This is a genomic window from Lautropia dentalis (assembly GCF_003892345.1).
GTDB classification, from domain to species: domain Bacteria; phylum Pseudomonadota; class Gammaproteobacteria; order Burkholderiales; family Burkholderiaceae_E; genus Lautropia; species Lautropia dentalis.
Genome location: NZ_RRUE01000002.1, coordinates 228,689 through 286,359, shown reverse-complemented (window position 1 = coordinate 286,359; position 57,671 = coordinate 228,689). Strand labels below are relative to the sequence as shown.

Here is a 57,671-nt window from a genome sequence, read left to right as displayed (position 1 = left end):
CCTGCCCCAGCCGCAGCAGCTGCTGCCGGATGCTGGTGTACTGGATGGCGCCCTGCATCCGGTTGCGGATGATGTTCAGCGTGTTGGTGTCGCTCTCGGCCCGGGCCACGACGTTGGCGGCGGGAATGGCCGCCGTCTGGATGTCGGCTGGTGCGGGCGGAGTGCCAGTGGGTGCCGGCGCCGGCGCGGCCTTGGCATCCTTCTTGCCGGTATCGGCCTTTGCCGCCGCGGGCGCGTCTGCGCCCAGGGCATCGGGCAGGCTGGTGGCGGCCAGGGGGAGCAGCAGCATCAGGGCCAGCAGCAGATGGCCCAGCCACCGTGCCCCCGCTTGCAGGTGGTGGTGTGTGTGGAGCGGGTGTTCGGTCTTCATGCCCGCCAGTTTACTGGCAGCGGGCATAAAAAATCCCCGCCCAGTGCGGGGCTGGGCGGGGACCTCAACAGGACCCCCTAACAGTCCGGTTGATTCACCGTGTGCAACATCAGTGCAGGAAGGAGATTACCGGATCCAGCCCCCGGTGCAACGCGGGTGCCGACGGAAGGGCGACGGAACCCCGATGAGCGGCAGACTGGCGCTGCATCACGCCGGGGGCTGGACCCGTGTCACGCCGAGGTGCGGATCAGGTGGTCGAAGGCCGCCAGGGCGGCCTTGGCCCCTTCGCCGGCGGCGATGATGATCTGTTTGTACGGCACCGTGGTGCAGTCTCCCGCCGCGAACACGCCGGGCAGCGAGGTCTGGCCCCGGGCATCCACCTCGATCTCGCCGGTGCGCGACAGGTTCACCGTGCCCTTCAGGAAGTCGGTGTTGGGCACCAGGCCGATCTGGACGAACACGCCACCCAGCGCCAGTTCGTGCACCTGTTCGGTGGCACGATCCCGGTAGACGATGCCGGTGACCTGGGCGCCGTTGCCCTGCACCTCGGTCACCTGCACGTTCTTCAGGATGTCCACGTTGGGCAGGCTCTCCAGCTTGCGCTGCAGCACCGCGTCGGCCCGCAGGGTGGGCATGAACTCGAAGAGCGTGACGTGCTCCACCACGCCGGCCAGGTCGATGGCGGCTTCCACCCCGGAGTTGCCGCCGCCGATCACGGCCACGCGCTTGCCCCGGAACAGCGGGCCGTCGCAGTGCGGGCAGTAGGTCACGCCCTTGTTGCGGTATTCCTGCTCGCCGGGTACGCCCATGCTGCGCCAGCGCGCGCCGGTGGACAGGATGACCGTCCTGCCCTTCAGCGCGGCACCGCTGGCGGTCTTCACCGTCACCAGGCCGGTGGCTTCGTCGCGGCTCAGCGACTCGGCCTTCTGCAGGTTCATGATGTCCACGCCGTAGTGGCGGGTGTGGGCTTCCAGCGCGGCGGCAAATTTCGGGCCGTCGGTTTCCAGCACCGAGATGTAGTTCTCGATGGACATGGTGTCCAGCACCTGACCACCGAAGCGCTCGGCCAGCACACCGGTGCGGATACCCTTGCGGGCCGCATACACGGCGGCTGCGGCGCCGGCCGGGCCACCGCCCACGATCAGCACGTCGAACGGATCCTTTTCCGACAGCTGGCTGGCGGTACGGGCCTCGGCGCCGGTATCCAGTTTTGCCAGAATCTCTTCGGCGCTGGAACGGCCCTGGAACAGCACCTCGCCGTTCAGGAACACCGTCGGCACGGCCATGATGCCGCGTTCCGTCACTTCGTCCTGGAAGAGGGCACCGTCGATGGTCTGCACGCGGATGCGCGGATTGATGACCGACATGCTGTTGAGTGCCTGCACCACGTCCGGGCAGTTCTGGCACGTCAGCGACATGTAGATCTCGAAATCGTAGTGGCCGGGCAGCGCCTTCGTCTGTTCGATGGTGGCCGGATCCAGCTTGATGGTGTGGCCGCCCACATGCAGCAGGGCCAGCACCAGCGAGGTGAATTCATGCCCCATCGGGATGGCGGCAAAGCGCACGCCGATGTCGGTACCCACGCGATCGATGGCAAAGGAGGGTTTGCGCACCGCAGCGTCCGGGTCTTCGCGCAGGCTGATCAGGTCGGACAGGCTGGCGATGTCCTGCAGCAGTTCCTGCATTTCCTTCGCCTTCGGGCTGTCGTCCAGTGTGGCCACCAGTTCGATGGGCTGTTTCAGCAGGGCCAGATAGCCCTGCAACTGGGATTTGGAATCTGCGTCAAGCATGATGGTCTTCGGGCGGAAACGGGTTGGGTCGGAGGCGTGGGGGCTCCGGGCAACAAAAAAGCCAGCCACCGGCCCCGGTCTCCGGCGTACAGGCAAGTACGAACCGGAAGGAAGGAGGGGTACGTGGGGCGGGGCTGGCGCGGGAAAGCCCTTGGGAAGTGCCGCAGCCTGTCGTGGCCGGACCGTGGTCCAGCCCCGGCGGAACTGGCGGCAGCTTCCTGCAGGCCCCCAAGGGACGGGCTGTGGAGTCTTGGGGAACCCGGACCGATAAGTTAGGGGTGGTCCGGGCGCCCCCAGCCCGTCATGGGAAAGGGTGCGGTCAGATCTTGCCGACCAGGTCCAGCGAGGGTTTCAGGGTTTCGGCGCCTTCTTTCCACTTGGCGGGGCAGACTTCGCCCGGGTGCGAGGCCACATACAGGGCTGCCTTGACCTTGCGCAGCAGCTCGCCGGCGTCACGGCCGATGCCGTTGTCGTGGATTTCGCAGACCTTGATGTAGCCTTCCGGGTCGATCAGGAAGGTACCGCGCAGGGCCAGACCTTCTTCTTCGATCAGCACGTCGAAGTTGCGGGCCAGCTGCGTGGTCGGGTCGCCCAGCATGGGGTACTGGACCTTCTTGATGGCGTCCGACGTGTCGTGCCAGGCCTTGTGGGCGAAGTGCGTGTCGGTGGAAGCCGAGTAGACTTCCACGCCCAGCTTCTTGAATTCTTCGTAGCGGTCGGCCAGATCTTCCAGCTCGGTCGGGCACACGAAGGTGAAGTCGGCCGGGTAGAAGCAGATGACGTTCCACTTGCCTTTCAGGGTCTCGTCGGTCACTTCGAAGAACTTGCCGTTCTGGAAGGCCTGGACCTTGAAGGGTTTGATCTGGGTGTTGATCAGCGACATGTGTCGATTCCTCGTGTTGTGGGGAAAAACGGTGCAATGTATGGGGAGAAACGGTGCGATGCGGCCCCGGCGGCGCGCCCCGCCGGTCGGCGGGGCCGTTGGCGGGGGAGTCGAATCTTCCCGGCGATTGCAGTGGTGCTGCCCGCCGGGGCCCTTCGCGTGGAGCGTGTCGTGAGCACATCCTGCACGCCCGGATAGGGGTGCGGGGATGAATGGGCTCATGACCCACTCCGGGGATCCAGCCTGTGGCCGGAAGGTATCCGGCACCCGGCCGGATGCGTTGGAAGAGATGATCGTCGCAATCCGGGGGTGCCGTAAATTGATTTATCTATATGGGCGGGATAGCGATTCCCTATGAGGGGTGCGGGGCCATAGCAGGGAGGCGCATCAGACCCAGGGGGCACACTGGGGCAGTGGATCGAAGCGGTCCGTTGCAGTGGTCTGCCGAAGTGTTCTGCCGAAGCGGCCGGCGGCCCTCTCCGGGATTCCCCTGTACATATCAGGGGGCCAGGCCCCGCACGAAGGGATGCGATGTGTTAAATTCCCTCCTCATGGATACACGCAAGAACCTGCTGCTGGCACTACTGCTGTTCGCTTTCGGGCGAAGGTAGCGCTGCGCACGTGCATCCCGCTTTACCCAACGGCCCGTATGCTTCCCGCAGCGGGCCGTTCGTTTTTGCAGCCCGTCGCGGGGACGGGGGCCAAAGGTCTCCATGCCTTCCCAACAACCCACTTCCTGTCAGGATATCCCACATGTTGCAGCAACCCGCCACCAAGTACCGCCCATTTGCGCCGATCGGTCTGAAAGACCGCACGTGGCCCGATGCCGTGCTGACCAAACCACCCATCTGGCTGAGCACCGATCTGCGCGACGGCAACCAGGCGCTGATCGAGCCGATGAGCGTCGAGCGCAAGCTGGAGATGTTCCAGCTGCTGGTGAACATCGGCTTCAAGGAGATCGAGGTGGGCTTCCCGTCGGCCTCGCAGACCGAGTTCAACTTCGTACGCCGGCTGATCGAGGAGAACCTGATCCCGGACGACGTGACCATCCAGGTGCTGACACAGGCCCGCGAGTCGCTGATCCGTCGCACGATCGAGTCGTTGCAAGGGGCCCGAAAGGCCACGGTGCACGTCTACAACGCCTGTGCACCCGTCATGCGCAAGGTGGTGCTGGGGATGGACGAGGACGGCATCGTCGAGATGGCGGTGGGCCAGACGAAGCTGGTCAAGCAGCTGGTGGCCGAGCATCCCGAGACCGAGTGGGGCTTCGAGTATTCGCCCGAGACGTTCTCGGACACCGAGCTGGACTTCTCCAAGCGGGTGGTGGACGCTGTGGTGGATGCCTGGGGAGCCACGCCGCAGAACAAGTGCATCATCAACCTGCCAACGACAGTGGAGCACTGCACGCCGAACATCTTTGCCGACATGATCGAGTGGATGCATCGCAATCTGGCCAAGCGGGATTCAATCATCCTGTCGGTGCACCCGCACAACGACCGGGGCACGGGCATTGCCGCGGCCGAACTGGCGCTGATGGCCGGGGCTGAGCGGCTGGAAGGGTGCCTCTTCGGCAACGGTGAGCGCACCGGCAACTGCGACCTGGTCAACATCGCGCTGAACCTGTACACGCAGGGGGTTTCGCCAGGGCTGGATTTCTCCGACATCGACGAGGTCCGCCGGGTGGTGGAGCACTGCAACCAGATCGCGGTGCATCCGCGTCACCCATATGTGGGCGACCTGGTCTACACCTCGTTCTCGGGCTCGCACCAGGATGCCATCAAGAAGGCGTTTGCCGCCCGCAAGGAAGGTGATATCTGGGACATGCCCTATCTGCCCATCGATCCGAAGGACCTGGGCCGCTCGTATGAGGCGGTGATCCGCGTCAACAGCCAGTCGGGCAAGGGCGGCGTGTCGTACCTGCTGGAGAACGAGTACGGGCTGGAGCTTCCGCGCCGTCTGCAGATCGAGTTCAGCCGGGTGGTGCAGCACGAGATGGATGCCTCGGGCAAGGAGCTGCAGGCCAAGGACCTGTGGGCGCTGTTCCGCAAGGAATACCGGCTGGACGAGATCGTCGCACCGAAGCAGCGGGCCATGTCCGAGACCGACGACGCGGGCAACACCCGTGTGTCGCTGAAGGCCGACGTTCAGCTGGGCGGAAAGACGGTGAGTATCCAGGGCGAGGGTACCGGTCCGGTGGACGCCTTCGTGGCCGGTCTCAACGCCACGGGGCTGGCCCAGGTGCGGGTGATGGACTACCGCGAGCACGCGATCGGTTCGGGGGCCAATGCTCAGGCTGTGGCCTACCTTGAGCTGAGAGTGGGCGATCACACCCTGTTTGGCGTGGGCGTGGATGCCGATATCCTGACGGCCTCGCTCAAGGGCATTCTGTCGGGCCTGGCCCGCGCCGGGTGCAGGCTACCGTGAAGCCAGCCGTGCCCGAACGGCCAGCGTGGTGAGCCCACGAACGGGACGTTTCCTTTTCAGATACGGGTATTGAACCTGTTCGCCCCCGGTTCCGGCATGCCGCCGGACCGGGGGCGATGCTTTTTCGAGAGGCGTTTTAACAAGCTGTGACGAATTTCCGTGCGCCGGGCGACCGTTCTGCTGACAACTTGAAAAGGGACAAGATTTCCTTATGCGTCAGGCGTATGATTCGATCTCGAAAAGCGTCATATTCACGGAATCAATGGTCCGGAGGGGTGCTGAAACGTCCACGGGCCGGCAGGTGCCGGGAAGAGGCGTTTGACCATTTTTTTCCTTCCCTCTGGAGACTTCCGTGATTGGAATCCTCAAGCCGGCGCCTCACAAGCCGCTGCTGCCCGCGGATCAGATCGACCCCACCTACAAGCGGCTTCGCTGGCAGGTGTTTGCGGGCATTTTCTTTGGCTATGCTGCCTATTACTTCGTTCGCGGCAACTTCGACCTTGCGCAGAAGGGGCTGATCGATGCCGGCATCTACAACAAGGCCCAGCTGGGCCAGATCGGTGCGGCTGCTGGCCTGGCCTACGGTATTTCGAAGTTCCTGATGGCGGCCGTGTCCGACCGCTCCAATCCGCGGGTGTTCCTGCCCATCGGCCTGCTGCTGTCGGGCCTGTGCATGACGCTGATGGGCCTGATGCCGTGGGCCACGTCGGGTGTGGCCATCGCCTTTGCGATGATCTTCATCAACGGCTGGTTCCAGGGCATGGGCTGGCCCCCGTGCGGCAAGACCATGGTGCACTGGTGGTCGAAGAGCGAGCGCGGTTCCATCGTGTCCATCTGGAACACGGCTCACAACCTGGGCGGGATGATGCCCGGTGCCATGGTGCTGCTGGCCGGTGCCGTGTACTTCCAGACCCACGGGGTGGAGGCCACCAACAAGGACATCTGGCAGCAGGCCCTCTACTATCCGGGCATTGCCGCGATGGTCATTGCCATCCCGATCTTCTTCATCATGAAGGATTCGCCGCAGTCCTGCGGGCTGCCGCCGATCGAGCAGTGGAAAAATGATTACCCGGACGACTACGACGAAAAGACGGCCGAGAAGGATCTGACCACGAAGGAGATCTTCCTCACCTACGTGCTGAAGAACCGCCTGCTCTGGTATATCGCCATTGCCAACGTGTTCGTGTACCTCATCCGCTATGGCGTACTGAAGTGGTCGCCGGTGTACCTGAGCGAAGTGAAGCACTTCGACTTCAAGGGCACGGCCTGGGCCTATACGGTGTATGAGCTGGCCGCCATTCCGGGTACGCTGCTGTGCGGCTGGGTGTCGGACAAGGTGTTCAAGGGCAAGCGCGGCCTGACGGGCTTCATCTTCATGATCCTCACCACCGCAGCCGTGGTGGCCCTGTGGCTGAACCCGGCCACGCCGGCCGATCAGGTGGCCGAGTATGCCGGCAAGTCCTGGATCTACAACCCCTACCAGCTGACCGACTTCATCCTGATGACCACCGTGGGCTTCCTGATCTACGGTCCGGTGATGCTGATCGGCCTGCACGCGCTGGAGCTGGCACCCAAAAAGGCAGCCGGTACGGCGGCGGGCTTCACGGGTCTGTTCGGTTATCTGGGGGGTACCGTGTCGGCGGCGGCCGTGGTGGGCTGGGCTGCCCAGCACTATGGCTGGGATGGTGGCTTCTATGTGATGATCGGGGGTGGGGTGCTGGCCGTGGTGCTGCTCTTCATCACGATGATCGAAGAGGGCCGCCACAAGGCGAAGATTCCCGAAAGTGAACGTCTGCAAAAGTGATCACAGGAGGTCATCAGCATGCAACGCAACAAGGCCATCGAACAGCTCAGGACCCACGGTGAATGGGATGTGGTGGTGATTGGCGGTGGTGCGACGGGCCTCGGGGTGGCGGTGGATGCCGCCACCCGCGGGTATTCCACCCTGCTGCTCGAAGCCCACGATTTTGCCAAGGGCACGTCCAGCCGGTCCACCAAGCTGGTGCATGGTGGCGTGCGCTACCTGGCCCAGGGCTATGTGGACCTGGTGCGCGAGGCGCTGCGCGAGCGCGGTCGTCTCTCGCACAATGCGCCGCACCTGTTCCGCAAGCAGGCCTTCATCATCCCGGGCGAAAAATGGTGGACGGCGCCGTACTACACCTTCGGCCTGTGGATGTATGACCGCCTCTCCGGCAAGCTGAGCATCGGCAAGACCCGCTATCTGGGCCAGGGCGATGCCCGCCGGCGCCTGAAGGGGGTGCGTGACGACAAGGTCGGCGCCGGGGTCTGCTACTACGACGGCCAGTTCGACGACGCCCGTCTGGCGCTGTGCCTGGCGCAGACGGCCACCGACCACGGTGCTACGGTGCTCAACTACTGCGCCGTCACGGCGCTGAAGAAGGGAGGCAATGGCCGTCTGAAAGGCGTGACGGCGAAGGACGAGCTGACCGGCGAGACCTTCGAGGTGAAGGCGAAGTGCGTGGTCAATGCCACCGGTGTGTTTGCCAACCCCATCCTGGGGATGGACGAGCCGCACGACAAACCGCCCATCCTGCCCAGCCAGGGCATCCACCTGGTGCTGGACCGCGAGTTCCTGCCCGGTGAGGACGCCCTGATGGTGCCTAAAACATCGGACGGCCGCGTGCTGTTTGCCGTGCCCTGGCATGGCAAGGTGGTGGTGGGTACCACCGACACCCTGGTCAAGGATCCGTCTTACGAGCCGCTGCCGCTGGAACAGGAAATCGAGTTCATCCTGAACACGTCGCGCGACTATCTCACGAAGGCCCCCACCCGGGCCGACGTGCGCAGCGTCTACGTGGGCCTGCGTCCACTGGCCGCGCCGAAGGACGAGGGCAAGTCCACCAAGGAAGTGTCGCGCAGCCACAAGGTGGAGGTCAGCCACTCCGGCATGGTCAACATCTTCGGCGGCAAGTGGACCACCTACCGCCAGATGGCCGAGGACGGCGTGGATGCCGCCATCGGTGCCGGGCTGCTGCCGGCCAAACCCTGCCGCACGCAGGAACTGCGCCTGCACGGCTACATCGACGAGAAGCAGCACATGGACGATACGCCGCTGACGCTGTACGGCAGTGACGCCATGGCCATCGGCAAGCTGATCGCCGCCGAGCCGAAGCTGGCCGACCGCATCCATCCCGCATACCCCTTCACCTTTGCCCAGGTGCAGTGGGCCATCGATGAAGAGGTCGCCCAGTCGCTGGAAGACGTGCTCGCCCGCCGTATCCGCCTGCTGTTCCTGGATGCCCGTGCCGCCGAAGCCGCCGCGCCGGCCGTGGCCGACTTCATGGCGAAGCGGATGGGCTGGAGTGACTCTCGCAAACAGGCCGAGCTGGACAGCTTCGTGAAGCTGACGAAGCAGTACCGTCTGGCTGACTGATTCGATCCTCACGAAACCTCGCCTTGCGGAACCCGGAGTGCAGTACGGCTCCGGGTTCCGTGCGTTTGTAACCGCAGCGCCAGACTGCAGGCGGACTGGCCTGGCTGCGTCCGGCACCCGATGCGGGCCGGCCATCCTGACGGCATGGGCAGGTGCCGCAAGGGTGGAGGATCATCCGCCTGGTGAGACAGGGGTTTTCAGGGTTGCCCGTCCCGGTACGTGTGCGATTTGTCACGGTTTTTCATTGTGGCATTCGGACAGGCTCTATACTCGCCGCGGTGGGTGATGCTGTATCCGCCTGTCTGCCGGGACAGGCTGACGTGTTCACCGGACGGACAGCACCCCACAGGTCTCTGATTTTCCCGCTGCACGGAAGGCCGTGCCTCATGTCATGAAGAAACAGGCTATGGACAGGTGCCTGGGGCTGGCCGCGGTGCTGGCCCTGGCTGGCAGTGGTGTGCTGGCGGCTGCCCAGGGGGCAGGTGCCGCGCAGCAGGGCCGTGCCGGCCACACGGTGACGGGGCGGGTGCTGGCCGCCGCAGACACGCAGGCAGCCACCGGAAACACCCAGACTGCCGCCAGCAGCGACCAGACCGGCGAGGACCGGGGGCTCATCGGTGGCGTGGCCAAAAAGGCCGGAGAACTGGTGGAGAAGGCCGCCGATGCCGTCCGGAAGAAGAAAGATGACAACGTCGTGAACGACCTGCTCGGTCAGCACGACAACTACACCTTCGTCGTGCAGGCGCCGTCCGAGTTCGCGTCCAGCATCCGCAGCAGCACCCTGGTGGGTCGCTGGCAGAAGCGCAAGGACTACGACCCGGTGCAGTTCGATGGCCTCGTGGCCAGGCTGCACGACGAGGTGCTGGCCATCGTTCAGGCCGAGGGCTACTACGAGCCGGAAATCGACGTGACCTCGAAGGCGCCCAGCGAGGTGAAGGTGGTGCTGAAGCCGGGCCGGCGGACCCGGGTGGGCAGTCTCGACATCCAGGTGGAGGGCGAGGCCACGCAGAACCGGGCGCTGCGCAACATCAAACAGAAGTTCGGCATGGCTGTGGGCGCCCCCTTCGTCAGCGATGACTGGCAGAGCGGCAAGAGCGCACTGCTCGATGCGATGAAGCGTGAAGGCTACCTGCGGGCGCGCATTGCGCGCAGTTCGGCGCAGATCAATGCACATACGGCTGAGGCAAAGCTGACGGTGGTGGTGGATTCGGGAGACCGGCTGGCCTTCGGTCCGCTGGAAATCCGCGGCCTGTCCCGCTATCCGGCCAGCATCATCGAAGACCTGCGTACCTTCAGGCAGGGGGACGCCTATACCGAGGTGGCCCTGCAGCGCTTCCAGAAGCGTCTGCGTGATGCCGGTTATTTCAGCGCCGCCAGTGCGCTGCCCGATCTGATCGCACTGCAGGAAGACACGAATCTGAAGTCCGTGCCCATCACCGTGGTGGTGGAAGAGATGCAGCGGCACCGGATGGTCTATGGTCTGGGTTACAGCACTGATGATGGGGTGCGTGGCCAGGTGGGCTGGCAGGACCGCAACCTCTTCGGCCTGCAGATGGAATCGTCGGTGGTGCTCTCGCAGCGCCGCCAGCGGGCCTTTGCCAACCTGCGCACGCCGTTCGATGCCAACAACCGCTACTTCGGTTTCGGCGGGCGGCTGGAGCGCGAGAAAGAGTCGGATGTCGACACATTCAAGAGCAATGTGTACGCAGGGTACGGGCACCGGGAAGACACCATCGATGCCTTTACCTCGCTGCAGCTCCAGCAGGAAGAGACGCACTTCCACAACCCTACCCGGCACAACGGCATCAAGGCGCTGGTGCTGGGCAAGGCCTGGACGCTGCAGCGTTTCGACTCCGATCTCAATCCCAGCCGCGGTTACGGGGTGAAGTTCGAAATCTCCGCCGCCAGCCGCAAGCTGGTCAGTGACGCCACCTTCACGCGCTTCTATACCAGCATGGTGGGCTTGCGGCCCCTGCCATCCCGCTCGATCTGGCGCAATGGCACCCTCGTGGGGCGGATCGAGTTCGGTGCCGTCAACTCGCACAGCATCCAGAACATTCCCAGTGACAACCTGTTCCGCGCGGGCGGCATCGGCTCGCTGCGGGGGTATGGCTACCGTTCGCTGGGGCTGAACGTCAACAATTCCATCGTCGGGGAGCGCTTCCTGGCCATCGGTTCGCTGGAGTACCAGCACCGCATCACCGACATGGTGTCGCTGGACGTGTTCTACGACTACGGCAACGTCACCAATGCCTGGCGCGACATCGATCCCGTGTCGGGCTACGGGGCCGGTGTGCAGCTGCGTACGCCGGTCGGGCCGGTGAAGCTGGACATCGCCTATGGCCAGGCCATCCACCGCTACCGTCTGCACTTCTCCATCGGGTTCACCTTCTGATATGGACGACAGAAACGCATCGCTGGTGCCGGCACCAGACCGTCGTGCTGCCGTGGGGGGGCGCAAGGAGCCGCCCGTCCGCCATCCGCTGTGGTGGCGGATCTTCCGGTGGTTCATCCGGCTGCTGCTGGTGCTTCTGCTGGTCCTGCTGGCCGCCCTGGTGTGGCTGGGTACCGAAAGCGGCATGAGCACCGCCCTGTCGTGGACGCAGCGGCTGCTGGCCGGCCAGGGCCAGGTGCTGGCCTTCGACCGGGTGCAGGGCAACCTGTGGCGGGGTGGTGTGCATCTGGGCCGGGTGGAATGGCGCGGCTTCGATACCGTGGTCAAGGGAACGGATCTGGATCTGCGCTGGTCGCTGCGCAGCCTGCTCTCCGGCCGGGGCTATGTGCACCTGCTGTCGCTGGACACGCTGATCATCCAGCTGCCACCCGGTGATGATTCCCCGCGCACCGACACCGACATGCCCGGCGATTTCGGCCTGCCCGTGCCGCTGGAAATCCGCAAGGTGGCGGTGAAACGGCTGGAAATTCAGCCGCATGCACAGAACGGCAAGGATGCCGAGCCCTACGTCCTGCTGAAGGACATCGACGGCTGGGCCGATTATGAACTGGGTACCTACCGCATCCGTTCGCTGACCGGCAGCACGCCGTGGGGGGATGTGAAATCGGCCGCCGTGCAGATGAAGTCTGCGCCCCCGCATGCCCTGAAGGGTGAGGTGCAGGCCAATGGCTATGCCCAGCAGTGGCCGTACAACGCCAAACTCACCGTGGATGGCGACCTTGCCCGCCTGCCGGCCGTATTGAACGGCACGCTGGCCGATGGTCTGGCCAATATTCACGCGGTGGTGAAACCGCTGGGCCGGATGCCGGTGGAGAACCTGCACCTGCGGCTGGCCGACATCAACCTGCTGCGCTTCACCGCGCTGGGGTCCCTGCCCGAATCCGGCATCGACCTCGACCTCGACATCGATCCGGTCAAGGGCAAGGCCGAATACTGGCAGGGGCACATCAAGGCGGGCAACCGCCGGCCCGGCACGCTGGCTGCCAACCGCATTCCGCTGCGCAACCTGCGCTCGGGGCTGAGTTTCCGCCTGCCGTCCACCGAGCAGTGGTCGCAGCTGCACATCGCCCTGAAGGATCTGGCCATCGGCCTGCCGGTGAGCGCCGCGCATGCGGTCGCCGGCCCGACACAGGTGAGTGCGGCACAGCCCGGTACAGCCGCGACCGCTGCCTCTCCGGCAGGGAATGCCGTGTCCCGGCCGGAAACCGGGAAACCGGTGGTTGCCCGGCCCGCTGCCGGCACCGCGCCCCGGCCGCTCATCCTGTCGGACAAGGGCGAGGCCCGCATCGAGGGCAGTCTGGAGACCTGGCCCGAACAGGACATGACCGTGCCCGGCGTCACCCTGCCCCGCCTGAAGGGCGACCTGAAACTGACCGGCCTGGACCTGGCGCCACTCTGGCAGGGCCTGCCGCAGACGGCCCTCGGTGGCACGGTGAAGGTGGATGGCCAGCAGTTCCGGGTGGATCTGAACCAGCGGGCCGAACGGATGCGCGCGCTGCTGCCGGCCGATCTGCAGAAGCTGGCGGCCGACGCGCAGCTCCGGCTGGCCGGTACCCTCGACGATCACTGGCTGAAACTGTCCGAGGGGCGCGCTGCCCTGGGCGACAGCGTGGTCACCGTGGCCGGCCAGGCCTCGGTGCGGGCGCCGCTGGACCTGAAACTGGGTGGCACGCTGCGCCGGCTGGACCTGGCCCAGTGGCTGCCGGCCGATCTGCCGGTGGACCCGGCCTGGCGGCAGGGTACCCTGGGGGCCGACTGGTCGCTGGACGGCCGCCTGCAGGGACCGGACCAGAAGGCCAATGTGGCCCTGAAACTGGTGGACAGCCAGGTGGCCGGCCAGCCCCTGACCGGCGGCGTGCGCGCCCACGCCGAGCTGGATGCCCAGTGGCAGCCGCAGCTGCTGGACGGGCTGGAGCTGACGCTTGCCCATGGCACGGCCAATCGCCTGCAGGCGAAGGGGGCGCTGGGCCGGGCGAAGGATGTGCTGAAGCTGGATGTGGCCCTGTCGCGGCTGGCGGCGCTGGATACCCGGCTGTCCGGGGCGCTGAACCTGGACGGCCAGCTGGCTGGCCGTTTCGATGATCTGAACGCGCGGCTCAGCGGTCGTGCCACCGACCTGGGCTGGCTCGGGCGCAACGAGAAGGGGGAAGCCTCCCGCCTGGGCCTGAAGGAGCTGAAGCTGGACGCCACGGCGCCGCTGTCGCTGCTGCATCCCGACGGCCTGAACGACCCGCTCGATCTGGTGCTGGCCGCCCAGCAGCTGACCCTGGGTGACCAGAAGCTGGACGCCATCAACGTGGGCCTGAAGGGATCACCCGCCCAGCACCACCTCAGTGTGGCTGGCCGCATGGGCAAGGACCACCTGCAGGTACGGCTGGATGGTGCGCTGTCGCTGCCCCGCAGTGAACCGGTCTACCGGGCCACGCTCGATACGGTGGATCTCAGTGGTCGCACGAGTGTGCGGCTGATTGATCCGGCGCCGATGGTGCTGACCGCCAATCAGCTCACGCTCAACGACTTCGGCCTGTCGGCACTGGGAGGGCGGGTGAACCTGAAACGCCTGCTGCTGGACTGGACCGGGCCGCTCAAATACGAGACCGCGGGCCAGCTGGATGGCCTGACCCCGCTGGAGCTTCACCAGCTGCTGGGCCTGGATGGCCAGCGCGAGCTGGAGGTGCTGCAGGGCGTGCGCAGCAAGGGAGAGTGGCAGCTGCGTGGCCAGGGGGCCGACGCCCTGCATGGTGATGTCCGGGTGTCCATCTACGAGCAGGCATCTGCCGGCCAGAAGAAGCGTCTGGGTCTGCGTGCCGACAATGGTGCCTTCATCCACTTCGATGGTCGCAAGGTGGATGGCAAGGCCAAACTGGACATCCCGTCCATCGAGCTGCTCAACCTGTTTGCCGGGCCCGACATGGCCTTCGATGGCTCGCTGCACGTGGATGGCACCGTCACCGGTACGCTGGACAGCCCGCTGGTCGATCTGGCCCTGCGCGGCAACGAGCTGTCGGTGCTGCAGCGCTCGGCCGGCATGCGGCTGTCGGGGGGTACGCTGGATGCACGCCTCGACAGCCAGGGCCTGCGCCTGAAGCAACTGCGCTTCTCGGCCGGCAAGGGCAGCCTGCTGCTGCGGGGCGCGGCCCGTCTGGTGGACCGTGGCGACCCGAAACAGGCCGAGGCGCGCCAGAAAACGGCCTGGGCCGCCCTGATGGAGCAGAGCGTCAAGAACGTGGGCAAACCGCCCTCGCTGCTGCCGATGGAAGGCGCGTTCGACGTGACGCTGGACCACTTCCTCGTGCCGGTCGGGCCGGGGCAGCGCGTGACCATCTCGGGCGCCACCCGGCTGACCAGCAATCACGTGGGCCTGATCCTGGCCGGCGACATGGCGGTGGACGAAGGGCTGATCGAACTGCAGGGCTCCTCGGCGCCCACCCTGCCCGGTGATGTGAAGGTGACGGGCGAGCAGATTCCGCAGGACCAGCCCGAAACGGCCAGCACCGAACAGAGTCTGCGCATCGCCAGCGATCTGGTCGTCAAGATGGGCGACAAGCTGAAGATCAACGGCATGGGGGTAGAGGCCCGCCTGGGCGGCAGCGTGCAGGTACGGGGCTTCCTGCCCGGCGAGCCGGCGCTGGTCGGACTGGTCAAGATTGCCGAGGGCAGTTATCAGGCCTACGGGCAGAACCTGCAGTTCACCAAGGGGCGCATCCGCTTCAATGGCCCGGTCGACAACCCGTCGCTGGACATGGAGGCCAAGCGGCCCTTCGTCCCGGTGGATGTGGGTCTGAGCATCACCGGGACGGCCCAGAATCCGCAGGTGGCGCTGTACTCGCGGCCTTCCATGTCGGAAAACGACAAGCTCTCCTGGCTGGTGCTGGGCGTGCCGGCAGAAGAGGCGGGCGGTGGTGCCCAGGCACTGGCCCTGCAGCAGGCAGGTTCCCTGCTGCTGGGGGGCAACGATGGGGTGCGTGGTCCGTCGATTGCCGAACGCCTGGGCCTGGACGTGCTGAACTACGGCTATGCCTCCGATGCTTCCGCGCAGGCCGGCGTGCAGAACACCATGACGCCCAAGGGCGTGGCCAGCGGCAGCAGCACCGACAGCAGCGCAGCCGAGACCGGCGTGGTGTCGCTGGGCAAGCGCATCAATGACCGCCTGTTCGTCAGCTACGAGAAGGGCGTGCGGGGCGTGTGGAACCTGCTGCGCATCCAGTACACGCTGGGCAAGGGCTATGTGTTCCGCGCCCAGAGCGGCACGGAGAACTCGGTGGACATCCTGCGCTCGCGTACCTTCGACTGAGGGGCCTTCGGCGGCACATTCATGGATTTCCCTGCACGAAAAGGGCCGGTGTGCTGCCTTTCTGCGGCCATCGGTTCATAATGGCGCCCTTTGGAATCCGCTGACAGCCTGCCAGCGGACCCTTTCATCTTCCGGGGACGGCATGGTCGTGCCCCTTCCACCAGGGAACCGCTGATCCGGCACGGGCCTTGCGCCACTGCCGGCCTGATCGCCGGTTCCGCAGCAGCCGGACAACATCCGGGTACTCCATGAAATCGAAAGCATTCAGCGAAGAAGAGGTTCTCACCGTTCATCACTGGACAGACCGCCTGTTCAGCTTCACCACCACCCGCGACGAGGCCCTGCGCTTCAAGAACGGTCACTTCACCATGATCGGCCTGCCTCCGAAAGAGGGAGAACGGCCGCTGCTGCGCGCCTACAGCATAGCGAGCGCCAACTACGAAGAGCATCTGGAGTTCCTGAGCATCAAGGTGCCCGACGGCCCGCTGACCTCGAAACTGCAGCACATCAAGCCGGGCGACAAGATCATCGTCGGTCGCAAGCCCACCGGCACACTGCTGACCGACTACCTGCTGCCCGGCAAGCGCCTGTGGCTGCTGGGAACCGGTACCGGCCTGGCCCCGTTCCTCAGCGTCGCCCGCGACCCGGAAACCTACGACAAGTACGACCACGTCATCGTGGTGCACGGCGTGCGCCAGGTCAACGAACTGGCCTACTACGACCTGTTCACGAAGGACCTGTTCGAGCACGAGTATCTGGGCGAGATCGTCCAGGGCAAGCTGCTCTACTACCCCACTGTCACGCGTGAGCCGTTCCGCAACCAGGGGCGCATCACCACCCTCATCGAGAACGGCAAGCTCAACGCCGACCTCGGCCTGCCCGGCTTCAACCGCGAGGAAGACCGCATCATGATCTGCGGCAGCCCCGACATGCTGCGCGACCTGAAGGAGATGTTCGAGAAGCGTGGCTTCAACGAGGGCAACACCTCCACCCCCGGCGATTTCGTCATCGAACGGGCGTTTGCCGAGCAGTAAGGTGGCTTGGGTGCCGCTGTGGCGCCCGTGCACCATATCTAGTGCCCGTGACCATTGGTAACACCTGCCCGTGGTGTAACCCCGACGAACGGTCGCCCAGCCGATGAACGGCGAGGCTCCCCAAAAAATGTAGTAATAACAGACACTTTCGCGAGGCTCTGCAAGTGCCGGGGGCAGAGCGCGCGTTATCGTGTGTTGCAGCGCTGCGCAACATATAGCGGCGTTTGCAAAATACCAACGCTATATCTTGTGTCTGTGGCTGGCCTTTTGCCCCAGGGGCTGCCTATAATCCACCCCGTCAACGGTTCCCGGAGTGCTGCGGCGCTTCAGGAGGTGCCGGCCGCAAGGCCGGTGTCTTCAGGGACGGGGTGCTGAAGCGGCATCGGGCCTGCCCGTGTCCTGCGATGCCCCGAAGAGGGAAGCCGGTGCGGTTTCGCGGAACAGCGCGATGTTCTGCGAAGGCCAAGGCCGGCGCTGCCCCCGCAACTGTAGGCGGCGAGTGAAGGGTGCATGACCACTGGATCCCAATCCGGGAAGGGCGCCCCGATACGATGACCCGCAAGCCAGGAGACCTGCCGTGACCGGGATGTCCCGGAGGCTTCGAACGCGCTGCTGCCTGTCTGTCGACGCAGCGCGCATCGGGGATCCGGATCCCGCTGATGAACCCCATGCGGTGGGCATGGCGCGGAAATGGCCGGCGTGCGTGTGCACGTTGCTGCCTGCCGTCTGCTGGTGCCCGCCTCCTCAACCCTCAAGGATCTGCCAGCATGACCGTCACCGTCTATTCCAAGCCTGCCTGCGTCCAGTGCACCGCCACCACTCGCGCGCTCGACGCGAAGGGCATTGCCTACACGCTGGTCGACCTGACCCAGGACGCCGTGGCCATGGCCCAGGTATTGGCCATGGGCTACCGCCAGGCGCCGGTGGTCATTGCCGGCGAGCAGCACTGGACGGGCTTTCGCCCCGACATGATCGGCCGTCTGGCTGCCTGATCTGCAGCGCCGGCGCCCGCGTGGTGCGGGCCAGTAGCCACTTCACCGCTATCGTCATGGCCCAGCTCTTCTACTACTCGTCCTCCTCCAGTAACACGGCCCGTTTCGTGGACCAGCTGGGCGTGGAGGCCGAGCGCATTCCCATCGAGCCGGACGAACCCATGCCCGAGCCCGATGAACCCTACGTGCTGATCAGCCCCACCTACGCCGATGGCGAAGGCAAGGGGGCCGTGGCGCCACAGGTCATCCGCTTCCTGAACGATCCCCGCCGCCGCGCCCTGCTGCGGGGGGTGATTTCCAGCGGCAACCGCAACTTCGGCATCTACTACGCCCACGCCGGGCGGGTGATCGCCGATAAGTGCAACGTGCCGCTGCTCTACCGTTTCGAGCTGGCCGGCACGTCGCTGGATGTGGAGCGCGTGCTGGAAGGGCTGGAGCGGTTCTGGGAAGCAGCAGCCGAAGCTGAAGCCGGTAACCCGGCCGGGACGCCGTTTCCCCATGAGGATGCAGCTGCCTGACAGATGCCACCGTGCCTGACCTTGTCGGGCTGGCTGCTTTTGACAACATTTTCTGTTTTTTGACTTTGACGCTTACCGGCTGCCTGCCGCGAGCCGGGCATCACAGGCACTGACCGATGCCAGTGCAGGGTGCCCCTGGTCCGCCGGCCAGCGCAAGCCCCCGGGCGATGTGCCCCTGGAAGCCCCGGATTTGCACAGAGGCTTCCTTGCCGGACTGCCCGGACCATCCTGCAGGAATTTCCATGTCCGAAGACACCCTGGAAGAGACCAAACCCGGTCTGGATTACCATGCCCTCAACGCCATGCTGAATCTGTACGATGCAGATGGCAACATCCAGTTCGAGGCCGACCGTCGTGCCGCGCGGCAGTATTTTCTGCAGCACGTCAACCAGAACACCGTGTTCTTCCACAATCTGGATGAAAAGCTGCGCTATCTGGTGGACGAGGGCTACTACGACCCCGAAGTGCTCGACCAGTATTCGCGCAACTTCCAGCGAAAAATCTGGGACGAAGCCTACACCCGCAAGTTCCGCTTCCCCACCTTCCTGGGTGCCTTCAAGTACTACACCTCCTACACGCTCAAGACCCGCAACGGCCAGCGCTATCTGGAGCGCTTCGAAGACCGGGTGGTGATGGTGGCGCTGACGCTGGCGCAGGGCGACGAGGCGCTGGCGCTGCGCTTCATGGATGAAATCATCACCGGGCGCTTCCAGCCGGCCACGCCGACCTTCCTCAACGCCGGCAAGAAAAGCCGGGGCGAGCTGATCTCGTGCTTCCTGCTGCGCGTGGAAGACAACATGGAAAGCATTGGCCGGGCCATCAACTCGGCGCTGCAGCTCTCCAAGCGCGGCGGCGGTGTGGCGCTGATGCTCACCAACCTGCGCGAACTGGGGGCGCCCATCAAGGGCATCGAGAACCAGTCATCCGGCGTGGTGCCGGTGATGAAGCTGCTGGAAGACTCCTTCTCCTATGCCAACCAGCTGGGCGCACGCCAGGGTGCCGGCGCCGTGTACCTGAACGCGCACCATCCGGACATCCTGCGCTTTCTGGACACCAAGCGCGAGAATGCCGACGAGAAGATCCGCATCAAGACGCTGTCGCTGGGCGTGGTGATTCCGGACGTGACCTTCGAGCTGGCCAAGCGCAATGCCGAGATGTACCTGTTCTCGCCGCACGACGTGCAGAAGGTGTATGGCGTGCCGTTTTCCGAGATTTCCGTCACGGAAAAATACGAGGAAATGGTGGCCGACAAGCGCATCCGCAAGAAAAAGATCAACGCCCGCGAATTCTTCCAGACGCTGGCCGAAATCCAGTTCGAGAGCGGCTACCCCTACATCATGTTCGAAGACACGGTGAACGAGGCCAACCCCATTGCCGGCCGCATCACCATGTCCAACCTCTGCTCGGAAATCCTGCAGGTCAACGAAGCCTCCACCTATCACGAGGACCTCAGCTACGACCACCTCGGCACCGACATTTCCTGCAACCTGGGCTCGCTCAACATCGCCGCCACCATGGATGGCCCGGACCTGGGCGCCACGGTGGAAGTGGCCATCCGGGCGCTGACGGCCGTATCGAGCATGTCGGCCATTCACAGCGTGCCGTCGGTCAAACGCGGCAACGACGAGGCCCACGCCGTGGGGCTGGGGCAGATGAACCTGCACGGTTTTCTGGCTCGCGAGCGCATCCATTACGGCAGCCCCGAAGGCATCGACTTCACCCGCGTGTATTTTGCGGCAGTGGCCTATCATGCCATCCGTGCCTCGAACCTGCTGGCGCAGGAGAGGGGCCGCACCTTCGTGGGTTTCGAGAACTCGCGCTATGCCGACGGCAGTTTCTTCGAAAAATACGTCAACCGTGACTGGCTGCCCGAAACCGATGCCGTGAAGGCGCTGTTCGAGCGGCTGGGCACCGCGTTGCCCACGCGTGAAGACTGGGCGGCGCTGCGCGAGAAAGTCATGGCGCACGGCCTTTTCAACCGCAACCTGCAGGCCGTGCCGCCGACGGGATCGATCAGCTACATCAACAACTCGACCTCGTCGATCCACCCGATCGTCTCGAAGATCGAGATCCGCAAGGAAAGCAAGATCGGCCGCGTGTACTATCCGGCGCCGTTCATGACGAACGACAATCTGGACTACTACCGCGACGCCTACGAGATCGGCCCCGAGGCCATCATCGACACCTATGCCGCCGCCACCGAGCACGTGGACCAGGGCCTGTCGCTGACGCTGTTCTTCCCGTCCAACGCCACCACGCGCGACATCAACCGCGCGCAGATCTACGCGTGGAAGAAGGGCATCAAGACGATCTACTACGTGCGCCTGCGGCAGGCGGCGCTGGAAGGCACGGAAGTGCAGGGGTGCGTGTCGTGCACGCTGTGAACAGGGAGACTGGAATGAGTGAAACGAGCAAAAGGAACGTGCGCCCGGTGCCGCTGGCCATCAACTGGAACCGGCTGCAGGACGACAAGGATCTGGAGGTGTGGAACCGCCTGACGGCCAACTTCTGGCTGCCGGAAAAGGTGCCGCTCTCGAACGACGTGCAGAGCTGGGGCACGCTGCGCGAGGATGAGCAGACGCTGACCATTCGTGTGTTCACGGGGCTGACGCTGCTCGACACCATCCAGAACACCGTGGGTGCCCCCTCGATGATGCCCGATGCCCAGACGCCGCACGAGGAGGCGGTGCTGACCAACATCGCCTTCATGGAAGCCGTGCACGCGCGCAGCTACTCGTCGATCTTTTCCACGCTGTGCTCGACGAAGGAAGTGGACGAAGCCTTTCGCTGGTCCGAAGAAAACCCCCAGCTGCAGGCCAAGTCACGGCTGGTGCTGGAAGAGTACGATGCGGCGGCTGATCCCAACCGGCGCAAGATTGCCAGCGTGTTTCTGGAGAGCTTCCTGTTCTATTCGGGCTTCTATCTGCCCATGTACTGGTCCAGCCGCGGCAAGCTGACCAACACGGCCGACCTGATCCGGCTGATCATCCGCGACGAGGCGGTGCACGGCTATTACATCGGCTACAAGTTCCAGCGGGCACTGGCAAGGCTGTCCGAGGCCGAGCGTACCGCCATGAAGGATTTTGCCTTCTCGCTGCTGCTGGAACTGTACGACGTGGAAGCCCAGTACACCGAGCTGCTGTACGACAGAATCGGCCTGACCGAGGATGTGAAGGCCTTCCTGCACTACAACGCCAACAAGGCGCTGCAGAACCTGGGTTACGAGGCCCTGTTCCCGCCGGCCGCGTGCGAGGTCAACCCGGCCATCCTGTCGGCGCTGTCGCCAGACAGCGAGAACCACGACTTCTTCTCGGGCAGCGGCTCATCCTACGTGATCGGTACCGCGGTGGCTACCGAGGATGAGGACTGGGATTTCTGAGGCCAGGTACAACGAGTGGCTTCGTGAACGGGTCGCCATCAGCCGGGCCGAGACTGGCCCGGGCACCGAACACAGTGTCGTCATGGCGGAGATGCGCCAGCGGATTGTTGCCCGACTGGGGTAGCTTCAATATCAATCAATTATCGGATGAGGTGGTGACCATCCTGGCTGTGGTACATGGGCGGCAGGGGTTTCCTGGTTCGTTTTGACCCTTCCTCCTGCGGGGGCATCTGGCCACCATGTTGGCCCCGCAGCCGCATATATCGTGCTGGCGCTCATTTTTGGCATCAGGCTGGTTGCGCACGTCGCAGCTTCGCCAGAATTCGGCTCATAACAGCGCCGCGTACATTCACAGTTTTACCACTCAGACGCCAAAGCAGATGTTCGCTCAAAATTCAGGCGAATATCTGTTTTGGCGTCTGGATTGGCGTCTGAAAGCGCCAAACTGTATGGATAGGTGGTCGCCTTACGGTGTCCACGCTGTATTGGCGACATATACAACAGCAAGTGTTGCTTTTGCATCCAGAAAAAGATTGAAATGTGCAAATTCGTCTTTGAAAAATCTACTATCTATACGTCTGAAGTCTCAGATGCCCCTGAGAGGAGCATCCATGCCGCAGGGGCCGTTCTCTTTTCAACAGCCCAGGAGTCATTCGTATGTCTCTGTCTACAAAATCGATTTCGCCGGCCGTTATGGTCGCCGTTTTGCTGTCTGCTTGCGGTGGAGGTGATGGCAGTGGTGAGGGAGGCAAGGCGGCCTCCAGCAGTCCGAAGACGGCGGTGATTGCTACGTCATCGATACATACGGGTACGGGTGATGTTGCTTCCAGATCCAATACGGGTACGTCGGTGACGCCGGTTTCCACGCCTGCTACAGGGACAAAAACTTCCATCATTCTGCCGACAGGCGGGCAGACGGTGCTATCGACGGATACAGCAGTGGCACAAAAACTCGCCGTGCAGGATAGAGACAGAAAGGCGGCGATTTTTCAGTCGCGCAAATTGCGAGGTGATGCACTGTCCACCATGCTGGATGCAACCACTCCTGTTGGCGCGTATTCTCGCATCCAGGCCCGTGATGTGTACGATGATCAGGGAAATATCATCGGAACCATCGTCGAGGATAAGTGGGACGATTATTCAGTGGAATTCTGGCCGGTAGATGAATCAAACAATATAATACGCGAGTCGGGCAATTATCCCCGCATCGAAGCTGGCAGCAATACTACCCCCAATTTCTACTCTCCCGCCAGGGAAATTGAAGGCCACAACACCGAAGGGATGAAAAAGTATGAGCCTGCGCAGGGCGAGTACATCCTCAACGTCTACTCGAAGCCCATAGGGGACTATTCAGCCGAGTCAGTTTACTCCTTCCAGGCCGTCACGCTCACCCTTATTGCAAACGGTTCGAAAAAGAGTCTGTCGTTGCCGGACAGGCTGGTTCTGACGCTGGGCGGTGATCCATTCAACAACTATTGGGTCCGGTGGATGGATCAGAGTGTTCTTCATGCAAATACAAAACGCGTTATTTCGCACAGGCAGCGATTTTTGGAGAACGAAACGATCCAGACGTGGGAATCGTCAAGAGCCAAAGTTCGTCTTTTCTGGAGAGCAGGGCAAGACGACCGTGATGTTCAGGTATGCTATGAAATTTCCTACAACCTGGACAGCTACAATCCAGCCAAGCGACTGCACTGCTCGTTGTGGACGATTCAGGAGGGTTGGAGCTACGGGCACCGCTTCGGTAACGGTGGAGTTTATATTGAGGATACACCAAACATTCCCGGTTCAGTCTTTTCAACTTTCCGTTGGCAAGGGAATGGCACAAATATAGACATTGACATTGGATGAATGACATGCAGGCGCTCCGGTTTTCTTTCAGGAAGCTGGAGCGCCGGTGTCTCAGGGGCTGCTTTGTGCTGTGTTCGCCCCTGTCTGTTGTCAATTTCTGGTCACCCAGCAGCCGGTTTACCGCGTGTTACGCCAGCCTGATTGGACAGCACCCCCGTCCCCCGTCATCATGTTGCCCTGCAACTGCGGAGCACGACATGAACAACCTCGGCATCCATCTGCGCCTGATCGGCGTGGCTGCATCGTGGGGCGCCACCTGGTCCTGGGCGCGTGAAATCGTCAAAACGGTGCCGCCCGTCACCGGTGCGGCGCTGCGCTTCCTGCTGGCAGGCGCGGCCCTGCTGGCCTGGGTGTTTGCCGTCGACCGCTTCCGCAGCATCCGCGCGCTGGATGGCCGGCAGTGGCTGGGCCTGACGGCCTGCGCCGCCGTGGGGGTGTTTCTCTACACCGTCCTGTTCATGTCCGGCATGCAGTACATCCCGGCGGGCAAGGGAGCGGTGATCATCACACTGAACCCGGCCATCACGCTGCTGGTGGCCGCCTGGCTGTTTGGTGAGAAGCTCAACCCCGTCATCGGGCTGGGCATGGTGCTGTCCCTGTCGGGGGCCATGGTGGCCGTCTCGCATGGTGACATTTCCCTGCTGTGGCGCGGTGGCGTGGGCGCCGGTGAGGCGCTGATTCTGGGCGCGGCGCTGTGCTGGTCCAGCTATACGCTGCTCAGCCGGGTGGTGATGAAGGGCATTCCGCCGCTCACCGCCACGGCCGTGAGCGCGGTCATCGGTGGTCTGGCGCTGATACCGGCCGGGCTGATGGTGGACGGTGTGGCCGGATGGCAGGCCGTGGCCGGCGCCTCGGCCTATACCTGGTACAACATGCTGGCGCTGGCCTTCGTCGGTACCGTGCTGGCCTATGCCTGGTACTTTGGCGGGGTGAAGGCGCTGGGGGCCGGCAATGCAGCCGCGTACATCGTGCTGGTGCCCATTTTCGGCATCGGGCTGGCCGCCTGGTGGCTGGGCGAGACGGTGGATGCCTCGCTGCTGCTGGGGGTGGTGCTGGCCGTGGTGGGGCTTGCGCTGATCAACGTGGGGCAGCGCCGGGGGCGGTGAGGAGCGGCACCGTCATCAACCCAGCCACAGCTCATCCCCGGCCGACTGAACCAGCTTCAGCAGCCCGGGCGCGACGTTCCACTGGTGGCCGTCATCGACCGCAATGCTGACGGTCTTCTTGTTCAGCCGGATGACCGTGCCTTCCTTGTCTTCGCCATGGGCGATGAAGCTGACCCGGTCGCCTACGTTGAAGCGGGTCATCTGCACGGTGGCGCGCGCCTGGCGGATGAGTTTGCAGCGCTCGATGATGAGCCGGTTGAGAAAGACCAGATCTTCCTCGCTCATCTGGTTGATGGCCTCGACCGCAGAAAGACGGTCGACAATCTTGACAGTGCCGGAGTTCATGGGACGTCACCTCGTCATTCGATGCATTCTGGATGTCCCATGGATTATGCCGTGTCGCGATGCCTCACTTCGTGGTGTGCTTCGCTGCAATGGCCACCACCTTGTCTACCCGCTGGGTGTAGCGCGGGTTGTCGGCCAGGTAGTTGGTGGTCATCCAGGTCTTCACGATTTCCTGCGCGATGGCAGAGCCGATGATCTTGCCGCCCAGGCACAGCACGTTGGTGTTCGAGTGCGAGCGGGCAAGTCCGGCGCAGAACGGATCCTGGCAGACGGCGGCAAACACGCCCGGCAGCTTGTTGGCGATCAGCGCGCTGCCATAGCCCACGCCATCGATGAAGATGCCCCGCTCGACCTCCCCATTGCTGACGGCCAGCGAAGCCGGGTAGATGAAGTCCGGCAGGTCGCAGCCTTCCTCCGAGAACGGGCCGAAGTCGGTCACTTCGTGTCCCTGCTGCTCCAGCAGCTTTTTCAGCTCGGCCTTCATGGCAAATCCGGCGTGATCTCCGGCCATCGCGATCTTCATGGGATGCTCCGTGCGGGTGTGTTTCTGGCGTGCGGGGACGAATGGGTCCGTTACACGCTGGGGCGCGGGGATGGGCAGGTCCGCGACGCGCTGACGATATCCTACCCCGCCCGATGCTGGCGGAGTGCCCAAGCCCCTGCAGTCTGCTGCCTTGGGAGCCGTCGGGCAGTCATCGGCCCACCAGCGGGTCATCAGCAGGTCATCAGCAGGTCATCAGCAGGTCATCAGCAGGTCATCAGCAGGTCATCAGCAGGTCATCAGCAGGTCATCAGCAGGTCATCAGCGGGTCATCAGCGGGTCATCAGCGGATGGCCCGAGATCACGTCGGGAGCCGTGACGCTCCTCTCCTGTTCGGCTGTCCCGGCTGTTGCCGGCCTTCCCGGTGAAGCCCGCCGCTACCTTTGGTACGGCGCGTGAAGACGCCGCAAAAGGGCAGGGTTTTCCCGAAGGAGTGAATCAGGCCGTGCGCCTGCTAATATCCCCGGCGCGTAACAGGATTGTGTGCAGTCGTCGTGGTACCGCCCCGGTCTGTCGCATAATGGATACATGCAGCTGGCGCTGCCGGAAGCATGACGGTGTCCAGGGTGTCGGCCAGTTCCGTACAAAAAGAAAAACGGGAGAAGTGTGGTGTTCTCTGTCAAGCCTCATTCAGTCTTGTGTCTGTCCGTCACTGCCGCTCTGGTGCTGTCGGGCTGCGAGCGCGAAGTCAAGCCGGCGCCTCCCTTCAAGCGTACCGAGTACAACCGCGTCGTCATCGGCAACAGTGTCGAGCCCGCCACGCTCGACCCGCAGAAGGCCGGTGAAATGGCTGCCAATACGGTCATCCGCCAGCTGATGGATGGCCTGACCGCCTCCGACGGTGAGGGCAAGACCATTCCGGGGCTGGCCACGCACTGGGAAAGCCAGGGCGACCGCATCTGGACCTTCCATCTGCGCGATGCCCAGTGGTCCAATGGCGATCCGATCACGGCCGATGATTTCGTCTACAGTTTCCGCCGCCTGACCGACCCGAAGACGGGGGGGATCTACGGCGGGTATCTGGCCGATGGCAAGGTGCTCAATGCCGACGCCATCATGCAGGGCAAGGCGAGGCCGGAAACACTCGGTGTGAAAGCGTTGGACAAAAAGACGCTGCAGTTCACGCTCACCGAGTCGGTGCCCTATTTTCCGGACATGATGGTCATGGCCTGGACCTATCCGGTGCACCGGGCCACCGTGGAGAAGTACGGGGACAAGTGGACACAGCCGGAGCACTATGTGTCGAGCGGCGCCTACCTGCTGAAGGGCTGGCGGGTGAACAGCCATATCAAGATGGAGAAGAACCCGAAATATTACGACCACGACAGCGTGTCCATTCCGGCCGTGACCATGCTGCCGGCCGGCAACGAGTTCAACCGCTATCGGGCCGACGAGGTGGATGTCACCTATTCGGTCCCGCAGGACCAGATCAAGTCGGCCGAGAAGGAATTCCCCGGGCAGGTGCACCACATCACCTCGCTGTGCACGTGGTACCTGGAGCCCAACCATCGCATGCCCCCGTTCGACAACCCGAAGGTGCGCCGGGCGCTCAGCATGCTGACCGACCGCAACATTGTGACGAAGGTGGCGCAACGCGGGGACAGGCCCGCCTACCAGCTGACTTCGCCCGACATGCAGGGCGTCGACCAGATTGCCCCCGACTGGAAGGACTGGAGCCACGAGAAGAAGGTGGCCGAGGCCACCCGGCTGCTCAACGAGGCTGGCTACAACGACAGCAAGCCGCTGACCTTCGAGGTGCTCTATTCCACCAACGAAAGCTCGCGCAAGCAGATTTCCGCGCTGCGCTCCATCTGGAAGACGGCCGTGCCCTTCATCGAGGCCAGCCTGATCAACCAGGAGTGGAAAACCTACCAGGACACGCGCAACACGGGCAGTTTCACCCTGTCGTTCGGCGGGTGGTGCCCCGACTTCAACGACCCGTCCAGCATGCTGAACATCTTCCGTGCGGGCAGCGCGAACAACGTGTTCCATTACGAGAACCGGGCCTTCGACAAGCTGCTGGACGACACCCTGAGCGCCGGCCGCACGCCGGAAGAGCGCACGAAGCTCTATACGCAGGCCGAGGCGATGCTGCAGCAGGATACGGCCTTCATCCCGCTCTACCACCAGGTGATGGTGAACATGGTCAAGCCCGATATCCGCGGCTATTCCGACCATGACCCGCTGCTGAACTACGTGGTGAAGCGGTGGTCTTTTGCTCCCGAGACCCCCGAGAAATAGGGCGCGTCATGAACTCATGCGTCCCGTGTGGGTGCGTGAGTTCATGGTGTGCGCCAACCCGCCACGCCTTGCAGGCGGCGCAGGCCGCCAGGACATGAAACGATCATGCTGAAATTCATCTTCAAACGGATACTGGCAGCCATTCCCACGATGCTGGTGCTCATCACCGTGTCGTTCTTCATGATGCGGCTGGCACCGGGCAGCCCGTTCACGGGCCTCAAGAACCTGCCGCCGGAGGTGATGGCCAACATCGAGGCCAAGTACCACCTGAACGATCCGATGTATCTGCAGTATTTCCACTACCTGAAGCAGCTGGCCATGGGGGATCTGGGGCCGTCGTTCAAGTACCGCGACTTTTCCGTCAACGAGCTGCTGGCGCAGGCGCTGCCCGTGTCGGTGGAAATCGGCGTGTACGCCTTTTCCATTGCGGTGGTGGTCGGGATGTCGCTGGGCATCTATGCGGCGCTGCGGCGCAATACCTGGGTGGATTACACGCTGATGACGGTGGCCATGATCGGGGTGATCGTGCCCAGCTTCGTGAAGGCGCCGATCCTGATCCTGATCTTTGCCATCTACCTGAAGTGGCTGCCGGCCGGGGGATGGAATGACGGGGCGCTCATGAACATGATATTGCCGGTGGCGGCGCTGGCCATCAGCTATGTGTCGAGCATTGCGCGCATCACACGGGGCGCGATGATCGAGGTGCTCAACAGCCCGTACATCCGCACCGCCCGCGCCAAGGGGCTGTCCACTCGCGCCATCGTGCTGCGCCACGCCCTGCGTCCGGCCATGCTGCCGATCGTGTCGTTCCTGGGGCCGGCCTTCGTGGGCATCATCACCGGCGCCATCGTGATCGAGTCGGTGTTCGGCCTGCCGGGCATTGGCCAGATGTTCGTCAACGGGGCACTGAACCGTGACTACGGCATGATTCTCGGCCTGACGATCATGGTGGGTGTCCTGGCCATCGTGTTCAACGCGATTCTGGACATCCTGTACGCGCTGATCGACCCGAAAATCCGTTACTGAGCTGGCAGGGCACCTGAGCAGAGAACGTACATGATAGTCAAGAAAGAAAAAACCGAAGCCCTGGCAGACGCTGCAGAACGTGCCCAGATGCAGGGCAGCAGCCTGTGGGACGACGCCTGGCGGCGCTTTCGCAAGAACCGGGCCGCGGTGTACAGCGTGACCATTCTGGCGCTGATCACCCTGTTCGTGATCTTCGCGCCGATGCTCACCCACTATGCCTACGATTTCAACGACTGGGACGCGCTGTCGGCACCGCCGTCTGCCCGGCACTTTCTGGGGACGGATTCGCTGGGGCGGGACCTCCTGTCGCGGGCGGCCGTCGGCGGCCGCATCTCGCTGCTGGTGGGCCTGTCCGGCGCCCTGGTGGCGGTGGTGATCGGCACGCTCTATGGGGCGCTGGCCGGCTTCTTCGGCGGCAAGATCGACTCGCTGATGATGCGCTTTCTGGAAATCCTCAACGCCTTCCCGTTCATGCTCTTCGTCATCCTGCTGACGACGTTCTTCGGCCGCAGCCTGATCCTGATCTTTGCGGCGGTGGGCCTGGTGTCGTGGCTGGATGTGGCGCGCATCGTGCGTGGCCAGACGCTGAGCCTCAAGCACAAGGAGTTCGTCGAGGCGGCCCGGGTGAGCGGCATGTCGCGGCGCCGTATCGTGGTGCGCCACATCATCCCCAACGTGCTGGGGGTGGTGATGGTGTATGCCTCGCTGCTGGTGCCCGGCATGATCATGTACGAATCCTTCCTCAGCTTCCTGGGGCTGGGCGTGCAGGAGCCGATGGCCAGCTGGGGCTCGATGCTGCAGGAAGGGGCGCTCACCATCGAGACGGCCCCCTGGCAGCTGCTGGTGCCCGCCTTCTTCCTGGTGGCAACGCTGTTCTGCTTCAACTTCCTGGGTGACGGTCTGCGCGACGCGCTGGACCCGAAAGACCGCTGATGCCGGGATACACGACCATGAACGAAAACACGAAAGGCATGGCAGGCATGACCGGAACGAAAGGAATGAACGCGGCGGCCATGAACGGTGAGGCTGCCAGTGCAGATGCCTCCACGGCGCAGCCCGTGCTGACCGGGGCGGACCGCGAGCGCAACTCGGACGGGCAGGAAATTCTGCTGCGGGTGAACAACCTGAACGTGCACTTCCACACCCACGACCAGGTCGTGCATGCGGTGCGCGGGGTGAGTTTCTGGGTGGCCCGGGGCGAGACCCTGGCGCTGGTGGGCGAGTCCGGTTCGGGCAAATCCGTGACGGCCATGTCGATCATGCGCCTGCTGGATGAAAAGATCACCCGTTACGGCGAGGGGTCGAGCATCGATTTCGAGGGCACCTCGGTGCTGGATGCCGACGAGAAAACCCTTCGCAACCTGCGCGGTGGCCGCATCAGCTTCATCTTCCAGGAGCCGATGACCTCGCTGAACCCCTTCATGCGCATCGGCAAGCAGCTGATGGAGTCGGCGCTACTGCACAACCCGGACTGGAACCGGGCCGAGGCCAACAGGCGGGTGCTGGAGCTGCTGGAGCGCGTGGGCATCCGCGAGGCGGAACGCCGCATGCGGCAGTATCCGCACGAGTTCTCGGGCGGACAGCTGCAGCGCATCATGATTGCGATGGCGCTGATCAACAACCCCGATCTGCTGATTGCCGACGAGCCCACCACGGCGCTCGACGTGACCATCCAGGCCGAGATCCTCGACCTGCTGCACGACCTGCAGCAGCAGATGGGCATGGCCATCATCTTCATCACCCACGATCTGGGGCTGGCCGAGCACTACTCCCGCACGGTCTGCGTGATGCGCCACGGCGAGATCGTCGAACGCGGCAAGATTGCCAAGGTGTTTGCCGAGCCGAAGCACGAATACACCATCGAGCTGATCAACTCCATTCCCCGCGGCACGCGGGAGCCGGTCAAGGGCAACCCCGACGTACTGATCGACGCGAAGGACGTGCGGGTGGAGTTTGCGCTGAAGAAGAACTTATTCGGCAAGCCCACCAAGGTGTTCAAGGCCGTGAAGGGTCTGGATGTGCAGGTGCGCCGCGGCGAGACACTGGGCATCGTGGGCGAATCCGGTTCGGGCAAATCCACGTTCGGCAAGGCCGTCATGCAGATGCTGAACTACGAGGGTGACATTTCCTTCGAAGGGCGCAACCTGCGCGGGCTTTCGAAGGAAGAGACACGCCGGCTGCAGGCCGAGCGGCAGATCGTGTTCCAGGATCCGTACGGTTCGCTGTCACCGCGTCTGAACATTGGCGAGATCGTGGGCGAGGGGCTGAGCATCCACCAGCCGGAGCTGTCGAAGAAGGAACGCATCGAACGGGTGCTGGCCGTGCTTGACGAGGTGCAGCTGCCGCACTCGGCGCTCAACCGCTATCCGCACGAATTCTCGGGCGGGCAGCGCCAGCGCATTGCCATTGCCCGCGCGGTGATCCTGCGGCCGAAGTTCATCCTGCTGGACGAGCCGACCTCGGCGCTCGACCGGTCGGTGCAGGTGAAGGTGGTGGAGCTGCTCTGCCACCTGCAGGACAAGTATGGCCTGACCTACATGTTCATCAGCCACGACCTGTCCGTGGTGCGCGCCGTCAGCAACAACGTGGTGGTGATGCAGCAGGGCCGGATGGTGGAGTACGGAACATCCGAGCAGATCTTCCGCAATCCGCAGACCGAATACACGCAGCGGCTGATCGATGCGGCCTTCGATCTGTAAGCAGATGCAATGATCGATGACCGGGCCGGCGCACGCGAAAGGCGTTGGTGATATCGTGACCTGATGGGGCGGTCTGGCGCAGGCAGTTTCCTGCGGTCTTCTTCCTTTCTGGTCATCCGGTCATGTCGGTATCACTTCGGTTCGCTCATCTCCCTGGGCTGCGTGGGTCTGTTTTGCATGTGCGGGGCCAGTGTGGCCGGCGCCACATGCTGCTGGCTGTGCTGCTGGGCAGTCTGCTGTCACCGGTTCAGTTCGTACAGGGTGCCGAAGCTGCCGGCACGGTCAAGCCTGCGGAACAGGCCAGGACAGATGACGCCGTGCCTGGCCCGGATGCGCTTCCTGCCCGGCGTGCCAACCCGGTGGACAGTCCACAGAAGTGGACATGGGTGACGGTGGCCGATCATCTGAACCACCCCTGGGGGCTGGCCTTTCTGCCCGAGGGCGGTTTTCTGGTGACCGAGCGCAGTGGTGCACTGCGGCGCATCACGGGCAGCGGGCAGATCATGCCGCCGGTGAACGGGCTGCCGCGCGTGGCAGCCACCGGGCAGGGCGGATTGCTGGACATTGCGCTGGACACGGATTTTGCGCAGAACCGCCGCATCTACTTTTGCTATGGAGCGCCATCGGATGACGGACGCACCAATGGCACGGCGCTGGCAACCGGTGTGCTGTCGAAGGATTATCGGCAGCTGCAGCATCTGCGCGTGCTGTTCCGGCAGCAGCCGAAGGTGGCCAGCACCCTGCATTTCGGGTGCCGGATCGTGCAGCAGGGGAAGCAGCTTTATCTGACCCTGGGCGAGCGCTTCAGCGAGGCGCAGCAGGCCCAGCGGCTGGACAACCATCTGGGCAAGATCGTGCGCATTGGTGTGGACGGCAGCGTGCCGGCCGACAATCCCTTCGTGAAGCGCAGGGGTGCGCGGCCGGAAATCTACAGCTACGGACACCGCAATGGTCAGGGGGCGACGCTGGCGCCGGATGGGCGACTGTGGATGATCGAGCATGGCCCGCAGGGCGGGGATGAAATCAACATCATCGAACCCGGTGCCAATTATGGCTGGCCGTTGACCAGCTATGGCGAGCAGTATGGCGGTGGTCCGATTGGCAATGGCAAGCCGACGGCGCCCGGTACAGTGCAGCCGCGCTATTACTGGCTGCCATCGATTGCGCCATCGGGCATGCAGTTCGTTCGCGGGACCCGCTATGGAAGGGACTGGGATGGCAACCTCTTGGTTGGATCGCTGAAATTTGGCTATCTGGGGCGACTGGTGCTGGACGGGAAGGGGCACGTGGTGCGGGAAGAAAAAATTCCTTTGGACGAGCGTGTGCGCGATGTGCGGCAGGCCCCGGATGGGCAGATCTACATCATCACCGACAGCGATGAAGGACGCCTGCTGCGGCTGGAGAAACCGTGAGCAGCCCGGTAGACAGGCGAGGAAACAAACGTGCCGGGGGCAACGAGCATGCTGGTTGGGGTGACGGGCATGCCGGGTGGGACAGCGAACATGCTGGTTGGGGTGGCGAGCATGCCGGCTGGGATGACGAGCATACCGGTTGGGGTAACGAGGAGCATGCAGGTCGGCAGGTGCCGATACTGGATACGCCTCGCCTGTCCCTGCGGTCGTGGACGGATGCCGATCTTTTGCCGTACACGCAGCTGAATGCCGATCCGCGCGTCATGCGTTATTTTCCACGTGTACTGTCTGCCCCGGAAAGCCGTGCGCAGATGAGCCGGCTTCAGGCATTTCTGGTGGCGCATGGATGGGGCGTCTGGGCGGTAACGCTGAAGTCCACGGGGGAATTCATCGGCATGACGGGTCTGCATGCGGTGGAGAAGGACAGTGGCATTCCCCATGCGCCGCTGACCGAGATTGCCTGGCGCATGCTGCCGGATCACTGGGGAAGGGGTTATGCACCCGAAGCAGCCCGGCGCGTGATGCAGTTTGCCTTCGAGGTGCTGGCGCTGGATGCCGTGCATGCGCTCACGGCGACGGTCAACGGACCTTCACGCCGGGTCATGACGAAAATCGGTATGGAGGATACGGGAGAGGTGTTTGATCATCCCGCATTGCCTGCTGGACATGTGCTGCAGCGACACTGCCTGTATGTCATGACACGGGGGCGGTGGGAGCGGGAGATGGCCGGTTGATCAGGCTTCCGGAAAAGGCTGGATCTGCATGTCGATGCGCAGCCCGGCCACGGATGCCATGTTGACCAGCGTGTCCAGCGAGAAGATGTTGATCTTGCCACGTACCAGATCGGAAATGCGCGGCTGGGTAACGCCAAACAGCGCAGCAGCCTGGGCCTGGGTCAGACCGGACTGGGCGATGTGCTGCTTGAGGGCGACCATCAGCGCCGAGCGAAGAGGCATGTTCTCAGCTTCGGCGGGCGTGTCTTCGAGGGCGTCCCAGACGCTGGTGAAGCGTTGTGTGGTGTTTATGGTCTTGCCTCCATTTCAGGGCCTCATGATACCGACTATTCTCTTCCCTCTCCTCCATACCTATGTACTGCGCCACCACGATGTAGCGTGAATGGGTCAGCAGGAGCACAGGCGTGAACTGGTTGGTGTCCCTACTGAACGGGGGTGGCTGTCCAGTTTCCGGAATCGTCGCGTTGCACGCTGATCCGTGCTACAGGCAGGGGGTCTGGATCACCGAGTCTGCCACGCTGGGGGCCAGTGTCTATGATCCTGGTCAGCGGTTGCCCTCCATTGGCAAAGTTTACCTGTACCGTCGCTTTGCGCTCTGGACCCTTGAAATTGTTCACCCGGATATCGTATATGCCAGCCTGAAGTCTGCTGCTGTCGCAGGAGGCATAGTAATGCTCAGGCCCATTGGCAACCCGGTTGTCCACGTCAAGCGTGCCTGCGGATCCCTCCATGTTCAGATAGTAAACATGGGTACCGCCAGGTTCCAGCATGTGAAGATCCACATCTCCTTCGCCGTCCCAGGTAAGAGTGGTTGTGAAGAAACCGGGTTGGGCTTTTGCCTCCGGGCTCTCAAGTGACGCCAGACTCTGGAGCGAAAGCTGTTGAATGTGATGCCTGCCGGCGCGTGATGCGTCCAGATAGGTCTGCAGAAGCATATGGCCACTTCTGTCTTTGTTTGACTTTGGCAGGATGAGGTTATTCGAGGGAACGCTGTGTGATCCAAACGCACGAAGCGCATTGATTACATGATCGATGTCGGCAAGCACGTGGTTGCCTCGCAGTGTCATCGATGCAGGGGCGATATGCAGGGTGGAAACACTGTTTGTGGCGTACCTGCTCCTGGCGTAGTCATAGGCTGGGTTGACAAACAGATTCCCCTGTGAATGCGCCATCAAGAGAAGCTTCTGGCCTTCCAGAGCAAGCGTGTCGATCTTGCTGCGATGCTCTGCATAGTCAACCTTTGTGGGCGGGTTGCTGAGCATGGCTGAAAGACCGGCGACGAGCTTTGTCATGAACGATGTGTAGATGGCCTCGAGGGCCTGTCCTGCAGCACTGAACACATTTGTGACCTTGTTCCAGAATGATGTTTCGCCGGATGCTGCCTCCCACAGATACTCGAAACGCTTGCCCAGTTCACCGCTGCTATCGAATTCCTTCGCTCGCTGGATGAATGTTTCTGCCAGATCCTGGGCTCGTGTGGCTCCGTCGATTTCCAGGCCAGACTGGTTGTAGAAAAGCTCGAACCGGACAGGGCTTGACGCATATGCATTTCCGATCATCGATTTCAGTTCGTCGAGGCTTTCCTGTGCCTGAACCTGGGTGTTCCATACCCCATTGAAAAAACCGATGGTGTAGCCTCTTGTCTCGCAGATGGCGCCTTGTGACAACGTCTGTGCATGGAGACTTGTGCACGCGGATCCGAAGATAATGGCGGCAACGATGGTTTTGGCATGAGCATGCATGATGTCGCTCATTTGTCATACATTGGACATACGGAATCCGGGACCATGCTGAAGACGGATCCGTTCAGTGCACTGTTGTATTTCATGTACGCCCGATAGCGTTGACGCGTGTTTGCCGTCATTTTTTCGATTTGCAAACTGCGTCGTGGCCTTGTGGCAGGGTCCTGGTAACTTATGGATACGCAGGTTACCGAGCGGCTGACGTCATTGGCTGCCTCACGAAGACGATACTTGTCATTCAGGTCGACAAGCATGGAATTGTTGAGCGCGCGTTGCAGGTTGTACAGTCGTTTTTTCTGAACTGGTGTGTCGGGCAGGCTGTTGATGAAGGCTTCGATGTCGTCCCGCACCCCATTCTGGTTGGCGTCGATGCCAGCAATGGTGTCGGTCCGGTCCAGCACGGGTAGTTCACCTCGAGCTTCAAGCTGCGCAAAGGCTTCCTTGAAGTTGCCCGGTGGTGTGGTTGTGCTGTCGGGTACGTTTGGGCCGCCGCACGCGACCATGGATGAAGAAATCAGTGCTGCAGAAAGCAGCATGTACAGAGAACGGGGGTTGGGCATGGCTGAATGGCTGGAGCGAAGGTCAGGCAGGAGGAGCGGAGAAATGTGTGTGCATTGCTCCGTGCATGGCGAGCATCATGCGCTTTTCGCCGGCCTTTGAAAAGGTGCCTGATCTGTCGTATGGGTTAGGCCGAATGGATATCAGGTGAGTTACTGCACAGTTTGACCGGAGTTTTGAGAATCTCTGTAAAAATCCTGCGGCACTTTGCCCCATGGCCGGGTGATCCGCTGCGTTGTCGTTTGCCGTCAATGGCTGCGCCACGGACGACCGGGCATCTGGCAGTGGTTGTAGCGGATACTCGCAAGGGAGGACAGGCGGTTGGCTGCTTGCTTGGGCAGGTTTGCGGGAAGTGCGTCCGTATTGCTTTCTTTATGGGTGGCCCTCTTGCGGGAAGGCGCCGGCAGCCCGCGACTTCGATATCAGGTGCCGTCCCGCAGCGTTCGTGCCCTTTTGACCCGCCAGCTCCGCCATTTCAGGTGGGAGCGGTGCACGCCCACCCAGATGCCGGTACCCGAGAGCAGCAGGCCGCCCATGCCCAGCACCAGCATGAAAATGTCCCAGAGCGGCCGGTGCTGCAGCAGGGGCAGCAGATCCCAGCTGTGCAACAGGGCAAACAGCCAGCGCTCCAGCCGGGCGCGGCTGTCCGACTGGCCCAGTACGGTGCCGGTGGCCGGGTCGATGTGCAGCCAGGTCTGCTGCGGGTCGCTGTAGCGGACGCGCCAGATGGGCAGCGGATGTTCCCTGCGGCCACCGGTCATGGTGTGGCTGGCGCGGCGGTAGTAGTAGAAGTCGTCCTGGGCGATCGTTTCGATGCGCGGTGGCAGGTCCGGGCTCAGGCCGATGAGGGCACCCTGCAGGCGGGCAGGGCTGAAGTGCCAGGGACGGGCGTCCCGGGCGGCGAACAGGGTGTTCCTGCCATCACCCCGATTGGGGGAAACGCGGGCGCTGGTGCCAGTATTGGTGTGGCCGGACGTGTGCGTGGTTGTATCGGCAGCTGCGCTGTGGTCGGGATGGGTGATGGCGGCAATGGGTGGAGGCGCAGCATGTCCATCTGCCAACGGCTGAAAGACTGGCTGCACGACGGTCTTGTTCAGCACGATGCGCCATTGCAGTTCCACGACGTGCGGCGTCGATACGGCCTTTGCTGAGGCGGCAGCGGGTTTCTGTTCGGAGGAGGGGTTCTGTCCGGAGGTGGGGGCCTGTCTGGATGAAGGGTTTTCTTCGGGGGCGGCAGGGTTGCCCTGTCGGATGGCCTGCAGCAGGGCCTGTGGGGTAGCCTTCGCCCGCCGGGGTTTGATCCGTTCGCTGCTGATCGTCTCGGCATCGATGGTGCTTTCCGGGCCGGTGAAGATGTCCCAGGGGTCCATGGACATCAGACCGCTGAATATCCAGCTGATGGTGCTCAGGGCAAACACCATGCCGAGGATGTGATGCCAGCGCATCATGCCCGGGGCGAACGGCGAGTGTGATCCGCTGCGGTAGGTGCCGGCAAAGCGCCAGCGGATGAGACCGGCGACGATGCCGGTGACGGCGGTGGCGATGCCGATGAGGGCCAGCACGATGATGAGGCTGGTCCAGTTGATGGCGGTGTCGCGGAACATGTAGAGCCAGTGCAGCCACGAACCGACATAGTTGAGGGCGCGCTCCGGTTGCGGGGCGTCGCGCACGACTTCGCCGGTGGTGCCCGAGATGTAGAGCAGGGTGTTGTGGGCGTCGGGCAGTTGCACGAGGTGCAGCGGGCGATGGCCGTTCAGGCCGTGGCTGTGGGTGTGGGCGTCTTCGTGGACGGTACCGAGGTAGCGGGGCGCCGGGATGCGTTCAGACTGTGCCGTTGTGTGTTCCGGTACCGCTGGGGGCGGCGTGCCGGCGGCTGTATCGGGGTGGGGTGTCGGGGAAACCGTATGGGATTGCTGCGTCGGGGCGTCCGCATCGGCCGAAAGGTGGGGATGTGCCTCCGGAGGAGCGGGCGGGCAGCGCTGCGGCTTCGGAGGATCTGTGCTGTACATCCAGTAGACGCAGGCACTGGCCACTGCAGTGGCCCGGTCGGTGGGCGGAACGCGCTGGCCGGTACGGGCGTCGATGGCAATGAAGGTTCTGCCCTCGCCCCGCAGGACATAGATGGGCTGGCCGGCACGGCTCCGGGACAGGCGCAGCTCTTCGACCGGCTGGCTGGTGTCGAAGCCCGCGGCCGTGAACGCCTCGGCAGGGGAGAGAAGGGTGTCCGGACTTTGGGGGGCATCCGGATTCTGGAGGGCTTCTGGATTCTGCAGGGCACTGGCACGTGCGGAAAGTGAGCCAGTGGCGGCGTTCTCGAGCGGTGGCAGGTGCGCCAGCCGTTCCTGCAGGGTGAGCTTGGGGTGGCCGGCATACATCATCACCATGCCGGACAGGAACCAGATGAAAAACAGTACGCACATGCCCACCCCCAGCCAGCGGTGGGTGAGCATGAACCAGCGTTTGATGCGGGAGGTCTTCAGCAAGGTCAGTGCTTGCGCCTGCGGCGGGATTTTCCGCCAGAGTGACTGCCTCTGGAACTGCGGGTGGAGGCGGTGTGCTGCTCGGCGCGGGTGGCTTTGGCGGTGCTGCGGTTCTGTGCGTCGGCGTTGCCGGTGCTGGCGCTGCCCCTGGTGTTGTTGTGGGTAACGCCGTCCGTGCCGGAACTGCCCTGGCCTGTGCCGCTGGCACGTGGGTTGCCACTTGCCGCGCCGGATATATTGGCGGTGGCAGGCGGGCTGGCAGATGGGACGCCTGTAGACGAGGTGCTGCCGGCATGACTGGCGCTGGTGGCCTGGTCGTCTGGCGTATCTTTCGTGGTGAGGGCTGGGCCGGTAGCCACTGTGACCTCCGAAGCTTCGGAGGCGCCGCTCAGGGGAGCGGTAGTTCGTGCCTGCGTTTCCGGCACGTGGTTTTCCAAAGCGGCAGCAGTGCTGCTGGCACCTGGGATCACACCGTTTGTGGTGGGCGCGCGGTTTTCCGGGGCCGGGCCTTCCAGGGCTTCGCCTGCAGAGACATGGCTTTCAGAGATGCGGCCGCTACCCCGGGGGGCAGTGCCCTGGGCACTGCGGGCAGACGGACTGCTGTTCACGCCGTGGGTTTCGGGCGCGCCGGCTTTATCGGCGTGGTCGCCGGCTGCGCCGAAAAAACCCAGGGCACCCTCCAGAAGTGAGTTCTCACTTGCTTCAGCCGCCTCTTCGGGTGGACTTCGGTGGCTACTGCCCCCGGAGGCCGATGTGCTGGTGATGGGTGGGGCTGTGCTGCCGGCGGGGGTCGTGCTGCCCGGGATGCTGCTGGCGGGGATGTTGCCGGGGGAGACGCTGTCGGGTGTGCTGCCCGGCGCATGGTGCGGGGTGTCGAGCCGGGCAGTGGAGGCGGTGCGGCCGGCAGCAAAGCCGGCACGCAGTTCGGCGGCGTAGGTGGGCTCTTCCTGCTTTCGGGACGCCTTGCGGGCCTGTTCGTGTTCGCCCCGGGCCTCGGCCAGGTCGGCGGCCAGCGCGATGTTGAGGCGCTTGGCGCCGCTGCCCAGTGCGGCCATGGAGAGGGCGTTGGGGTAGAGACGGATGAGGATCCGCTCCATGGCCAGTGTCAGCTCCGTCTGCAGGTCGGCCGTGAGCCGGTCGGGGCCGAAGTTCTGGCGTTTGCGCCAGAACTGGGTGAACTGCTCGTGCTGGCGGGCCAGGACGTCGGTGACGGTTTTTTCCCAGTGGGCGGGGTGTTCGGATTCGGCCCAGTCGCCGCGGCCCCGGCCGTAGTGGGCCACGGCCAGATAGGTGAGCAGGGCGGACTGGACGAGGCGGTTCATGACGGCGTCGGTCCAGGTGACGGTGATGGCGTCGATGCCGCGCACCATGTTGTAGCCCCGGGCAAGGCCGGCGCCACCGAGGGCACCCAGCACGCCACCGGCGATCATGCCACCGCCCAGGGTGAGGCCACCACTGAGGAAGTCGGCCTTCAGGCCGGCCAGCGCGCCGGTGACGATGCCGCCGACCATGGCGGCGTGGCCCTCGTTGAGGTTTTCGGTCACGTCGTAGTGGTCGGCCATGCGGCTGAGCACTTCATCGGCGGCGTGGCCGGTGAGGCCGTTGGTGGTGATGAGTTCGTCGGTGGAGTGGCGGATGGCGGTGTTGAGGCGCTCGGCCAGCTGGTTCATGGCCACCTGTTTGGGGTCGTCCTGCTTCTGGCGGGAGACGCCCAGTACCTTGCCGACTTCGCGCAGCTGGTCCTTCAGGCTGCTGTTGGGGATGCGTTCGCGGTCGAGTGCGGTGGCGGCCAGACGCTCGGCCAGGATGTGCATGGACCGGTCGAAGGTCTGGCGTCGCTGGTTCTGCCACAGGCGGTGCAACCGGGCAAAGGACTCGCGCTTGGCCTGCGGCAGCAGCGGCTCGACGGCCTGCAGCAGGGCGCCTTCCTGCACCCAGCAGCGGGCGAAGGCGTCGAGCGCCAGTACCTGGTGGACGTTGCCGAAGCGGGTGAGGTAGGTGCGCCAGCGGTCGATCTCGGCCTCTTCGGCATGGTGGCTGGCCGGCGGGCCCATCTGGTTCAGCAGCACGATGATGGGCTTGCCGATCCAGGCGAGGATCTTCATTTCGGGTTCGACGTAGCCGGCGTCCTCGGGATTTTCGGCGGCGTTGACCAGATAGAGCACCACGTCGGCCTCTTCGCGGACGTTGTGCACGGCCTGCTGGCTGGACCAGAGGGCGCGGTCGGCAAAGCGGTCCCAGACCTGGCTGACGAACCAGCCGATGGGTTTGTCGGACTGCAGCAGGCGTTTGGCCAGCCGGGCACTGTCGCCGAAGCCCGGGGTGTCCCACAGCAGCAGCAGGTCGCCCTGCGGGGTTGCGGCCAGCTCGTGGCGGTCGGCGGTGTCGGTGACGTGCGGCTCATCGCGCACTTCGCCCACGTTCTCGGAAAGCAGGGTGCGGGCGAGCGTGGTCTTGCCCACGTTGGTGTGGGAGACCAGGCTGAGGGAGATGGTGTTGGCGTCTGAGGCAGGCACGGCTGTGACGGCGGGAAGGGTATCCGGTCGGAAAGGCCGGCGGCAGCCGGCATGACCCGGAAGGTTGCGGCCGGTGTGACCGGCAGGACGGGAAGACAGGGGCACAGACATGATTGTGCCATCAGCCGCCCCTGCTTCGCTGTGCCGAATGCGCAGTCCGATACACACTCTGGCAGTTCCTGATACGGTGCGACGGGATTGCCTGCCGGGTACGGGAGTGGCCGGAAGCACCTGGACGCCGTGCGGATCCTGAAACGTGGTTGGCGGCCGGATCTGCCTTGTCTGGAAGCGCCCGGGAGCAGGACGTATCCCATCGTATCCGGCAGGATGTGGCCGGGGCTTTCCGGGCGCAGGGCCGGGGTCAGGCGGGCACCGCGTTCAGCAGGCTTTCCAGCTGTCCGGTGACGTCGGCAGGCTGGGCGTCGGCGGCCAGGTTGACGAAGACGGGGAGGATGTCGCTGCGGCTGCCCAGGATGCGGCGCCACGCGGTGCGGCGGCTGTCCAGCCGGGCGGTGTCGTGGCCGAAACGGGCGATGAAGGCGCTTTCGTCCACCAGGGCCAGCAGGGGCAGGCCAGCCGGCAGGCGACGGGCCAGCGTGGCGAGGAAGGTGGCGTGGTTCTCGGCTTCGGGGGTGGCCGAGGCCGAGAAGATGGCCACGGCCAGTTGGGCACCGTCGATATGGGGCAGGGGCTGCGGCAGGTCGTCCTCGTCGCCCAGGGCCAGCGAGGGCTGCAGGCGCAGGCGGATCTGGCTGCCCAGCACGGGGGTGAGCAGCGGGGTGAGCCCAGCGCGGGCGGCGTCACTCAGGGTGTAGCTGTAGGGCTGTGCCCAGACGGTGGCCGATTCGCCGCGCTGGTTGCGCAGCAGGTCGCGGAAGTAGGTGTCGTCGAGCGGCAGCGGGAAGTGCGTGCGCAGCTTGCGGACCTGCTCGCGGTGCCAGAGGGCCAGCAGCAGGCGGGGGATGATCACCACCAGCACGACGGTGAGCGTCTGCAGGTGAATCCAGGGGGCGGCGTTGACGCCCGGATGCTGCGGAAAGCGCATGGCTTCCAGCCCGGCGGCATCGGGCAGGGCAATGCCGCTCAGCAGGCTGGCCAGGCCCCACAGGCCGTGGGTGAGGGTTTCGACCTGCGGGGCGACGAGGAAGGTGCTCTCCCAGCCGGCCCTGTATTCGAGCACCAGGCCGTGCAGGTAGAGGCTGGCCAGGGCGCCGGTGGCAAACATCAGGGCGCCGGCGTGCAGCAGGGTGAGGGCGCGCTGGCTGTAGAGCGGCGCGGCCACGGCAAACCACTGGCGGGTGAAGCGGGCGCCCAGGTTGTCGTCGCTGTGTGCCGGGGTGCTCCAGCCCTGGCCCGTGGCCAGCCGCACGACCAGCCGGCGCAGGGCGCCGAAGGGACCACTGCCGGTGACGGCTGCCGGGCTGTCGGGTGCGTCCGGGAGGCTGCTGCCGCGTGGTGTGGACGTACCCTGCCGTGAAGCGCGACTGGAGGCTGTACGTTGGGTGCCGTTCGGGGACGGGGAGCCGGGGGCGGGCGCCATGTGGTGATGGCCTGCATCGTCCTGGGCACCTTTCCGGCCCCGGCCGCCCAGGGCACGTACGAGGGCACCGCCGGCCAGCACCAGATAGGTGAACAGGTTCCAGGCGATGATCAGCAGCAGCGGGGGGTTGAGGATGTTGATGCGGTTGCCACCGGCTGAATCCAGAAGGGCACCGGCCAGCAGGGCCACCAGCAGGGCCACGGGCGTGAACCAGCCGCGCCAGTGCAGGCGGTGCAGCAGGTCGGCCAGCGCCGGCTTGCGGGTGAACAGCCGTTCGCAGGCCAGCCGGGCGCGGGTGCTGATGAAGGTGGGGGCGTCGGCCTGCGGGCCGGCCTCGCGCAGCGCCTGCTGTGTGGCGTGCAGACGGTCGTCTTCGGTCCAGGTGGCGGAGGCGGGCTGGCGCTCGAGGGCGCGGACCAGCAGGATCTGCTGTGCGTCGTTTTCGGTCACGGTGCGGCTGGCGGTCAGTCGGCGATGAGCGGGAAGACGGAGGTGATGTACTGCTGCCGCCAGGTTTCGAAGTCACCGGTGTCGGCGGCTTCGATGTCGGCCTGTTCGACGAAGGATTCGCGGGCCATGGTGGCAAAGGCCTCTCGAATGTCGGCCGGCAGCGGCTGGGCCAGCAGGTGCTGGCGGTGGGCCTCGGACTGCGCCATGGTGTACTGGGTGAGCGAACCGTTGCCCTGGGTGGCGATGTCGGCCATGAGGCGTGCGGAGGGTGTGTGTTCCATGTGTTCCAGACGCTGGCGGGCCATGCGCAGGGCGGCCGCGTAGGCACCCTGGTGCTCGGGCCAGGCTTCGTCCAGGCGCTGGGCCACGGCTTCGCATTCGGTGAGGACTTCCTGTCCCCAGGCCAGCAGCGGGCGGTGGCTGCCGTCGTTTTCGAGCAGGGCGAGGCCCGGCTCACGGCCACGCTGGGCCACGGTGTGCCGGTTGGCCGACTGGGCAGCGTTGATCTCGGGGGTGTCGCGCGGGCTGTCGGACAGCAGGCAGTGCAGCAGGAAGATGTCGAGAAAGCGGATGGTTTCGGCGGTGATGCCGATGGCGCTGAAGGGGTCGAGGTCCATCAGCCGCACTTCGATGTACTCGACCCCGCGGGCGGCCAGGGCGGCCAGCGGCCGTTCACCCTTGCGGATGGGCTGCTTGGGGCGGATGGTGCCGTAGAACTCGTTTTCGATCTGCAGCAGGGAGGTGGAGAGCTGACGGTACTGGCCGTCGTGCCGGATGCCGATCTTCTCGTAGGCGGGCCAGGGCGAGGTGAGGGCGTCGTAGAGCGATTCGGCGTAGCTCTTGAGGCAGTTGTAACTGGCACCGATGCTGGCCTGGGCCTCGCTCTGGTAGCCCAGCGGCCCCATGCGCAGCGTGGTGGCGTGTGGCAGGCCCAGGGCGTCCCGGCCGAAGGCCTTGAGGATGTGGGGCATGCCCTCGGCAAAGCCGCGCTGCACCAGCGGCGAGGCGCCGAACAGCAGAAGCAGCAGCCAGGAGTGGTGGCGGAAGTTGCGGATCAGGCTGAAGTAGCCCTGGCTGCGGGCATGCTTGGGGTTGCTGCCGTCGAGCTTCAGGCCGGGCATGCGGGCCAGTTCGGGCCACAGGCTCTGCGGGAGGGAGAAGTTGTAGTGCAGGCCGGAGATGGTCTGCATGCGGCTGCCGTAGCGCCAGGTCAGGCCCTGCCGGTAGATGGTCTTGGCGCGGCCGATGAAGGAGCTGCCGTACTGGCCGATGGGAATGTCGCGGTCGGGCGGCAGCGGACAGGGCATGCTGGTGCACCAGAGCCGCTCGCCGTCGATGTGGGTCAGGGTTTCCTGGTGGACGCGGGTGAGTTCGGCCAGGCAGGCGTCGATGCTGTCGTGGACGCCGGTGATGAGTTCGACCTGGGACTCACTGAAATCGGTGGTGATGTGCGGGTGCGTGAGGGCGGAGCCCAGCGCACGGGGATGCGGCCGCATGGACAGCTTGCCATCGGCAGTGGTCCGCAGGCTTTCCTTCTCCAGGCCACGGGTGATGCCACGCAGGGATGCGGGCTCGATGGCGGACAGGCGGGTACGCAGTGAGTCGGTCATGGGATAGGTCGTAGGGAGATACCAGCCTGCAAAGGGTATCAGAAAGGGCGGGGGGCGGTGAGTATGTCACCGAAGCGCGCCCGATGCAGCGGGAGGATGTCGCGCTGCGGGTGTAGGGTTGGGGGGCGGGGTATCTGCCGGATCGGCGTCCGTTCCGGCGTCCGGCTGCCACTGATTTTTCAGCTGGCGCCAGCCGTCGGGGCCCATGGCTCGCAGGTGGGCCATGTTGTTCTCGTAGATGCGGTCGGTGTCGTCGCCCCAGGCGGCCACGGCGCGGTCGATGCTGGTTTCGCGCAGCAGGTGCAGCGTGGGCCAGGGCGACTGGTTGGTGGCGTTCTCGATGTCGTCGGCCGAGCTGCCGGCAAACTGGTAGTGCGGATGGAAACTGGCAATCTGGAAGGTGCCGTGCAGGTCCAGCTCGTCGAGCAGGGCGTCGGCGGTGTCCAGAAAATCGTTGAAGTCCAGAAAATCGGCCAGGGTGTCGGGGCAGACCAGCAGTGTGGTCTCGAGTTTGGTCTCGTCGGTGTCGAGCAGGCGTTTCAGTTCGGCACGCAGCTCGTCCAGCAGGGCCAGCGGTTCGGTGGCGTGGCTGACCTGGATGCGCAGGCGCTGTTTCTTTACCGTGGCATTGGCAAACGGACAGAGGTTGAGCCCGATGACGGCCTTCTGCACCCAGGTGCGGGTTGCGTTCAGGATGGCCTCGTCGGTGGGACGCTGTCGGGCAGTCGTTGCCGGGATGTTGCTGCTGGTTGCCGGGGCGTTGCCGGCTGCGGTGGGTGATGGCTGGTCTGCGCCGTGATGGAAGGGGCAGCCGGAAGGCGGATGGTTCATGTGGAAGGTGCTGGATGGAAAGCGGGAAGGGCCAGGTGGCGGGAGAGGCAGTGACAGGATGGATGGGGAATCGGTGGCAGGATGGTGATGGCAGGCACGACCCCCCTTATTGGGCAGGCCGGAAACTGCTCATGATGCCACCGTTTGTGGGAGGTCGCCTGCGGTGGGGCTGCGGTATGTTCTGGGGCGCTGCCGGCATGGGTGCACGGGTGTGCTGGTGCTGGCGTGCGGGTTCCGTCGAAAACGTGGTGCACGGATACCGGCGTGGACATGGGGAGCCGTGCAGACGTGGATACCGCTGCGGACATGGGGGCTGGTGCCCGGATGGGCGCGGGTATGGGTGGGGCGCATGGTCCGGTCCGGCCCTGCGACCGCAGTCTTCGGGCCGTGTGGGATGCCTGCCACGACGCCCGGACCGCCGGCCGGCCGTCCCCTGCCGTCTGGCGGATGCTGTCGGCGAAACATCACACTGGGCCGTTAGCATGAAAAATTGTTCTGGAGGAGGTGAGACCCCATGGCCGTAAGACGACTGCTCAGCAACATCAGCAGCGAGCGCCTGCAGGAAAGCCGCGATTTCTACGCGGACCTGCTGGGCATGGAAGTCGCATCCGAATCCGACTGGTACATCCGGCTGCGTTCGCCTTCCGATCCAGGGCTGGAACTGGGCCTCATCCAGCGCAACCATCCGCTGCTGCCGGCCCACTGGCGGGCGGCGCCGGTGGGCATGTATCTGACCTTCGTGGTCGACAATGTCGACGACATCCACGCCCGTGCCGTGGTGCGCGGTCTGCCCATCGTGCAGCCGCCGCGTGACGAATTCTATGGCCAGCGCCGCTTCCTGACGCGGGATCCGGACGGCACGCTGGTCGACATCAGTTCCCCCTGGCGGCAGGAAGTGCTGCCCGAAGAGACACCGCCGGTGGCCATTGCGGCGCCCGAGCGCGAGCCCGTGGCCCGTGTTGCAGTACGCAATGCGGCGCGCCGGGCGGTGCAGCGCCGTACCATCGACCAGGTGCTGCGCGACGCCCGTCTGCCGCTGCTGCCGGCTGCGGGCTGAGGCACGCCCCCCTTTGCCCCCACGCCTGTCTGGTTGTGCGTGCGGTTTTTTTTCAGTCGCGCCATAATGTGAGACAGGCAGCACGGAAATGCCGGTGTTGCCATCACGACAGCGTATGCGCTGTTGCGCATGCCTGCTGACGGGATGGCCTGCGTGTGGTTCGGTGCTTCCCCAGGGGCTCCGGACAGCGTGCCGCCGGTATGCGTGCAGGGGTCCCTGACGAACAACAGGAGAGGGACTCATGGACGATAGCGTACGCATCAATCTGGAACGCCGCCTGCCCAAGCAGGCCATGGCGCTGGTGCTGGCAGGGGGCCGCGGAAGCCGGCTCAAGCAGCTGACGGATGTCCGCTGCAAACCGGCCGTATATTTTGGCGGGCATTTCCGCATCATCGATTTCGTGCTGTCCAACTGCATGAACTCGGGTCTGCGCAAGATGGCCGTGCTGACGCAGTACAAGTCGCACAGCCTGTTGCGCCACCTGCAGCGCGGGTGGAACTTCCTGAAGTCCGAAATGGGCGAGTTCGTGGACCTGATCCCGGCGCAGCAGCGCGTGGACGAAAATGCGTGGTATCGGGGCACGGCCGATGCCGTCTATCAGAGTCTGGACATCATCAAGGCGGTCCGGCCCGAGTACATCGTCATTCTGGCGGGCGACCACATCTACAAGATGGACTACGCCCGTATGCTGGCCGACCATGCGCTGTCGGGTGCCGGCGTGACAGTGGGCTGCATCGAGGTGGACCGCAAGGAGGCGAAGGCTTTCGGCGTGATGGCCATCGACGACAGCAAGCGCGTCACCTCCTTCGTGGAAAAACCGGCCGATCCGCCGGCCATGCCCGGCAAGCCGGACCGTTCGCTGGCGTCCATGGGGATCTACATCTTCACGGCCGACTACCTGTACAAGATGCTGGAAGAAGACATCCAGATGCCGGGCTCCGAGCACGACTTCGGCAAGGACATCATTCCGAAGGCGGTGAGCCAGGGCCAGGTGGTGGCGCACTTCTTCGAGGACAGCTGCGTCTACAACAGCGAGAAGGTGCCGGCCTACTGGCGCGACGTGGGAACGATCGACGCCTACTGGGAGGCCAACATCGACCTCACGGCCACGGTGCCGGAACTGAACCTGTACGACCGGACCTGGCCCATCTGGACCTATCTGGAACAGCTGCCGCCGGCCAAGTTCGTGCACAACAAGGTGGACCGGCGCGGTGAGGCCATCGAATCGAGCGTGTCGGCCGGCTGCATCATCTCCGGCTCGGTGCACAACTCGCTGCTCTTCTCCAACTGCCGCATCCATTCATACACCGAGATCAAGGGTGCGGTGCTGCTGCCCGGGGTGGTGGTGGGCCGCAATGCCCGCCTCAGCAAGGTGGTGGTCGACCGCGGCTGCGTGATCCCCGAAGGCATGGTGGTCGGCGAGGATCCGGAAGAAGACGCCAAACGCTTCTACGTCAGCGAAGGCGGCGTGACGCTGATCACGCCGAGCATGCTGGCCAGACTGAACGGCTGAGGCCGTTCCCGATCCTTTTTCTCCCTGTTGCCTTGCCATGAACGCCACTCATACGCCTTCCAGCACATCCGGTTCGACCCAGATGGCCGAGCCGCCACCAGCACGGCTGTGGGACCGGAACGAGCACGCACCGGACGGCCGGCTGCGGGTGCTGCATGTGGCCACCGAGGTATATCCGCTGGTCAAGACGGGCGGGCTGGGTGACATTCTGGCGGCGCTGCCGGTGGCGCAGCAGGCGCAGGGGGTGGATGCGCGCCTGCTGCTGCCGGGCTTTCCGGCCATTCTGGACGGGCTGGACGATGTGGGCCTGGTGGCCGATCTGGGCAGCCTGATGGGTGCGGCCCGGGTGCGGGTGCTGTGGGGGCGGATCCGTGGTTCGGGCATTCCGGCCTACGTGGTGGATGCACCCTGGTACTACCGGCGTGAGGGCAACCCCTATCTGGGGCCGGACAATCGCGACTGGCCCGACAATGCCCGCCGCTTTGCGCTGCTGGGCAAGGTGGCGGCCCATCTGGCCTGGGGCGATGTGGATCCGATCTGGAAGGCCGATGTCCTGCATGCCCACGACTGGCATGCGGGGCTGGCGCCGGTGTACCTGAGCCAGAACCCGGTGCGCCGGGTGCGTTCGGTGTTCAGTGTGCACAACCTGGCCTATCAGGGGCTTTTTTCGCCGGATGACTGGGCCACGCTGGCGCTGGAACCCTGGATGCTGCGTCCGATGTACGGGCTGGAATATCACGGCTGGGGCAGCTTCATGAAGGGCGGATTGGCGTTTTCCGACTGGCTGAGCACGGTCAGCCCGCGCTATGCCTACGAGATCACCACGCCGGAATTCGGCGTCGGGCTGGACGGCCTGCTGCTGTCGCGCCGCGACCGGCTCACCGGCATTCTGAACGGCATCGACCAGACGGTCTGGAATCCGCAGATCGACGGGCTGGTGCCGGCCAACTACAGCGCACACGACCTCAACGGCAAGTGGGTCGACAAGGAGCGTGTGCAGCACGAGCTGGGTCTGGCGGTGGACCCGGGCCGGATGCTGGCGGTGATGGTCAGTCGCCTGACCGACCAGAAGGGGGCCGACCTGCTGCTGGGTGTGCTGCCGAAGATGCGCGAGCTGGGCATCCAGCTGGCGCTGGTGGGCAGTGGCGATCCGGCCCTGCAGGACGCCTTCCGCAAGGCCGCGCAGGAGGCGCCGGGGTGGGTGTCGGTCACCATCGGCTACGATGAGCCGCTGTCGCACCGGCTGATTGCCGGCGGCGACCTGATTCTGGTGCCGTCGCGCTTCGAGCCCTGCGGGCTGACGCAGATGTACGGACTGCGCTATGGCACGCTGCCGCTGGTGCGCCGCGTGGGCGGACTGGCCGATACGGTGCACGAATATCACGACGGGCAGCCGAGCAACGGCTTCGTGTTCAACCGGGCCGATGTGCACGACTTTGCACTGGCGCTGGCGCGGGCGGCCGATGTCTGGCAGGACCGCGGTGCCTGGGAGTGGCGGATGCGCACGGCCATGGAAGTCGATCACAGCTGGGGCCCTGCGGCTGCCGATTATCTGGCCATGTATCGGCAGGTGCTCAGTGACCGAAACTGAAACCGGGGTTTTCCTGTGGTGAATACCCGCGGATGATTTTTGTGGCCGCACGTGCCATGACATGCAGGCGGGGCAGGGTACCGTGGCATGGACACGGGGGCACGTACACCGGGGTATGGATACCGGGAAAGTCCTCTGGACGCCCCTGCAAAAGTGCTGGCTGCTGGGGAAAACCCCGAATTCCCGTCAAAGGCCGGCGGCGTGCCGGGCCGTATATGCCGCGCGTGCCCGGCTGATGATATGATCCCCAAAGGGGGCGACGTGCCCCCGAAACAGGCACCAGGCCGGGAAGGGCCAAGCCCGGGCTTTCCCGCCGGATCGACCGGGAAATCTTCCGCAGGACCAACCAGGAAAATCCCCGAGGGTCCGCAGCCTTCCGGACAGGTGCAGATGACGACACCGGTCCGGTGTCATTGGGGGAGAGGTGGACTTCCAGAACTTCGATCTGAACCTGCTGCGGGTTTTTGATGAAGTCATGGCCGAGCGCAACATCTCGCGTGCGGCCCGCAATCTGACGATGACCCAGCCGGCAGCCAGCAATGCCCTGCGCAGGTTGCGCGAGGCCTTGGGGGACGAACTGCTGATACGGGCCGGCCGCGGCGTCGAGCCCACTCCTTTCGCGTTGGCCATCTGGCCGGACGTGCGCACGGCGCTCAACGCGCTGCGGGGTGTCATCTCGCCCAAGTCCTTCGATCCGCTGCGTACCCGCGAGACCTTCGTCATTGCCATGGCCGACGCCACGGCCGCGCTGCTGGTGCCGCCGCTGCTGGACCGTCTGCAGCGCGATGCCCCCAATGCCACACTGCGGTTGCGTCCGCTCACCACGCGCGATCCGCTGCCGCTGCTCGAAAACGACGAGCTGCATCTGGCGGTCGGGCATTTTCCGGGGGCGGTGGCCGACATGATCCTGCGCGAGATGCAGGAAGACCGGCCCGATACCTTCGGCCATCAGGAAATCTACGAAGGCCAGTACGTGTGCGTGATGCGCGAGGGCCATCCGCTGGGCGAGGCCCCGGTGAGCCTCGATGACTACTGCGCGGCCCGCCATCTGCTGGTCAGCTATTCGGGCCGGCCGTTCGGTTTCGTGGACGAGGCGCTGGCCACGCGCCAGCGCACGCGGCGCATCGTGCTGACGCTCAACCAGTTCTTCACCGCCGCCAATGTGGTGGCGCAGTCCGATCTGCTCACCATCCTGCCGCTCGATTTCATCCCGGCCACGGGGCTGGCCGAGCGCCTGGTCTGGCAGCCGGTGCCGGTGGCTCTGCCCGCCATGCGGGTGGACATGGTCTGGCACCGGCGTCAGGAGCAGCTGCCGTCACACCGCTGGCTGCGCAAGCTGATCGACGACGTGACGCTGCGTCGCGTCTGGGGCACGCGCAACGTGCCGCTCACCCGCTTTGGCGGCGAGCCCATGCCCGCCCTGATTGCCAGCACCTTGCGCAACCCGCGGGGCGGCATCGCCCAGGACGACTGAGGCCGCCCAGGGCGCGCAAACGACAAGGGCCGATCCTGCCCGTGCAGGCAGAACCGGCCCTCATCAGGGAAGGTGGGTCGCGAGACCCGGTTTCAGCCGGGCCCCGGAGATCAGCGGATCACTTGTTCGCGGCCTCTTCTTCTTCCGAGCACACCCATTCGGGCTTGCTGCGGCCATGCACCTGGGTGATGGCGCGCAGGCGGCGCGTCTGCCACTCGTGCAGCTGGTACCAGGCAAAGCGCCAGCCCCACCAGCCGGAGGCTTCTCCGGGATAGTTCATCCGGCCCTCGGCGCCCAGACCCAGAACGTCCTGCATCTGGTAGATGGCCCAGCCCGACACGGATTGCGAGGCGGCGTGGATCAGCTCCCAGTGCATTTCCCGACCATCGGTCTTCAGATAGACCTGTGCCAGCGCACGCTCCCGATCGGAAGCCTGGGCGAACCAGCCCAGCGTGGTGTCGTTGTCGTGGGTGCCGGTGTAGACGATCTGGTTGCGACGCAGGTTGTGCGGCAGGAAGACGTTCTCGGAATCGTCCAGGAAGGCCAGCTGCAGCACGGCCATGCCGGGCAGGCCGGTGTCAGCCAGCAGCTTGCGCAGGCTGTCGGTCTGAAGCCCCAGGTCCTCGGCCACCAGCGGCAGCTTGCCCAGCGCCTTTTCCAGGGCGTTGAAGAGCGCCATGCCTGGGCCGGGCGTCCATTCACCCTCGCGTGCCGTGGGGCAGGTGGACGGAATGGCCCAGTAGGCATCGAAGCCGCGGAAGTGGTCGATGCGCACGATGTCGGTCAGGGCCAGGCAGCGCTTGACGCGCGCGATCCACCAGGCGTAGCCCTGCTTGGCGTGCTCGGGCCAGCGGTACAGCGGGTTGCCCCAGCGCTGGCCGTCCACGGCGAAGTAGTCGGGCGGAACGCCGGCCACGTGCGTGGGCCAGAGATCCTTGCCCAGGTCGAAGAGCTTGGGATTGGCCCAGGTGTCGGCGCTGTGCAGTGCCACGAAGATGGGCACGTCGCCCACGATGCGGACGTTGTGGGCATTGGCGTAGGTGCGAATGGCCTGCCATTGCTTCTCGGCCACCCACTGCACGAAGCACCAGAACAGGTAGTCGTCACGGTATTCCTGGCGGATGCGCTCCAGCGCAGCGGGCTTGCGCTGGGCGTGCTCTGCCGGCCACTCCTGCCAGGCCTTGCCCTGGTAGAGGCGGTCCAGCACCATGAACAGGGCGTAGTCGTCCAGCCAGGCGCCTTCGCGCTCGCGGAAGTCATCGAACTCGGCACGCATCGGTTCATGGGGGTTGCCCAGGAAGGTGCGGGCCGCCTGGGTCAGCGCACGCAGGCGGAAACGCTCGACACGCGGGAAGTCGATCCGGCCGTCACGCGGGGCCGGGCCCGGCTCGCCATCGACCGAATAGTCTTCCTGGAAATCGGCCGGCAGCCAGCCTTGCGAGGCCAGGCCCCGCAGGTCCACCAGCATGGGGTTGAAGGCCATGCCGGCCGGGCTCATGTACGGCGAATAGCCGCTGCCCGGAGGCACCAGCGGCAGGATCTGCCACAGGTACTGTTCGGCGTGCTCCAGCCAGTCGATGAAGTGATAGGCGCTGGGTCCGAAATCTCCCGAACCGGGGTGCTGGATGGTGAGCGGCTGCTCGGGGCCGACGGGCTCGGTATCCGGTAGCGAGGTGATGTGCAGCAGGATGCCGCTGGCACGGGAGGTGTTTGGACTCATGGTCTTCATCCTTTGCGACGGGCAACGAACATGTAGATGGAATGGGGACGCAACGTGCGTGCGGCGGTTCCTTTCGGCTTGGCGGCGGGAACGTCCATGCTTGTTGCGTCCTGTGTCTTGCATTTGACCACAGGTGCGCGAAGCTTGCTGATTTTCTTGACGGCCAGCCCCATCCGCATGATCTGCGTCATGGTCTCATCCACCCGGCCCTCGGGGGAGTTGGCCCGCCAGGGCTGTCCGTCGGCCTGGTTGGTGTCCAGCACCATGGTCCAGTCGCCTTCGGGCATGACGAAGGGCCGGTTCTCGCCGTCGGGGTTGAAGACGATCAGCAGGTCCTGCTCCTGGTTGTTGTGGGCGCCGAGGAACTGCGCAAACACGCCGTCGCCGTTCTGCGACCACTGGTCGGTGCGCATCTGCTGGCCTTCGTCGTTGAGCCACTGCACATCCAGCATGCCGGAGGCCGTGGGAGCGCCCAGCAGCCAGACGGGCAGGCGCAGCTGCGGGTGCTTGCGGCGCAGGCTGATCAGGTAGCTGGTGTATTCGAGCAGATCCGGGTCGGCGGCCCCCCAGTCCAGCCAGCTGATGGCGTTGTCCTGGTTGTAGGCGTTGTTGTTGCCCTGCTGGGTGCGGCCCATCTCGTCACCGGCCGTCAGCATGGGTGTGCCCTGGGCCAGCAGCAGCGAGGCCAGCATCACGCGCTTGAGACGGTTGCGGGTACGGTTGATGTCCGGATCGTCGGAGGGGCCTTCCACGCCGGCGTTCCAGCAGTGGTTGTCGTTGTGGCCGTCGCGGTTGTCCTCGCCGTTGGCTTCGTTGTGCTTCTGGTTGTAGGTGACCAGGTCGTTCAGCGTGAAGCCGTCGTGCGAGGTGATGAAGTTGATGCTGGCCTGCGGGGTGCGGCCGTCGTGGTGGAACTGCTCGCTGGCGCCGGAGATCTGGCTGGCGAAGGCGCCCCGGTTCTTGTCCGGCTGCAGCCAGAAGCAGCGTACCGTGTCACGGAAGCGGTCGTTCCATTCGCTCCAGCCGGGCAGGTAGCCGCCCAGCTGATAGCCGCCCGCAGCGGCATCCCAGGGTTCGGCGATGAGCTTGATGCCGGCCAGTGCCGGGTCCTGGCGGATGGCCTGGAAGAACGGGGCATAGCGGTCGAAGTGGCCGGGATCGACGGCGCCGGGCAGCGCCATGCGCCCCAGTACCGAGGCCAGGTCGAAACGGAAGCCGTCGACGTGCATCTCCTCCACCCAGTAGCGCAGCGAATCGAGGATCATCTGCAGCGTGGTGTAGTTGCTGGCGTTGAGGCTGTTGCCGGTACCGGTGTAGTTGCAGTAGTAGGCCGGGTCCTGCCGCGACAGGTGGTAGTAGGCCTGGTTGTCCAGGCCGCGCCACGACAGCGTGGGGCCGCGCTGGTCACCCTCGGGCGTGTGGTTGTAGACCACGTCCAGGATGACCTCGATGCCCGCCCTGTGCAGCGCCTTGACCATGTGCCGGAACTCGTTGACCGGGTCCTGGCGGGCGTAGCGGCGGGACGGCGCAAAGAAGGCCAGCGTGTTGTAGCCCCAGTAGTTGGACAGCCCCATCTCGATCAGGGTGCCCTCGCTGATGGACTCCTGCACCGGCAGCAGCTCCACGGCGGTCACGCCCAGGCGCTTGAGGTGCTCGATGGCGGCCGGCGTGGCCATGCCCTCGTAGGTGCCGCGCAGCTCGGCCGGCACGTGCGGGTTGGTGCGGGTGAAGCCCTTGACGTGCACCTCGTAGATGACACTGTCGGCCATCGGAATGTGCAGCGGCCGGTCGCCTTCCCAGTCGAAACAGCGGTCGTCGGTGACCACGGCCTTCGGCATCCAGGCGGCGTTGTCGTCGAGCTGGGTGTCGGGGCGGTCGAGGTGCGACTCGTGCCAGCGGAACTCGCCGTGCAGGCGCCGCGCATAGGGATCGAGCAGCAGGCGCGACGGGTTGTAGCGCAGCCCGCGTGACGGGTCATAGGGACCATCGACCCGGTATCCGTAGATCAGGCCGGGCCCGGCGTCCGGCAGAAAGCCGTGCCAGATGTTGTTCTGCGGGCCATTGAGGGCGTAGCGTGCCTTCTCGTGTCCCTTGGCATCGAAGACGCACAGCGTCACGCTCAGCGCGCCGCTGCTGAAGACGGCAAAGTTGATGCCACCGTCGGTACAGGTGGCACCCAGCGGCCAGGTACGGCCAGCCGGCATGGTTTCGTTTTTCATGGATCGTCCAAAATGTGTTCACGATCCATCCCGGACAGCCGGAAAGGATGGTGGACAGATGCTGGCTCCCAACAAGAACCGGATCCAGGCGACAGGCAGCCGGCAGGTGACGGATTCGTGACCGGCTGGCGGCGCGATGGCAGGAGAGGCGGCCTGACGGACAGGTGCCTGACGGGCGTCACCGTGAGGCGACGGGCCGTCGGACGGCAGGGCCCGGAACGGCCGGCCGCAGGCGGGCGGGCCGTCGTGCGACAGGCTGTTGCCGAATGACGGTGCCGGATGTTCCCGGAACGTCTCCAGAGCAGGGAAGCATCCAGCGGTGCGGGGCAGCGCCGGATTCTCCGGCAGCTGTCGACGGAAAAGCCGGCAGCGAAGATACCGCAATTGACCGGCTTCTCCCAGAAAGGCCCCCAATGGGCGTGGCATGGTACCGACCCAATGTCAAAGTGTGTTCCCGACCCGGCACGGAATCGTGTGTCCCGCGCCACCACAGGGTGGCCGGGGTGTCAGGGTGGCACCCCGGGACGATCCTGGCGGCAGGACTGGTGCCCGGCCGCCGGGAGGGCTGCGATCAGACCTTCAGCGGCTTCACGTTCCAGATACGGTCCGCATACTCCATGATGGTGCGGTCACTGGAGAAGACGCCCATGCCCGCCACGTTGATGACGGCTTTCTGGTTCCAGGCGTTCTGGTCGCGGTACAGCGCATCGACCTTCTCCTGGGTGGCCACGTAGTCGGCAAAGTCGGCCAGCAGCAGGTAGGTGTCCTGACGCAGCAGCGAGTCGGCGATGGGGCGGAAGCGTCCGGCATCGTCCGGCGACCAGAAGCCGCCCCCGATCTGGTCGATGACCAGGCGCAGGTCGGGGTTCTCTTCATAGTAGCGGGCCGGATCGTAGCCAGCGGCCTTGATCTTCGCCACTTCCTCGGTGCGGTGACCGAAGATGAAGATATTGTCGTCGCCCACCTGTTCGTGGATCTCGACGTTGGCCCCGTCCATCGTGCCGATGGTGAGCGCACCGTTGATGGCCAGCTTCATGTTGCCGGTGCCCGATGCTTCGGTGCCGGCCGTGGAGATCTGCTCGGACAGGTTAGCTGCCGGCATGATCATCTCGGCGGCCGAGACGCTGTAGTTGGGCACGAACACCACCTTCATCCGGTCGCGCAGCGCCGGTTCGGCATTGATCTTGCGGGCCACGTCGTTGATCAGCTTGATGATCAGCTTGGCCATCCGGTAGGCCGAGGCGGCCTTGCCGGAGAAGAGGAAGGTGCGCGGCGTCCAGTCCTTGTCGGGGTTGGCCACCATCTGGTTGTAGCGATGCACGATGTGCAGCACGTTCAGCAACTGGCGCTTGTACTCGTGGAAGCGCTTGACCTGCACGTCCAGCATGGCGTTGGGGTCGATGTCCACACCGCCGTGGGTCTTGACCCACTCGGCCAGGCGCTGCTTGTTGGTCAGCTTGGCGGCCGCGAATTCCTTCAGGAAGTCGGGCTTCGTGGCGAATTTCTTCAGCTTCGACAGCTCGTCCAGGTCCTTGCGCCAGCCGGTGCCGATCGACCTGTCGATCAGGGCCGACAGCGGCCGGTTGGCATTGGCCAGCCAGCGGCGCGGCGTGATGCCGTTGGTGACGTTGATGAAGCGGCCCGGGAACAGCTTGGCGAAGTCGGCAAAGATGGTGTCGACCAGCAGCTGGCTGTGCAGCTTGGACACACCGTTGACCTTGTGGCTGGCCAGCACGCTCAGGTAGGCCATGCGCACGCGGCGCTCGCCCGTCTCGTCGATGAGGGAGACGCGGCGCAGCAGGTCGTGGTCTTCGCCATGGTGCGTGCGCACCCAGTCGAGGAAGCGCTTGTTGATCTCGAAGATGATTTCCAGATGGCGCGGCAGCACGCTGCGCATCATGGCCACCGGCCAGGTCTCCAGTGCTTCGGGCATCAGCGTGTGGTTGGTGTAGGAGAACACCTTGCAGCACTGCGCCCAGGCGCTGTTCCACGACATCTTGTGCTCATCGACCAGCAGGCGCATCAGCTCGGGTACGGCGATGGCCGGGTGGGTGTCGTTCAGGTGGATGGCCACCTGGTCGGACAGCTCGTTGAATAGCTCGTGGTTGTGCAGGTAGCGACGGATGATGTCCTGCAGCGAGGCGCTGACGAAGAAGTATTCCTGGCGCAGCCGCAGCTCGCGGCCCTGGTAGCTGGAATCGTCCGGGTAGAGCACGCGCGTGACGTTCTCGGACTGGTTCTTGCTGGCCACGGCCTGCATGTAGTTGCCCTGCGAGAACAGCGTCAGGTCCAGGCTCTCGGCGGCGTGGGCGTGCCACAGTCGCATGGTGTTGATGGTCTTGGTGCCGTAGCCCGGGACGATCATGTCGTAGGCCTGGGCCTCGACCTTCTCGGCCTCGTGCCAGATGGCGCCCTTCTCGGGGTCATGTTCGACCCAGCCGCCGAACTTGACCGGATAGGTCACCTGCCGGCGCGGGAACTCCCACGGGTTGCCCAGCTTGAGCCAGTCGTCGGGTTGCTCGACCTGATAGCCGTCATGGATCGACTGGGCGAACATGCCGTAGTCGTAGCGGATGCCATAGCCGAAGCTGGGCAGGCCCATCGTGGCCATGGAGTCGAGGAAGCAGGCCGCCAGACGGCCCAGGCCGCCGTTGCCCAGCCCCGGATCGGGTTCTTCCTCGCGGGTTTCTTCCAGGTCCACCCCGCCTTCGGCCAGCGCGGTGGCCAGCTCGTCGTACAGGTCCATCGACATCAGGCTGTTGGTCAGCGCCCGGCCGATCAGGAATTCCATCGACAGGTAGTAGACCCGCTTGACCTTGCCTTCGTACTGCTGGCGGGTGGTCTCGATCCAGTTCTCGATCTGCTTGTCACGGGCCAGGCGG

At 64.5% G+C, this 57,671-nt stretch carries 38 protein-coding genes and 1 riboswitch (2 of these 39 running past the window's edge); of the genes, 22 read left to right on the top strand and 16 right to left on the bottom strand.

Annotated elements, in window-relative coordinates; genetic code table 11:
- The 3 genes from EHV23_RS09280 to ahpC all read right to left on the bottom strand — a co-directional run.
- On the bottom strand, positions 1 to 397 hold the 5' end (the start) of the coding sequence (locus EHV23_RS09280) for a mechanosensitive ion channel family protein (RefSeq protein WP_125095824.1). Its footprint begins 2,222 nt before the window's first position; only the first 397 of its 2,619 coding nucleotides appear in the window; the start codon lies at positions 395 to 397; the stop codon falls past the left edge of the window.
- 203 nt (positions 398 to 600) lie between these two features.
- Positions 601 to 2,160 carry an alkyl hydroperoxide reductase subunit F gene (gene ahpF / locus EHV23_RS09275; protein ID WP_125095823.1) on the bottom strand — a complete coding sequence of 520 codons (1,560 nt, stop codon included), beginning with the start codon at positions 2,158 to 2,160 and terminating at the stop codon, positions 601 to 603.
- 319 nt (positions 2,161 to 2,479) lie between these two features.
- Positions 2,480 to 3,043 (bottom strand): alkyl hydroperoxide reductase subunit C, encoded by a 564-nt coding sequence (gene ahpC / locus EHV23_RS09270; protein ID WP_125095822.1) that lies wholly within the window; start codon positions 3,041 to 3,043, stop codon positions 2,480 to 2,482.
- Between the two features lie 753 nt (positions 3,044 to 3,796).
- Between ahpC and leuA the strand changes: the two genes are divergently transcribed.
- From leuA to EHV23_RS09210, 12 genes are all read left to right on the top strand, one after another.
- The gene (leuA, locus tag EHV23_RS09265; protein ID WP_125095821.1) at positions 3,797 to 5,467 is read left to right on the top strand and encodes a 2-isopropylmalate synthase; all 1,671 of its coding nucleotides are present in this window, start codon (positions 3,797 to 3,799) and stop codon (positions 5,465 to 5,467) included.
- A gap of 352 nt (positions 5,468 to 5,819) precedes the next feature.
- The gene (glpT, locus tag EHV23_RS09260; RefSeq protein WP_125095820.1) at positions 5,820 to 7,271 is read left to right on the top strand and encodes a glycerol-3-phosphate transporter; all 1,452 of its coding nucleotides are present in this window, start codon (positions 5,820 to 5,822) and stop codon (positions 7,269 to 7,271) included.
- An 18-nt stretch (positions 7,272 to 7,289) separates the two neighbouring features.
- The gene (locus EHV23_RS09255; RefSeq protein ID WP_125095819.1) at positions 7,290 to 8,861 is read left to right on the top strand and encodes a glycerol-3-phosphate dehydrogenase/oxidase; all 1,572 of its coding nucleotides are present in this window, start codon (positions 7,290 to 7,292) and stop codon (positions 8,859 to 8,861) included.
- A 391-nt stretch (positions 8,862 to 9,252) separates the two neighbouring features.
- Positions 9,253 to 11,256 carry an autotransporter assembly complex protein TamA gene (locus tag EHV23_RS09250; protein WP_125095818.1) on the top strand — a complete coding sequence of 668 codons (2,004 nt, stop codon included), beginning with the start codon at positions 9,253 to 9,255 and terminating at the stop codon, positions 11,254 to 11,256.
- Position 11,257: 1 nt separating this feature from the next.
- Positions 11,258 to 15,610, top strand: coding sequence for a translocation/assembly module TamB domain-containing protein (locus EHV23_RS09245; protein WP_125095817.1), 4,353 nt, complete (start codon positions 11,258 to 11,260; stop codon positions 15,608 to 15,610).
- Positions 15,611 to 15,858: 248 nt separating this feature from the next.
- Positions 15,859 to 16,644, top strand: a complete 786-nt coding sequence (locus EHV23_RS09240; protein WP_125095816.1) for a ferredoxin--NADP reductase — start codon at positions 15,859 to 15,861, stop codon at positions 16,642 to 16,644.
- Positions 16,645 to 17,033: 389 nt separating this feature from the next.
- Positions 17,034 to 17,238, top strand: a riboswitch (cobalamin riboswitch).
- Between the two features lie 173 nt (positions 17,239 to 17,411).
- Entirely contained in the window at positions 17,412 to 17,636 is a 225-nt protein-coding gene (nrdH, locus tag EHV23_RS09235) for a glutaredoxin-like protein NrdH (protein WP_125095815.1), read from the top strand.
- 20 nt (positions 17,637 to 17,656) lie between these two features.
- Positions 17,657 to 18,154 carry a class Ib ribonucleoside-diphosphate reductase assembly flavoprotein NrdI gene (nrdI, locus tag EHV23_RS09230; RefSeq protein WP_238990411.1) on the top strand — a complete coding sequence of 166 codons (498 nt, stop codon included), beginning with the start codon at positions 17,657 to 17,659 and terminating at the stop codon, positions 18,152 to 18,154.
- Between the two features lie 242 nt (positions 18,155 to 18,396).
- Positions 18,397 to 20,538 carry a class 1b ribonucleoside-diphosphate reductase subunit alpha gene (gene nrdE / locus EHV23_RS09225; RefSeq protein ID WP_125095814.1) on the top strand — a complete coding sequence of 714 codons (2,142 nt, stop codon included), beginning with the start codon at positions 18,397 to 18,399 and terminating at the stop codon, positions 20,536 to 20,538.
- A gap of 14 nt (positions 20,539 to 20,552) precedes the next feature.
- A complete protein-coding gene (gene nrdF / locus EHV23_RS09220) occupies positions 20,553 to 21,533 on the top strand; it encodes a class 1b ribonucleoside-diphosphate reductase subunit beta (protein WP_125095813.1) in 981 nt (326 codons plus the stop codon).
- Positions 21,534 to 22,190: 657 nt separating this feature from the next.
- The gene (locus EHV23_RS09215; RefSeq protein WP_125095812.1) at positions 22,191 to 23,384 is read left to right on the top strand and encodes a hypothetical protein; all 1,194 of its coding nucleotides are present in this window, start codon (positions 22,191 to 22,193) and stop codon (positions 23,382 to 23,384) included.
- A 197-nt stretch (positions 23,385 to 23,581) separates the two neighbouring features.
- Positions 23,582 to 24,490 carry a DMT family transporter gene (locus EHV23_RS09210; protein WP_125095811.1) on the top strand — a complete coding sequence of 303 codons (909 nt, stop codon included), beginning with the start codon at positions 23,582 to 23,584 and terminating at the stop codon, positions 24,488 to 24,490.
- A 15-nt stretch (positions 24,491 to 24,505) separates the two neighbouring features.
- Here EHV23_RS09210 and EHV23_RS09205 read toward each other — a convergent pair whose 3' ends face one another.
- Both EHV23_RS09205 and EHV23_RS09200 read right to left on the bottom strand, forming a co-directional pair.
- Positions 24,506 to 24,835, bottom strand: a complete 330-nt coding sequence (locus EHV23_RS09205) for a hypothetical protein (RefSeq protein ID WP_125095810.1) — start codon at positions 24,833 to 24,835, stop codon at positions 24,506 to 24,508.
- Positions 24,836 to 24,899: 64 nt separating this feature from the next.
- The gene (locus EHV23_RS09200; RefSeq protein WP_125095809.1) at positions 24,900 to 25,358 is read right to left on the bottom strand and encodes an RpiB/LacA/LacB family sugar-phosphate isomerase; all 459 of its coding nucleotides are present in this window, start codon (positions 25,356 to 25,358) and stop codon (positions 24,900 to 24,902) included.
- 654 nt (positions 25,359 to 26,012) lie between these two features.
- On the opposite strand from EHV23_RS09200, the gene EHV23_RS09195 reads away from it, so the two are divergent.
- The 6 genes from EHV23_RS09195 to EHV23_RS09170 all read left to right on the top strand — a co-directional run bounded on the left by EHV23_RS09195 (position 26,013) and on the right by EHV23_RS09170 (position 33,488).
- On the top strand, positions 26,013 to 27,617 hold the full coding sequence (locus tag EHV23_RS09195) for a peptide ABC transporter substrate-binding protein (RefSeq protein ID WP_203228957.1): 1,605 nt from the start codon (positions 26,013 to 26,015) through the stop codon (positions 27,615 to 27,617).
- 105 nt (positions 27,618 to 27,722) lie between these two features.
- Entirely contained in the window at positions 27,723 to 28,643 is a 921-nt protein-coding gene (oppB, locus tag EHV23_RS09190; protein ID WP_125095807.1) for an oligopeptide ABC transporter permease OppB, read from the top strand.
- A gap of 30 nt (positions 28,644 to 28,673) precedes the next feature.
- Positions 28,674 to 29,576, top strand: a complete 903-nt coding sequence (gene oppC, locus EHV23_RS09185; RefSeq protein WP_125095806.1) for an oligopeptide ABC transporter permease OppC — start codon at positions 28,674 to 28,676, stop codon at positions 29,574 to 29,576.
- Positions 29,577 to 29,593: 17 nt separating this feature from the next.
- Positions 29,594 to 31,342, top strand: a complete 1,749-nt coding sequence (locus EHV23_RS09180; RefSeq protein ID WP_238990410.1) for an ABC transporter ATP-binding protein — start codon at positions 29,594 to 29,596, stop codon at positions 31,340 to 31,342.
- Between the two features lie 206 nt (positions 31,343 to 31,548).
- A complete protein-coding gene (locus EHV23_RS09175; RefSeq protein ID WP_125095805.1) occupies positions 31,549 to 32,754 on the top strand; it encodes a PQQ-dependent sugar dehydrogenase in 1,206 nt (401 codons plus the stop codon).
- Positions 32,751 to 33,488, top strand: coding sequence for a GNAT family N-acetyltransferase (locus EHV23_RS09170; protein ID WP_238990409.1), 738 nt, complete (start codon positions 32,751 to 32,753; stop codon positions 33,486 to 33,488). Before EHV23_RS09175 ends, EHV23_RS09170 begins: the two co-directional genes overlap by 4 nt.
- Here EHV23_RS09170 and EHV23_RS09165 read toward each other — a convergent pair whose 3' ends face one another.
- The 8 genes from EHV23_RS09165 to EHV23_RS09130 all read right to left on the bottom strand — a co-directional run bounded on the left by EHV23_RS09165 (position 33,489) and on the right by EHV23_RS09130 (position 45,215).
- The gene (locus EHV23_RS09165) at positions 33,489 to 33,779 is read right to left on the bottom strand and encodes a helix-turn-helix domain-containing protein (protein WP_238990488.1); all 291 of its coding nucleotides are present in this window, start codon (positions 33,777 to 33,779) and stop codon (positions 33,489 to 33,491) included. It lies immediately after the preceding gene.
- 131 nt (positions 33,780 to 33,910) lie between these two features.
- A complete protein-coding gene (locus tag EHV23_RS16100) occupies positions 33,911 to 35,242 on the bottom strand; it encodes a hypothetical protein (protein ID WP_238990408.1) in 1,332 nt (443 codons plus the stop codon).
- Positions 35,239 to 35,790, bottom strand: coding sequence for a hypothetical protein (locus EHV23_RS09155; RefSeq protein WP_125095803.1), 552 nt, complete (start codon positions 35,788 to 35,790; stop codon positions 35,239 to 35,241). The genes EHV23_RS16100 and EHV23_RS09155 overlap by 4 nt, the downstream gene beginning before the upstream one ends.
- 420 nt (positions 35,791 to 36,210) lie before the next feature.
- Positions 36,211 to 38,271: a PepSY domain-containing protein gene (locus tag EHV23_RS09150; RefSeq protein ID WP_125095802.1), complete on the bottom strand. Its 2,061-nt coding sequence runs from the start codon at positions 38,269 to 38,271 to the stop codon at positions 36,211 to 36,213.
- Positions 38,272 to 38,273: 2 nt separating this feature from the next.
- Complete coding sequence (locus EHV23_RS16095; RefSeq protein ID WP_238990407.1) at positions 38,274 to 40,784, bottom strand: GTPase domain-containing protein; 2,511 nt, start codon at positions 40,782 to 40,784, stop codon at positions 38,274 to 38,276.
- Between the two features lie 361 nt (positions 40,785 to 41,145).
- A complete protein-coding gene (locus EHV23_RS09140; RefSeq protein ID WP_125095800.1) occupies positions 41,146 to 42,774 on the bottom strand; it encodes a DUF2868 domain-containing protein in 1,629 nt (542 codons plus the stop codon).
- Positions 42,775 to 42,788: 14 nt separating this feature from the next.
- On the bottom strand, positions 42,789 to 44,384 hold the full coding sequence (gene gshA / locus EHV23_RS09135; RefSeq protein ID WP_125095799.1) for a glutamate--cysteine ligase: 1,596 nt from the start codon (positions 44,382 to 44,384) through the stop codon (positions 42,789 to 42,791).
- A 66-nt stretch (positions 44,385 to 44,450) separates the two neighbouring features.
- Entirely contained in the window at positions 44,451 to 45,215 is a 765-nt protein-coding gene (locus EHV23_RS09130; protein ID WP_125095798.1) for a DUF1415 domain-containing protein, read from the bottom strand.
- 514 nt (positions 45,216 to 45,729) lie between these two features.
- On the opposite strand from EHV23_RS09130, the gene EHV23_RS09125 reads away from it, so the two are divergent.
- The 4 genes from EHV23_RS09125 (at position 45,730) to EHV23_RS09110 (ending at position 50,850) form a co-directional block, all read left to right on the top strand.
- Complete coding sequence (locus tag EHV23_RS09125) at positions 45,730 to 46,272, top strand: VOC family protein (protein ID WP_125095797.1); 543 nt, start codon at positions 45,730 to 45,732, stop codon at positions 46,270 to 46,272.
- A gap of 241 nt (positions 46,273 to 46,513) precedes the next feature.
- The gene (gene glgC / locus EHV23_RS09120) at positions 46,514 to 47,785 is read left to right on the top strand and encodes a glucose-1-phosphate adenylyltransferase (protein ID WP_125095796.1); all 1,272 of its coding nucleotides are present in this window, start codon (positions 46,514 to 46,516) and stop codon (positions 47,783 to 47,785) included.
- A 142-nt stretch (positions 47,786 to 47,927) separates the two neighbouring features.
- Positions 47,928 to 49,376, top strand: coding sequence for a glycogen synthase GlgA (glgA, locus tag EHV23_RS09115; RefSeq protein WP_125096786.1), 1,449 nt, complete (start codon positions 47,928 to 47,930; stop codon positions 49,374 to 49,376).
- A 424-nt stretch (positions 49,377 to 49,800) separates the two neighbouring features.
- The gene (locus EHV23_RS09110; protein ID WP_238990405.1) at positions 49,801 to 50,850 is read left to right on the top strand and encodes a LysR family transcriptional regulator; all 1,050 of its coding nucleotides are present in this window, start codon (positions 49,801 to 49,803) and stop codon (positions 50,848 to 50,850) included.
- 118 nt (positions 50,851 to 50,968) lie between these two features.
- Here EHV23_RS09110 and malQ read toward each other — a convergent pair whose 3' ends face one another.
- The 3 genes from malQ to EHV23_RS09095 all read right to left on the bottom strand — a co-directional run.
- Positions 50,969 to 52,570, bottom strand: a complete 1,602-nt coding sequence (gene malQ, locus EHV23_RS09105; RefSeq protein ID WP_125095795.1) for a 4-alpha-glucanotransferase — start codon at positions 52,568 to 52,570, stop codon at positions 50,969 to 50,971.
- A 5-nt stretch (positions 52,571 to 52,575) separates the two neighbouring features.
- Positions 52,576 to 54,789 carry a glycogen debranching protein GlgX gene (gene glgX / locus EHV23_RS09100; RefSeq protein WP_125095794.1) on the bottom strand — a complete coding sequence of 738 codons (2,214 nt, stop codon included), beginning with the start codon at positions 54,787 to 54,789 and terminating at the stop codon, positions 52,576 to 52,578.
- A gap of 571 nt (positions 54,790 to 55,360) precedes the next feature.
- A protein-coding gene (locus EHV23_RS09095) for a glycogen/starch/alpha-glucan phosphorylase (RefSeq protein ID WP_238990404.1) crosses the window boundary here: on the bottom strand, positions 55,361 to 57,671 show its 3' portion. The gene runs 179 nt beyond the window's last position; the window shows 2,311 of its 2,490 coding nt (coding positions 180-2,490); the start codon falls outside the window, past its right edge; its stop codon occupies positions 55,361 to 55,363.

What these genes read in the sequence shown, in the direction of transcription:
- ahpF (WP_125095823.1), bottom strand. Translation starts at nt 2,160, where the DNA reads ATGCTTGACGCAGATTCCAAATCCCAGTTGCAGGGCTATCTGGCCCTG.
- ahpC (WP_125095822.1), bottom strand. Translation starts at nt 3,043, where the DNA reads ATGTCGCTGATCAACACCCAGATCAAACCCTTCAAGGTCCAGGCCTTC.
- leuA (WP_125095821.1), top strand. Translation starts at nt 3,797, where the DNA reads ATGTTGCAGCAACCCGCCACCAAGTACCGCCCATTTGCGCCGATCGGT.
- EHV23_RS09255 (WP_125095819.1), top strand. Translation starts at nt 7,290, where the DNA reads ATGCAACGCAACAAGGCCATCGAACAGCTCAGGACCCACGGTGAATGG.
- EHV23_RS09250 (WP_125095818.1), top strand. Translation starts at nt 9,253, where the DNA reads ATGAAGAAACAGGCTATGGACAGGTGCCTGGGGCTGGCCGCGGTGCTG.
- EHV23_RS09245 (WP_125095817.1), top strand. Translation starts at nt 11,258, where the DNA reads ATGGACGACAGAAACGCATCGCTGGTGCCGGCACCAGACCGTCGTGCT.
- EHV23_RS09240 (WP_125095816.1), top strand. Translation starts at nt 15,859, where the DNA reads ATGAAATCGAAAGCATTCAGCGAAGAAGAGGTTCTCACCGTTCATCAC.
- nrdH (WP_125095815.1), top strand. Translation starts at nt 17,412, where the DNA reads ATGACCGTCACCGTCTATTCCAAGCCTGCCTGCGTCCAGTGCACCGCC.
- nrdE (WP_125095814.1), top strand. Translation starts at nt 18,397, where the DNA reads ATGTCCGAAGACACCCTGGAAGAGACCAAACCCGGTCTGGATTACCAT.
- nrdF (WP_125095813.1), top strand. Translation starts at nt 20,553, where the DNA reads ATGAGTGAAACGAGCAAAAGGAACGTGCGCCCGGTGCCGCTGGCCATC.
- EHV23_RS09215 (WP_125095812.1), top strand. Translation starts at nt 22,191, where the DNA reads ATGTCTCTGTCTACAAAATCGATTTCGCCGGCCGTTATGGTCGCCGTT.
- EHV23_RS09210 (WP_125095811.1), top strand. Translation starts at nt 23,582, where the DNA reads ATGAACAACCTCGGCATCCATCTGCGCCTGATCGGCGTGGCTGCATCG.
- EHV23_RS09205 (WP_125095810.1), bottom strand. Translation starts at nt 24,835, where the DNA reads ATGAACTCCGGCACTGTCAAGATTGTCGACCGTCTTTCTGCGGTCGAG.
- EHV23_RS09200 (WP_125095809.1), bottom strand. Translation starts at nt 25,358, where the DNA reads ATGAAGATCGCGATGGCCGGAGATCACGCCGGATTTGCCATGAAGGCC.
- oppB (WP_125095807.1), top strand. Translation starts at nt 27,723, where the DNA reads ATGCTGAAATTCATCTTCAAACGGATACTGGCAGCCATTCCCACGATG.
- oppC (WP_125095806.1), top strand. Translation starts at nt 28,674, where the DNA reads ATGATAGTCAAGAAAGAAAAAACCGAAGCCCTGGCAGACGCTGCAGAA.
- EHV23_RS09180 (WP_238990410.1), top strand. Translation starts at nt 29,594, where the DNA reads ATGAACGAAAACACGAAAGGCATGGCAGGCATGACCGGAACGAAAGGA.
- EHV23_RS09175 (WP_125095805.1), top strand. Translation starts at nt 31,549, where the DNA reads ATGCTGCTGGCTGTGCTGCTGGGCAGTCTGCTGTCACCGGTTCAGTTC.
- EHV23_RS16100 (WP_238990408.1), bottom strand. Translation starts at nt 35,242, where the DNA reads ATGAGCGACATCATGCATGCTCATGCCAAAACCATCGTTGCCGCCATT.
- EHV23_RS09155 (WP_125095803.1), bottom strand. Translation starts at nt 35,790, where the DNA reads ATGCCCAACCCCCGTTCTCTGTACATGCTGCTTTCTGCAGCACTGATT.
- gshA (WP_125095799.1), bottom strand. Translation starts at nt 44,384, where the DNA reads ATGACCGACTCACTGCGTACCCGCCTGTCCGCCATCGAGCCCGCATCC.
- EHV23_RS09130 (WP_125095798.1), bottom strand. Translation starts at nt 45,215, where the DNA reads ATGAACCATCCGCCTTCCGGCTGCCCCTTCCATCACGGCGCAGACCAG.
- EHV23_RS09125 (WP_125095797.1), top strand. Translation starts at nt 45,730, where the DNA reads ATGGCCGTAAGACGACTGCTCAGCAACATCAGCAGCGAGCGCCTGCAG.
- glgC (WP_125095796.1), top strand. Translation starts at nt 46,514, where the DNA reads ATGGACGATAGCGTACGCATCAATCTGGAACGCCGCCTGCCCAAGCAG.
- malQ (WP_125095795.1), bottom strand. Translation starts at nt 52,570, where the DNA reads ATGAGTCCAAACACCTCCCGTGCCAGCGGCATCCTGCTGCACATCACC.
- glgX (WP_125095794.1), bottom strand. Translation starts at nt 54,789, where the DNA reads ATGAAAAACGAAACCATGCCGGCTGGCCGTACCTGGCCGCTGGGTGCC.